The organism is Methylobacterium sp. 88A, from assembly GCF_000376345.1.
GTDB classification, from domain to species: Bacteria; Pseudomonadota; Alphaproteobacteria; order Rhizobiales; family Beijerinckiaceae; genus Methylobacterium; species Methylobacterium bullatum.
In genome coordinates this window covers 2,581,155-2,637,074 of the sequence record NZ_AQVT01000001.1, presented here as the reverse complement: position 1 = coordinate 2,637,074, position 55,920 = coordinate 2,581,155, and the positions used below count along the sequence as shown (strand labels likewise).

Annotated in this window: 53 protein-coding genes and 1 pseudogene (2 of these 54 running past the window's edge); 27 read left to right on the top strand and 27 right to left on the bottom strand. The window is 67.7% G+C overall.

Translation table 11 applies throughout. The features are described from left to right. Nucleotides 1-2,675, bottom strand: partial view of a DNA translocase FtsK gene (locus tag A3OM_RS0112580; RefSeq protein WP_026175991.1) — the 5' portion only. Its footprint begins 772 nt before the window's first position; only the first 2,675 of its 3,447 coding nucleotides appear in the window; its start codon is at nt 2,673-2,675; its stop codon lies beyond the left edge, outside the window. 288 nt (nt 2,676-2,963) lie between these two features. On the opposite strand from A3OM_RS0112580, the gene A3OM_RS0112575 reads away from it, so the two are divergent. The 3 genes from A3OM_RS0112575 to A3OM_RS0112565 all read left to right on the top strand — a co-directional run bounded on the left by A3OM_RS0112575 (nt 2,964) and on the right by A3OM_RS0112565 (nt 5,800). After that, entirely contained in the window at nt 2,964-5,021 is a 2,058-nt protein-coding gene (locus A3OM_RS0112575) for an NAD(+) synthase (protein ID WP_018044117.1), read from the top strand. 66 nt (nt 5,022-5,087) lie between these two features. Next, on the top strand, nt 5,088-5,315 hold the full coding sequence (locus tag A3OM_RS0112570) for a hypothetical protein (RefSeq protein WP_018044116.1): 228 nt from the start codon (nt 5,088-5,090) through the stop codon (nt 5,313-5,315). An 89-nt stretch (nt 5,316-5,404) separates the two neighbouring features. Then, the gene (locus tag A3OM_RS0112565; protein WP_018044115.1) at nt 5,405-5,800 is read left to right on the top strand and encodes a PilZ domain-containing protein; all 396 of its coding nucleotides are present in this window, start codon (nt 5,405-5,407) and stop codon (nt 5,798-5,800) included. A 4-nt stretch (nt 5,801-5,804) separates the two neighbouring features. Here A3OM_RS0112565 and A3OM_RS0112560 read toward each other — a convergent pair whose 3' ends face one another. Continuing rightward, nucleotides 5,805-6,251, bottom strand: a complete 447-nt coding sequence (locus A3OM_RS0112560) for an HIT family protein (protein ID WP_018044114.1) — start codon at nt 6,249-6,251, stop codon at nt 5,805-5,807. A 114-nt stretch (nt 6,252-6,365) separates the two neighbouring features. Here A3OM_RS0112560 and A3OM_RS0112555 point away from each other — a divergent pair, with 114 nt between their 5' ends. After that, nucleotides 6,366-7,322: a cation diffusion facilitator family transporter gene (locus A3OM_RS0112555; RefSeq protein ID WP_018044113.1), complete on the top strand. Its 957-nt coding sequence runs from the start codon at nt 6,366-6,368 to the stop codon at nt 7,320-7,322. Between the two features lie 49 nt (nt 7,323-7,371). Then, complete coding sequence (locus A3OM_RS25265; RefSeq protein ID WP_081612666.1) at nt 7,372-8,055, top strand: ion channel; 684 nt, start codon at nt 7,372-7,374, stop codon at nt 8,053-8,055. A 3-nt stretch (nt 8,056-8,058) separates the two neighbouring features. Here the strand turns inward: A3OM_RS25265 and A3OM_RS0112550 are convergent, their stop codons facing one another. The 7 genes from A3OM_RS0112550 to A3OM_RS0112520 form a co-directional block, all read right to left on the bottom strand. Next, on the bottom strand, nt 8,059-8,541 hold the full coding sequence (locus A3OM_RS0112550) for a glutathione peroxidase (protein WP_018044112.1): 483 nt from the start codon (nt 8,539-8,541) through the stop codon (nt 8,059-8,061). Next, nucleotides 8,538-9,698, bottom strand: a complete 1,161-nt coding sequence (locus tag A3OM_RS0112545; protein ID WP_018044111.1) for a M20 aminoacylase family protein — start codon at nt 9,696-9,698, stop codon at nt 8,538-8,540. Before A3OM_RS0112545 ends, A3OM_RS0112550 begins: the two co-directional genes overlap by 4 nt. Then, a complete protein-coding gene (locus A3OM_RS0112540; RefSeq protein ID WP_018044110.1) occupies nt 9,695-10,954 on the bottom strand; it encodes a GNAT family N-acetyltransferase in 1,260 nt (419 codons plus the stop codon). The genes A3OM_RS0112545 and A3OM_RS0112540 overlap by 4 nt, the downstream gene beginning before the upstream one ends. A gap of 63 nt (nt 10,955-11,017) precedes the next feature. After that, nucleotides 11,018-11,524 (bottom strand): hypothetical protein, encoded by a 507-nt coding sequence (locus A3OM_RS24780; protein WP_018044109.1) that lies wholly within the window; start codon nt 11,522-11,524, stop codon nt 11,018-11,020. A gap of 1 nt (nt 11,525) precedes the next feature. Beyond that, nucleotides 11,526-11,804: a hypothetical protein gene (locus A3OM_RS0112530; protein WP_018044108.1), complete on the bottom strand. Its 279-nt coding sequence runs from the start codon at nt 11,802-11,804 to the stop codon at nt 11,526-11,528. A 39-nt stretch (nt 11,805-11,843) separates the two neighbouring features. After that, nucleotides 11,844-12,596 (bottom strand): glycerophosphodiester phosphodiesterase, encoded by a 753-nt coding sequence (locus tag A3OM_RS0112525; protein WP_018044107.1) that lies wholly within the window; start codon nt 12,594-12,596, stop codon nt 11,844-11,846. A gap of 2 nt (nt 12,597-12,598) precedes the next feature. Then, entirely contained in the window at nt 12,599-13,072 is a 474-nt protein-coding gene (locus A3OM_RS0112520) for a RidA family protein (RefSeq protein WP_018044106.1), read from the bottom strand. A 341-nt stretch (nt 13,073-13,413) separates the two neighbouring features. Here A3OM_RS0112520 and A3OM_RS0112515 point away from each other — a divergent pair, with 341 nt between their 5' ends. The 3 genes from A3OM_RS0112515 (at nt 13,414) to A3OM_RS0112505 (ending at nt 17,031) form a co-directional block, all read left to right on the top strand. After that, a complete protein-coding gene (locus A3OM_RS0112515; protein WP_018044105.1) occupies nt 13,414-14,607 on the top strand; it encodes an aspartate aminotransferase family protein in 1,194 nt (397 codons plus the stop codon). A gap of 80 nt (nt 14,608-14,687) precedes the next feature. Then, complete coding sequence (gene argF, locus A3OM_RS0112510) at nt 14,688-15,632, top strand: ornithine carbamoyltransferase (RefSeq protein WP_026175990.1); 945 nt, start codon at nt 14,688-14,690, stop codon at nt 15,630-15,632. 400 nt (nt 15,633-16,032) lie between these two features. Beyond that, nucleotides 16,033-17,031 carry an Hsp33 family molecular chaperone gene (locus tag A3OM_RS0112505; protein ID WP_018044103.1) on the top strand — a complete coding sequence of 333 codons (999 nt, stop codon included), beginning with the start codon at nt 16,033-16,035 and terminating at the stop codon, nt 17,029-17,031. A gap of 13 nt (nt 17,032-17,044) precedes the next feature. Here A3OM_RS0112505 and A3OM_RS0112500 read toward each other — a convergent pair whose 3' ends face one another. Further along, nucleotides 17,045-18,175: a 2'-deoxycytidine 5'-triphosphate deaminase gene (locus A3OM_RS0112500; RefSeq protein WP_018044102.1), complete on the bottom strand. Its 1,131-nt coding sequence runs from the start codon at nt 18,173-18,175 to the stop codon at nt 17,045-17,047. Between the two features lie 101 nt (nt 18,176-18,276). After that, nucleotides 18,277-18,693, bottom strand: coding sequence for a hypothetical protein (locus A3OM_RS0112495; RefSeq protein WP_018044101.1), 417 nt, complete (start codon nt 18,691-18,693; stop codon nt 18,277-18,279). 132 nt (nt 18,694-18,825) lie between these two features. On the opposite strand from A3OM_RS0112495, the gene apaG reads away from it, so the two are divergent. The 3 genes from apaG to speG all read left to right on the top strand — a co-directional run bounded on the left by apaG (nt 18,826) and on the right by speG (nt 21,082). Beyond that, complete coding sequence (gene apaG / locus A3OM_RS0112490) at nt 18,826-19,218, top strand: Co2+/Mg2+ efflux protein ApaG (RefSeq protein ID WP_018044100.1); 393 nt, start codon at nt 18,826-18,828, stop codon at nt 19,216-19,218. 107 nt (nt 19,219-19,325) lie between these two features. Beyond that, complete coding sequence (gene argE, locus A3OM_RS0112485; RefSeq protein ID WP_018044099.1) at nt 19,326-20,501, top strand: acetylornithine deacetylase; 1,176 nt, start codon at nt 19,326-19,328, stop codon at nt 20,499-20,501. Then, on the top strand, nt 20,498-21,082 hold the full coding sequence (speG, locus tag A3OM_RS0112480) for a spermidine N1-acetyltransferase (RefSeq protein ID WP_018044098.1): 585 nt from the start codon (nt 20,498-20,500) through the stop codon (nt 21,080-21,082). Before argE ends, speG begins: the two co-directional genes overlap by 4 nt. Before the next feature lie 60 nt (nt 21,083-21,142). Here speG and A3OM_RS23965 read toward each other — a convergent pair. The 8 genes and pseudogenes from A3OM_RS23965 to A3OM_RS0112440 form a co-directional block, all read right to left on the bottom strand. Next, a pseudogene (locus tag A3OM_RS23965) lies at nt 21,143-21,465 on the bottom strand (type II toxin-antitoxin system PemK/MazF family toxin). Continuing rightward, nucleotides 21,462-21,686 carry an antitoxin MazE family protein gene (locus A3OM_RS0112470; RefSeq protein WP_018044097.1) on the bottom strand — a complete coding sequence of 75 codons (225 nt, stop codon included), beginning with the start codon at nt 21,684-21,686 and terminating at the stop codon, nt 21,462-21,464. The pseudogene A3OM_RS23965 and the gene A3OM_RS0112470 overlap by 4 nt, the downstream one beginning before the upstream one ends. Nucleotides 21,687-21,779: 93 nt before the next feature. Beyond that, entirely contained in the window at nt 21,780-22,511 is a 732-nt protein-coding gene (gene pgl / locus A3OM_RS0112465; protein ID WP_026175987.1) for a 6-phosphogluconolactonase, read from the bottom strand. A gap of 48 nt (nt 22,512-22,559) precedes the next feature. Beyond that, a complete protein-coding gene (gene gnd / locus A3OM_RS0112460) occupies nt 22,560-23,534 on the bottom strand; it encodes a phosphogluconate dehydrogenase (NAD(+)-dependent, decarboxylating) (protein WP_018044095.1) in 975 nt (324 codons plus the stop codon). Between the two features lie 223 nt (nt 23,535-23,757). Continuing rightward, nucleotides 23,758-26,610 (bottom strand): bifunctional transaldolase/phosoglucose isomerase, encoded by a 2,853-nt coding sequence (locus tag A3OM_RS0112455; protein ID WP_018044094.1) that lies wholly within the window; start codon nt 26,608-26,610, stop codon nt 23,758-23,760. Between the two features lie 229 nt (nt 26,611-26,839). Continuing rightward, nucleotides 26,840-28,915 (bottom strand): transketolase, encoded by a 2,076-nt coding sequence (gene tkt / locus A3OM_RS0112450; RefSeq protein WP_018044093.1) that lies wholly within the window; start codon nt 28,913-28,915, stop codon nt 26,840-26,842. A gap of 63 nt (nt 28,916-28,978) precedes the next feature. Next, nucleotides 28,979-30,838, bottom strand: a complete 1,860-nt coding sequence (locus A3OM_RS0112445; RefSeq protein WP_018044092.1) for a glycoside hydrolase family 15 protein — start codon at nt 30,836-30,838, stop codon at nt 28,979-28,981. A 160-nt stretch (nt 30,839-30,998) separates the two neighbouring features. After that, nucleotides 30,999-31,658, bottom strand: coding sequence for a hypothetical protein (locus A3OM_RS0112440; protein ID WP_018044091.1), 660 nt, complete (start codon nt 31,656-31,658; stop codon nt 30,999-31,001). Between the two features lie 233 nt (nt 31,659-31,891). On the opposite strand from A3OM_RS0112440, the gene A3OM_RS0112435 reads away from it, so the two are divergent. From A3OM_RS0112435 to cysG, 10 genes are all read left to right on the top strand, one after another. Continuing rightward, nucleotides 31,892-32,479 (top strand): ANTAR domain-containing protein, encoded by a 588-nt coding sequence (locus tag A3OM_RS0112435; RefSeq protein WP_018044090.1) that lies wholly within the window; start codon nt 31,892-31,894, stop codon nt 32,477-32,479. Beyond that, a complete protein-coding gene (locus A3OM_RS0112430) occupies nt 32,476-33,492 on the top strand; it encodes a CmpA/NrtA family ABC transporter substrate-binding protein (RefSeq protein ID WP_018044089.1) in 1,017 nt (338 codons plus the stop codon). The genes A3OM_RS0112435 and A3OM_RS0112430 overlap by 4 nt, the downstream gene beginning before the upstream one ends. Before the next feature lie 320 nt (nt 33,493-33,812). Next, nucleotides 33,813-35,102 (top strand): CmpA/NrtA family ABC transporter substrate-binding protein, encoded by a 1,290-nt coding sequence (locus tag A3OM_RS0112425; RefSeq protein WP_018044088.1) that lies wholly within the window; start codon nt 33,813-33,815, stop codon nt 35,100-35,102. After that, nucleotides 35,102-35,968, top strand: a complete 867-nt coding sequence (gene ntrB, locus A3OM_RS0112420; RefSeq protein WP_018044087.1) for a nitrate ABC transporter permease — start codon at nt 35,102-35,104, stop codon at nt 35,966-35,968. The genes A3OM_RS0112425 and ntrB overlap by 1 nt, the downstream gene beginning before the upstream one ends. Nucleotides 35,969-36,044: 76 nt before the next feature. Next, the gene (locus tag A3OM_RS0112415) at nt 36,045-36,839 is read left to right on the top strand and encodes an ABC transporter ATP-binding protein (RefSeq protein ID WP_018044086.1); all 795 of its coding nucleotides are present in this window, start codon (nt 36,045-36,047) and stop codon (nt 36,837-36,839) included. Nucleotides 36,840-36,855: 16 nt separating this feature from the next. Then, the gene (locus A3OM_RS23960; RefSeq protein WP_018044085.1) at nt 36,856-38,079 is read left to right on the top strand and encodes an FAD-dependent oxidoreductase; all 1,224 of its coding nucleotides are present in this window, start codon (nt 36,856-36,858) and stop codon (nt 38,077-38,079) included. An 11-nt stretch (nt 38,080-38,090) separates the two neighbouring features. After that, a complete protein-coding gene (locus A3OM_RS0112405) occupies nt 38,091-39,878 on the top strand; it encodes a NirA family protein (protein WP_026175986.1) in 1,788 nt (595 codons plus the stop codon). 247 nt (nt 39,879-40,125) lie between these two features. Next, complete coding sequence (locus A3OM_RS0112400) at nt 40,126-41,724, top strand: sulfite reductase subunit alpha (RefSeq protein WP_018044083.1); 1,599 nt, start codon at nt 40,126-40,128, stop codon at nt 41,722-41,724. Between the two features lie 208 nt (nt 41,725-41,932). Beyond that, on the top strand, nt 41,933-44,611 hold the full coding sequence (locus A3OM_RS0112395; RefSeq protein WP_026175985.1) for a nitrate reductase: 2,679 nt from the start codon (nt 41,933-41,935) through the stop codon (nt 44,609-44,611). A 15-nt stretch (nt 44,612-44,626) separates the two neighbouring features. Continuing rightward, nucleotides 44,627-46,120: a siroheme synthase CysG gene (gene cysG / locus A3OM_RS0112390; protein WP_018044081.1), complete on the top strand. Its 1,494-nt coding sequence runs from the start codon at nt 44,627-44,629 to the stop codon at nt 46,118-46,120. Between the two features lie 9 nt (nt 46,121-46,129). Here cysG and A3OM_RS0112385 read toward each other — a convergent pair whose 3' ends face one another. Both A3OM_RS0112385 and A3OM_RS0112380 read right to left on the bottom strand, forming a co-directional pair. After that, entirely contained in the window at nt 46,130-46,612 is a 483-nt protein-coding gene (locus A3OM_RS0112385) for a hypothetical protein (protein ID WP_018044080.1), read from the bottom strand. A 77-nt stretch (nt 46,613-46,689) separates the two neighbouring features. Next, nucleotides 46,690-47,592 (bottom strand): acyl-CoA desaturase, encoded by a 903-nt coding sequence (locus A3OM_RS0112380; protein ID WP_018044079.1) that lies wholly within the window; start codon nt 47,590-47,592, stop codon nt 46,690-46,692. 102 nt (nt 47,593-47,694) lie between these two features. Here A3OM_RS0112380 and A3OM_RS0112375 point away from each other — a divergent pair, with 102 nt between their 5' ends. From A3OM_RS0112375 to A3OM_RS0112365, 3 genes are all read left to right on the top strand, one after another. After that, nucleotides 47,695-48,018 carry a metalloregulator ArsR/SmtB family transcription factor gene (locus tag A3OM_RS0112375; protein WP_018044078.1) on the top strand — a complete coding sequence of 108 codons (324 nt, stop codon included), beginning with the start codon at nt 47,695-47,697 and terminating at the stop codon, nt 48,016-48,018. Nucleotides 48,019-48,162: 144 nt separating this feature from the next. Then, complete coding sequence (gene ampH / locus A3OM_RS0112370; protein ID WP_018044077.1) at nt 48,163-49,278, top strand: D-alanyl-D-alanine-carboxypeptidase/endopeptidase AmpH; 1,116 nt, start codon at nt 48,163-48,165, stop codon at nt 49,276-49,278. 115 nt (nt 49,279-49,393) lie between these two features. Then, entirely contained in the window at nt 49,394-49,972 is a 579-nt protein-coding gene (locus tag A3OM_RS0112365; RefSeq protein ID WP_018044076.1) for an SCO family protein, read from the top strand. 4 nt (nt 49,973-49,976) lie between these two features. On the opposite strand, the gene A3OM_RS23955 is transcribed toward A3OM_RS0112365, so the two are convergent. After that, on the bottom strand, nt 49,977-50,612 hold the full coding sequence (locus A3OM_RS23955; protein WP_348625458.1) for a glycosyltransferase: 636 nt from the start codon (nt 50,610-50,612) through the stop codon (nt 49,977-49,979). A gap of 174 nt (nt 50,613-50,786) precedes the next feature. Here A3OM_RS23955 and A3OM_RS25865 point away from each other — a divergent pair, with 174 nt between their 5' ends. After that, nucleotides 50,787-51,398 (top strand): hypothetical protein, encoded by a 612-nt coding sequence (locus A3OM_RS25865; protein WP_157196484.1) that lies wholly within the window; start codon nt 50,787-50,789, stop codon nt 51,396-51,398. Here A3OM_RS25865 and A3OM_RS0112355 read toward each other — a convergent pair. Further along, on the bottom strand, nt 51,395-51,625 hold the full coding sequence (locus A3OM_RS0112355) for a DUF6471 domain-containing protein (protein ID WP_018044074.1): 231 nt from the start codon (nt 51,623-51,625) through the stop codon (nt 51,395-51,397). The genes A3OM_RS25865 and A3OM_RS0112355 overlap by 4 nt on opposite strands. 110 nt (nt 51,626-51,735) lie before the next feature. On the opposite strand from A3OM_RS0112355, the gene A3OM_RS0112350 reads away from it, so the two are divergent. Next, nucleotides 51,736-52,701 carry an IS1595 family transposase gene (locus A3OM_RS0112350; protein ID WP_018044073.1) on the top strand — a complete coding sequence of 322 codons (966 nt, stop codon included), beginning with the start codon at nt 51,736-51,738 and terminating at the stop codon, nt 52,699-52,701. A 15-nt stretch (nt 52,702-52,716) separates the two neighbouring features. Here A3OM_RS0112350 and A3OM_RS25860 read toward each other — a convergent pair whose 3' ends face one another. From A3OM_RS25860 to A3OM_RS23945, 4 genes are all read right to left on the bottom strand, one after another. Continuing rightward, nucleotides 52,717-53,220: a hypothetical protein gene (locus A3OM_RS25860; protein ID WP_157196483.1), complete on the bottom strand. Its 504-nt coding sequence runs from the start codon at nt 53,218-53,220 to the stop codon at nt 52,717-52,719. A 91-nt stretch (nt 53,221-53,311) separates the two neighbouring features. Continuing rightward, nucleotides 53,312-53,614, bottom strand: a complete 303-nt coding sequence (locus A3OM_RS25855) for a hypothetical protein (protein WP_157196482.1) — start codon at nt 53,612-53,614, stop codon at nt 53,312-53,314. A 283-nt stretch (nt 53,615-53,897) separates the two neighbouring features. Then, on the bottom strand, nt 53,898-54,329 hold the full coding sequence (locus A3OM_RS23950; protein WP_018044072.1) for a hypothetical protein: 432 nt from the start codon (nt 54,327-54,329) through the stop codon (nt 53,898-53,900). A gap of 33 nt (nt 54,330-54,362) precedes the next feature. Beyond that, a complete protein-coding gene (locus tag A3OM_RS23945) occupies nt 54,363-55,625 on the bottom strand; it encodes a glycosyltransferase (RefSeq protein WP_018044071.1) in 1,263 nt (420 codons plus the stop codon). Between the two features lie 137 nt (nt 55,626-55,762). Between A3OM_RS23945 and A3OM_RS0112335 the strand changes: the two genes are divergently transcribed. Then, nucleotides 55,763-55,920, top strand: the beginning of a protein-coding gene (locus A3OM_RS0112335; RefSeq protein ID WP_043764331.1) for a transporter substrate-binding domain-containing protein. 691 nt of this gene lie beyond the right edge of the window; the window shows 158 of its 849 coding nt (coding positions 1-158); the start codon lies at nt 55,763-55,765; its stop codon lies off the right edge, out of view.

Here is a 55,920-nt window from a genome sequence, read left to right as displayed (position 1 = left end):
ATGTAGGGCAGGGCCGAGAGGTCCATCTCCTCCGTCTCGAACACGGCCTGGCCGGTCTCGCGGTTGAAGCCGGTATGGATCTCGCGGGTGATGATCTCGCCCTTGGCCCGCGCTTCCGCCATCCGGGCATTGTAGCCGTCGATGTTGCGGACCGCGATCTTCGACATCTTCTTGTAGCGCTCCTCCATCTCGCGCACGGCCCATTTGAGGGCGATGACCGCCTTCTTCGGGTCGGTGACGACGGGGGAGAGCAGGTGCGGGATGCCGTCATAGACGGAGAGTTCCAGCATCTTGGGATCGACCATGATCAGGCGGCACTCTTCCGGCTTCATCCGGTAGAGCAGCGACAGGATCATCGTGTTGATCGCCACCGACTTGCCCGAGCCGGTGGTGCCGGCGACGAGCAGGTGGGGCATCTTGGCGAGATCGGCGATGATCGGCTCGCCGCCGATATTCTTGCCGAGGCAGAGGGCGAGCTTGTGCTTGCTGATGCAGAAATCGGCCGAGGACAGCAATTCGCGCAGGTAGACGGTCTCGCGGGTCTCGTTGGGCAGTTCGATGCCGATGACGTTGCGGCCGGGAACGACCGCGACGCGGGCCGAGACCGCCGACATAGAACGGGCGATGTCGTCCGAGAGACCGATGACGCGGCTCGACTTGGTGCCGGGGGCCGGCTCCAGTTCGTAGAGCGTGACCACCGGGCCGGGGCGCACGGCGAGAATGTCGCCGCGCACGCCGAAATCCTGCACCGTCTGCTGGAGGTTGAGCGCGTTCTGCTCCAGCACGTCGGCATCGACCTCCTCGGTGCCGGTCACCGGCGGCTCGGCCAGCAGTTCCAGCGAGGGGTGCTCGTAATCCTCGTTCTCCACGAGCGACATCGGCGTGTGCCGGCCGGCCGGGATCAGCGTGGCGCGGGGCTCGGGGAAGATCGCGCGGGACGGAGACGGGGCAGGCGGCGGGGCCGGCAGCGCGAGGACGGGAGCCGGGGCTTCCTCCATCTCGACGGGTGTGGCGGCTTCGGGGAGGGCCGGCGCTTCCGCCACCCGAGGCTCGGGCTCTGGAGCCGTGGCGACGGCCTTCGGGTTGCGCAGAAGGACCGGGCGCGGCGGCACCGGCGTGAAGACCGGAGCGACCGGCGCCACCGCGACAGGGGAGGGGGCCTGCATCGGGACGGTCTGCGCGACGGAGGCCTCCATCACGGGAGCTTCCGCGACGCGGGGTTGCATCACCTGAGCCTGCATCACGGGAGCCTGCGCCACCGGGGCGGCGGGCATGCGGGCCGGACGGATAGCCGCGCGGGCGGCCATGGCCGAGACGGCAACCGAACGCTGGGGGGCCGGCCCGGTCTGCTCGATGACGAGAGCCAGGGTGGCCGCCTCGGCGACTTCGGCGACGCGGTCCTCGTGGCTCGGCTCGTCCCTGACAGGCGCGGACTGGCCGTTATCTTGGCCGTTATCCTGGCCGTTGGCGGGCAGGGGCGCGCCGCCACGGTCGAACCGCATCAGCCGGTCGAGGACGTAGACGGGGCTGGGCGGCAGCGGGCGCAGAAGCGAGATGTCCACGGGCGGCGAGGCCGTGAACGCTGAGGTCTCGTCCTCCTTTGCGCCGACCGGGGCGAGATCCGGCACCGGAGAAACCTCCGGCACGGGAGAAGCCTCCAGCAGGGACGGAGCCACGGCCTCGGCGGAATCGGCCTGGATCGCCGACCACGTCTCGACGGCGGTCGAATCCTCGCCGTCGAACCAGGCGCGCATGGCGGCCCAGTCGGGAACCTCGGTCCAATCGCGGTCGACGGGCAGGGGGGCCGGCTCGGCGGCGACGATCGGCTCGCTCACCGATGCGGAGATGGGCAGCGGCTCCTCGACGATGGCGGCGAGGACGGCCTGCGGACGGCGGTCGGGCGAGCGGAAGAAGCGGACGCCCGGCGGCGGGGTATAGGGCTGGCGCCACAGGGGCTGCGGCGGCTCGGGGGGAATCGCGGCCAGAAGCGCGGCCTCGGCCGCCTCCAGGGCGGCACGTTCCGCTTCCGCGGCGGCGAGGGCGGCGCGTTCGGCGGCCTGCCGCGCCTCGTCCTCGGCCTGCCGCGCGGCGCGGACCTGCTCCTCCTGCGCCAGGCGCTCGGCATCGAGCGCCCGCTGGCGACGCTCCTGCAGCACCGGGTCGGGCGTGCGGGTATAGCGGACCGCCGGGGCATCCGGCTCGGGCGCGGAATGGGCCGGCGCGTCGTAGCCCTCCGGCGTGATGGAGGCGGGACGACGCGGCGAGCGGATCAGCACGCGCGGGCTCGATGCGCTGTGGTCGATCCGGCTCTCGCCGGTCGAGTCCATGGCCGCGATGCCCGAGGAGCGGGCGAGATCGGGGGTGGCGCGGTCGTCGAAGACGTGGTCCGGCCAGGCCTGCGCCTCGGCCCACTTGCCCTGCTCTGCCCAAGGCTGGGCCTGGGGAGCGGGGGCGTCGTGCACCATGTCTCGGGGGGCCGTGAGCCAGGATTGCGCCGGGCGCGGCGAGACCAGGCTCGGGCGCTGGGGCGGTCCGGCGAGGCGCCGGGTCAGGCTTGCGCGCAGGCTGATCAGCCTGTGCGCGAGGGCGCCCAAGGTCAGGCCGGGGCGGTCGCCGCCGCGTCCGGGCCGGGAGGGATCACGATGAGAATAGGGAGGCCGTCCCGATGCGCGCATGATGCTCTGGATTGACTCGAAGGGTACGGGTCCGCGTCCTCGACAGGAGCGGTTCTTCCCCAAGCTAGAGCCAACGTCGTTAACAGACGCTTGCCCGCATGCCGCGAAGTGTCGGATCTCCGAAGTCCGGGAGCGCCCGCCTCCCCCTGGAGCTCCGGCGCGTAACGGGTTAGATGAGGGAACCCGATGAAGCGTCTCGGATCACACGGGTTTCCCTCGGCGGACCCTGCCCGCTCAGCCCCGCGCGCCGCGGACGCTGCGTCACCCTTGCGAGAGGCACCCCGCCCCTTGGCCGAAACCACACGAAGCTCCGCCTTCAAGTCCCTCTACCGTCACGGTTTCGCCCGTGTGGCGGCCTGCGCCGGACGAAGCCATCCGGCTGATCCTGAGCGCAATGCCGACGAGATCCTGGCGCTCGCCGATGAGTGTCATGGGAAGGGCGCGGTCCTCGCCGTGTTTCCGGAACTCTGCGTCTCGTCTTATGCCATCGAGGACCTGCTGCTGCAGGCGACCCTCCTCGACGCGGTAGAGACGGCGATCACCCGCATCGTCGCGGCCTCGGCCGAGCTGACACCCATCCTGCTGGTCGGCGCGCCCCTGCGCTGGCGCCACCGGATCTACAATTGCGCGCTGGCCATCCATCGCGGCCGGGTGCTCGGCGTGGTGCCCAAGAGCTACCTGCCGAATTACCGGGAGTTCTACGAGAAGCGCCATTTCGCCTCCGGCGCCGGCCTCCTCGGCGAATCGATCACCCTCGGCGGCACTGTCGTCCCCTTCGGCCCGGACCTGCTCTTCACGGCCGAGGATCTCCCCGGCTTCACCCTCGGCATCGAGGTCTGCGAGGACCTCTGGGTGCCCGCCCCCCCCGGCACGGATGCGGCCTTGGCCGGCGCCACCGTGCTCGCCAACCTGTCGGGCAGCCCCATCACCGTGGGGCGCGCGGACTCCCGGGCGCTGCTCACGCGGTCGGCCTCGATGCGCTGCGCCTGCGCCTATGTCTACGCGGCGGCGGGGCTCGGCGAATCCACCACCGACCTGTCCTGGGACGGCCAGACCAGCATCGACGAGGTCGGCATCCGCCTTGCCGAGGGCGAGCGCTTCGCCGCCGGCCCGGTGGCGACGCTGGCCGATATCGACCTCGACCTCCTGGCCCAGGAACGGCTCCAGGCGGGCAGCTTCGACGACAATGCGCGCGGGCGCGGGCTGTCCTACCGCACGATCCGCCTCCGGCTCGATCCGCCCTCGGGCGATCTCGGCCTGATGCGCCGGGTGGAGCGCTTCCCCTTCGTGCCCTCCGACATCGCCCGCCTCGCCCAGGATTGCTACGAGGCCTACAACATCCAGGTGGCGGGCCTCGCGCAGCGGCTCGCCGCCACCGGCACTAAGAAGGCCGTGATCGGTATTTCGGGCGGCCTCGATTCGACCCATGCCCTCATCGTGGTGGCCAAGGCCTTCGACAGGCTCGGCCTCCCGCGCTCGGACATCCTCGCCTACACACTGCCGGGCTTCGCCACGTCGGACGCCACCAAGGCGAATGCCCACGCGCTGATGGCTTCCCTCGGCACCACGGCGGGGGAGATCGACATCAGGCCGGCGGCGCGGCAGATGCTCGCCGATATGGGCCACCCGTTCGGGCGGGGAGAGCCGGTCTACGACGTCACCTTCGAGAACGTGCAGGCGGGGCTGCGGACCGATTACCTGTTCCGGCTGGCCAACCAGAACGGCGCCATCGTCATCGGCACGGGCGACCTGTCGGAACTGGCGCTCGGCTGGTGCACCTACGGCGTCGGCGACCAGATGAGCCATTACGGCGTCAATTCCGGGGTGCCCAAGACCCTGATCCAGCACCTGATCCGCTGGGTCATCGCCAGCGGCCAGATCGGCGAGGGCGCCAACGCCACCCTGCAGGCGATCCTCGCCACCGAGATCTCGCCCGAACTCGTACCCACGGAGGAGGGCGGCTCGCCCCAGAGCACGGAGGCCAAGATCGGCCCCTATGCGCTGCAGGATTTCAACCTGTTCTACACCCTGCGCTACGGCTTCAAACCGTCGAAGATCGCCTTCCTCTCCCTTCATGCCTGGGAGGATGCGGAACGCGGCGCATGGCCGCCGGACTTTCCCGAGGCCAAGCGTCAGGCCTATGCGCTGCCGGAGATCCGCGCCTGGCTCGGCGTGTTCCTGCAGCGCTTCTTCGGCTTCAGCCAGTTCAAGCGCTCGGCCATGCCCAACGGCCCCAAAGTGGCGGCCGGGGGCTCGCTCTCGCCGCGCGGCGACTGGCGCGCCCCCTCCGACGGCAATGCCCGGATCTGGCTCGACGAGCTCGCCCGCAACGTCCCCGAAAACTGATCGACACACTCCGGTCCGATTATGGCACTATCGGCTGAGTCGGGGTGGCCAGTCGGAGACCGACCGATGCAAAGCTACAACGTGTTCTGCCTGAAGTCCGTCAGCGGCCTGTGCTGCGCGGTACCGGAGTGCCGTGCCGTTCCGAGCTTCCTCAGCGGACGGAACTGGGCGTTCAGCGGACGGCTGAGCGACGAAGCCGAGGCCCCGGCCGATTTCGACGAGCGGGCCGCGACCACGGCGGTGCGCTTCAACGGCTTCTATCTCTTCGAGACCATGGACCGGCGCTTCAACTGAGAGGACGCGCCCTCGCGGCGATCATTCCTTAAGGAGCCTCATGCGAGGGTCCGGCCGGTCGCACCAAGCGGAGCCGGAGACCGGCCGTCATGTCGGACAATCGCAAGGAAGCGCGGCAGAGGACATTCCTCAAGGGCCGCATCATCTTCAACAACGGCGCGTCGAGCATGGATTGCCTCGTGCGCGACCTGTCGTCGATCGGCGCGCGCCTCGCCCTGACGGAGACCGCGACCCTTCCGGAGATGTTCGACCTCTTCATCCCCCAGAAGGAGCGGACCTATAAGGCGAATCTGCGCTGGCGCCGTGCCGACGGCATCGGCGTCGCCTTCGTGGACGAGACCACAGCCGCCACTCCGGTTCCGTCGCCCCAGGCCGATCCGGCCGCGATGCTGACCCTGATCCGTCGCATTGCTGAACTCGAAGCCGAGAACGCCGCCTTGCGCCGGCTGATCGCCGCGACACCGGCACCTGCCAGCGTCGCCTGATCGTTCACGCCGCGTCGAGGGCCGCCCGGATCTGCGCCGCGTGGATGCCGAGGAGATCGCTGTCGGCCATTCCCCCCGTATGCCGGCCCAGCGCCACGCCGTCGAAGCGCGGCACGATGTGGATGTGGAGGTGGAACACCGTCTGCCCGCCGGCCGGCTCGTTGTACTGGAAGACAGTCAGGCCATCGGCCGCGAAGGCCGTCTTCACCGCGCGGGCGACGCGCTGCACGGTCCTGACGGTGGCGGCGAGGGAATCCGGGTCGGCATCGAGCAGGCCGCGCGCCGGGGCCTTGGGGATCACCAGGGTATGACCCGGCCCCTGGGGCATCACGTCCATGAAGGCGAGGCTGTGCTCGTCCTCGTAGACCTTGTGGGCGGGAATCTCGCCCCGCAGGATCTTGGCGAAGACGTTCTGCGGATCGTACTGCGCAGCTTCGGCGTTTGAGGACATCGGGGCCGGTCTCCATCGCGGATGTGCGTCTGCGGTTTTCCGGCCGGACCTTGCACAGACTGGCCCCCGGCGTCCACGGCGCGGGGCCGTCCCTTCGATGAGAGTTTCGCCGGCATGGCGCATGAGAGCAACGGCGCGATCTACACCGCCGCAGGAGCCAACCTCGCCATCGCGGCGGCGAAGTTCGTGGGCGCCTTCTTCACCGGTTCCTCGGCCATGCTGGCGGAGGGCGTGCATTCGCTGGTGGACACCGCCAACCAGATCCTCCTCCTCGTCGGCCTGTCGCGGGCCAAGAAACCGGCCGATGCGCGCTTTCCCTTCGGCTATGGGCGCGAGGTCTATTTCTACGCGTTCATCGTCGCGCTGTTCATCTTCCTCGGAGGCGGCGCCTTCGCGGTCTACGAGGGCATCCACAAGATCCACTACCCGGAGGCTTCCGCCGACGCGGTGATCTTCGGCCGCACCATTCCGGGCTTCTGGGTCAACCTCTCGATCCTCGGCTTCGCGGTGCTGGCCGAGGGCTATTCCTGCGCCGTCGCCCTCAAGGCGTTCTGGGCCGAGAAGGGCGACCGGGAGGCGATCACCGCGATCCGCCGGAGCAAGGACCCGGCCCTGTTCACCGTGCTGATCGAGGACGTCGCCGCCCTGCTCGGGCTGATGGTCGCGCTGGCGGGAGTCATCCTTGCCGAATGGCTGCAGATGCCCAGCCTCGACGGCTGGTCCTCCATCGGCATCGGCGCGATCCTGATCGGGATGGCGCTGTTCCTGATGATCGAGACGCACGGCCTCCTCGTCGGCGAGGCGGCCGCCCCCGAGACCGTGGCGGCGATCGAGGAGACGGTGCGGACGGAGCCCGGCGTCCGCCACGTCAACGCGGTGCTGACCCAGCATCTCGGCCCCTCCGACATCCTGGTGAATGTCAGCCTCGACATGGAGGACGACCTTAAGGCCGGCGAGGTCGAGGCGATGGTCGGCCGTCTGGATGCCCGGTTGAAGGCGCGTAACCCGGCGGTGAAGCGGGTCTTCATCGAGATCCAGGCGAAGGAAAATTCACCTCGCGTCCGATCTTAAAAAATGCAATGCTTGGTTGTCTCCAACATCCCAATCGGGCTTAAACACGATGAAAGTCATTGATAAAAATGAACTAGGACTAATAACTAACTCTGTTCGAATACTATTTAAGGCGCTAAAATACCCCACCTTTATGTATGTACTCTCTCGTGTGAACGATAAATATAGATCTCGCGGTGAATTAAACCTAGAAGATATCGCAAACAAAGAATATGCAGCAAATAGAATTCTGCGCATTGATATCTATATTTTATTTTGGGTATTATTAGAAATTTTTTTCATAATACTTATATCAAATGCATGCACAATGTCGAATATATTTGTATATATCTTGGTAGCTTTGTCGACCATAAGACTTGTAGAAATCTTTCAAGTCAATATAAATACTATGATATTTGACAATATCCAAAGAAAATCAGAGGCGGTTGCAAGCAAAGAACGAATGATAGTACTTGCAGCAATCAACTACATCGAAGCTTTGATTTTGTTTGGTATAATATATGCCGCAAACAGTAATCTTTTGAAATCCGACACAAACCAACCAATCGACGGCCTGTACCTCAGCGCTATGACTCAATTCACGATTGGGTTTGGCGACGTTTCGCCAATAGGGTGGCTGCGTGGGGTGGTTGCTATACAAGGATTTTATAGCAGCGTATTCATAATACTTGTTTTCTCACGTTTATTGTCAATGTTTTCGAAGATAACGGCATTATATGACGAGACACCATAGCCTTCAACTGAGAGCCCGCAGGATATCGCCTTCGAGATCCGCGGGCTTCGCGGTGGGCGGGTAGCGGCCGATGACCTTGCCGTCGCGCCCCACGAGGAACTTGGTGAAGTTCCACTTGATGCCCTTGGTGCCGAGGAGGCCGGGCTTCTCCTGCTTCAGATGGGCGAAGACCGGATCGGTGCCGGCCCCGTTCACCTCCACTTTGGCGAGCACGGGGAAGCTGACATCGTAGGTCAGGCTGCAGAATTGCGCGATCTCTCCCGCATCGCCGGGCTCCTGGGCGCCGAACTGGTTGCAGGGGAAGCCGAGCACCACGAGCCCCGCCTCGCGGTGCTTGCGCCAGAGCGCCTCCAGCCCCTCGTATTGCGGGGTGAAGCCGCATTTCGAGGCGGTGTTGACCACGAGCACGACCTGCCCCCGGTGCCGGTCGAGGGGATAGGGCGTGCCGTCGGCGGCCTTGGGCGTGAAATCGAACAGGCTGGTCATGCGGCGGTGCGCTTCTCGACGAGGCGGGCGAGGTAGGAGCTGCCCAGGGGGATGATGCTGTCGTCGAAATCGAAAGCCGCGTTGTGCAGGCCCGGTCCCGGCGTCCCGCCGATCCAGGCATAGGCCCCCGGCACCACCATCAGCATGTCGGCGAAATCCTCGCTGCCCATGCGCGGCACCGTGTCGTCGTCGACGCCTTCGGCCCCGAAGATCTCGCGGGCGATCTCGGCCGCCGCAGCGGCATGGGCGGCGCTGTTCTCCAGCACCGAGAACGTGTCGCGGATTTCCACCCCGATCTCGACTCCGTGGGCGAGGGCGATGCCCTGGGCGACCTCGCGGATGCGGCGCGAGACGAGGGTGCGCACGGCCCGATCGAAGGTCCGGACCGTGCCGGCGAGATGGGCGCCCTCGGGAATGACGTTATAGGCCGCGCCCGCATGGATCTGGGTCACCGAAAGCACGGCGCTCTTCAAAGGGTCGGCATTGCGCGAGACGATGGATTGCAGCGCCTGGACGAGGGCCGCGGCCGCCACGATGGAATCGAGGCCGCGATGCGGTTCGGCCGCGTGGGCGCCGCGCCCGGTGATGCGGATGTCGAAGAAGTCCGCTGCCGCCATCATCGGGCCGGGCCGGATCTTGAGCTTGCCGTGCGGGCCGCTGGGGGTGTTGTGAAGCCCGTAGATCTCGTCGCAGGGGAAGCGCTCGAACAGCCCGTCGGCGAGCATGGCGCGAGCGCCGCCGAGCCCTTCCTCCGCCGGCTGGAACACGAAGAGGGCGGTGCCGTCGAAATCCCGCGTCTCGGCGAGGTAGCGGGCCGCGCCGAGCAGCATGGTGGTGTGGCCGTCATGGCCGCAGGCGTGCATCTTGCCCGGAATCGTGGAGCGATGGGGGAGGTTGGTCTCCTCCTCGATCGGCAGCGCGTCCATCTCCGCCCGCAACCCGATGCGGCGGCCGTTGGCCGAGCGCCCCTGCAGCACGCCGACGAGCCCCGTTCCGCCGAGCCCGCGATGGACCTCGATGCCGTAGCTTGCGAGGTGCTCGGCCACGAGGCTCGAGGTCCGCACCTCCTCGAAACCGATCTCGGGATGGGCATGGATGTCCCGGCGGATCGCCGTGAGGTCGTCGGCGAAGGCCTTGATACGGTCGATCGGGCTCATGGGCGCTCTTCGTCCTTTTCGGTCTCGGGATCGGCCATCGTGCAGTCCCGGCGAAACGGCGTCATCTCACCGAGCACCGAGGCCGCCTCGAGCACGTGGTCGCGCTCGCGGCGGAGATAATCGGCGACGGCGCGGCGCAGGGCGGGATCGGCGATGTCGTGGGCCGAATGCATCAGCACCGGCCGGTAGCCGCGGGTGAGCTTGTGCTCCCCCTGCGCCCCGGCCTCGACCCGCTTCAGCCCGCGCCGGATCGCGAAATCGATGGCTTGATAGTAGCAGACCTCGAAATGTAGGAAGGGGTGGTCCTCGACGCAGCCCCAGTTGCGGCCGTAGAGCGCGACATCGCCGAGGAAATTGATGGCGCCGGCCACGTAGCGGCCCTCGCGCTTGGCCATGATGAGCAGGATGCGCTCCGGCATGCGCTCGCCGATGAGGCCGAAGAACTCGCGGTTGAGGTAGGGCCGGCCCCATTTGCGCGCGCCGGTATCGGCGTAGAACTCGTAGAACGCATCCCAATGGGCCGGCGTCAGGTCGGCGCCGGTGACGTGCTCGATGGTGATGCCCTGGCTCAGGGCGTCGCGGCGCTCGCGCCGGATCGCCTTGCGCTTTCGCGAGGAGAGCGCCCCGAGGAAATCCTCGAACCCGGCATAGCCGGCATTGTCCCAATGGAACTGCTGGTCGAGCCGCTGGAGAAGCCCCAGCGCGCCGGCCTGTTCCCATTCCCGCTCCTGCATGAAGGTGACGTGGATCGAGGAGGCCTTGGTCTCCGCCCGGAGCGCGCGCAACCCGGCGATCAGCGCGGAGGCGGCCTCGGCCACGTCCTGGCCCGGCGCGATGAGGAAGCGCGGGCCGGTGACGGGCGTGAACGGCACGCTGACCTGGAGCTTGGGGTAATACGCCCCGCCCGCGCGCTCGTAGGCATCGGCCCAGCCATGATCGAACACGTATTCGCCCTGGCTGTGAGATTTCAGATAGCAGGGCGCGACACCGACGAGCCGCCCCTCGCACTCCACCGCCACATGCAGAGGCAGCCACCCGGTCCTGCGCGAGACGCAGCCCGAATCCTCCAAGGCAGAGAGGAAGGCGTGGGAGACGAACGGATTGTGGGTCTCGTCCCCCGCCGCCAGCGTCTCGGGCGACGTGGCGCAGGCATCCCACTCCGCCGCCGGGATCTCGGCGAGGCCGGTGACCGCGCGCACCTGCAGGGTCGGTGCGGGATCCAGCTCTGGCTCGGCTACCGGTCCGGTCTTTTCCATGACCGCAATCTAACCCTGTCGGGCGAGGGGACAAGCGCGCGCGAAGCGCGCGGGGAGACGGATCTATCGGCGCTGATCCATGAGCATCAATGCCAGGATATCGCGGATCTCGGCCGGATCGGCCTGCGCGAGGCTCTTCATCCCGAAATCCGCCAGCAGACAGGCACGCGCGGCGTCCGCGTCGCTGGTGGCAGCTTCCGGATCATAATCGGCGCGGTGCCGCGCTTCCTGCAACTCGACGAAGGTCGTCGCGAGGTAGCGCACGGCAGGACTGACGGCGGCTCGTTTCAGCTTGTCACGGTAGACAGGGCGCAGGCTCGGCTTATCGAGCTCCTCGCATACCTGCTTCATCCGGGCGTGGGCGAAGCCGCGGTACAGGAGCGTATAGCTCGCCTCACCGTGATGGCGCCTGCCCACGAACTCGTCGGCCGGGCGGCGCAGAAGCGCGTGAAACAAGGCGTAATAGGCCGTGGAGACGGCCCTGCATCGCCGCGCAGGGTTCTGGACCGCACTCCCCGACGACGTCGCGAGCTCCGTTGCGAGATCGAGAAGCTCACGAGGATCGAGCATCTCACCGGACGCCCCACTCATCCTGCGTCACGAGGCGGATGTAGGGATAGGATTCGTCGCCGTTCTCGATCAGTTCATCCCTGACCCTGTGGGCGATGTCCAAGAGAACTTCCGGCCGCCCAGTCTGGCTGGTCTCGGAGAGGAAGGACAGGAAGTACGCGGGTTCGTCGCCAGAATCGAGAGCGGGACGAACCCTGATCGCCCGGACCTGCCCACCGGCAATGGCTCGGGCGGCCGCCAGCCCGATTTCCTCGATGCGGTGGATGGGAAGCTGCGCCATGCAGCGAATGTGATCCCGATGGCGCGATGCGTCAAACCCTCAGGGCCGGAACCCCTCGAACACCATCTGGTCGGCATGCTCGTGCGCGCGTTGACGCTGGTCGGGATTGCGCACCGTCCAAGTCATCAGCGGCATCCGGCCGAGATGGCGGCAGAGATAGGTGGCGGCGCAGGGCAGGTCGTCCACGCGCCAGGACAGGAAGTCGGGGCGACTCGCTTCGAGATGCAACAGGTCGGAGAGCGAGCGCCGCAGGCTCTCCGGCATCAGCGCATAGGCCGGATCGTCCTGGGTGGTCTCGCCGACGATTCCGCGCGGGACGTCCGGCGCGAGACCGGCGAAGGCCTCGATCAGGGCCGGGTCGAAGGACTTCACCGCCACCGGGCCGTCATACCCCGAGACGATGGCGGCCACGCGCTCGACGAGGCGCAGGTCGCCGGTGAAGCGCGACTTGACCTCGACCACGAGGGGCACCCGGCCGGCGATGGTGGCGAGGGTGTCGGGCAGGGTGGGGATCGTCTCGGGCGAGCCGGCCACCGCCAGGGACCGGAGGGCGTCCGTCCGCGTCTCGGCCACGAGGGCGACGGCGCCGGTGAGGCGCCCGAGCGCCTCGTCGTGGAACACCATCGCCTCGCCGTCGGCGCTGAGCTGCACGTCGCACTCGATCGCGTAGCCGCCGGCGATGGCGGCTTTCACCGCCGCCAGGGTGTTCTCGGGGATGCCGGCGGCCCGGTCGTGCAGCCCGCGATGGGCGATGGGCGTCGCGGTGAGCCAGGCGGGGGCGTTCGACCCCATCCTCACTTCACCTCGAACATCGCCTCGACCTCGACGGCGGCGTCGAGGGGCAGTTCGGCGACGCCCACGGTGGAGCGGGCATGCCGGCCGCGATCGCCCAGGATCTCGACCATCAGGTCGGAGGCCCCGTTCATGATCCCGGCGAGGCCGGCGAAGGTCGGCACCGCATTGATGAAGCCGCCGAGGCGCAGGCATTGCACGACGCCATGGTCGAGATCGCCCACGGCCGCCTGCACCTGGGCCAGCACGTTGAGGGCGCAGAGCCGGGCGGCGGCGATGCCGGCCTCCGGGGAGATCTCGGCGCCGAGCTTGCCCTTGTGGGCATCGGCGAGCTTGCCGTCGGCGCCAAAGCAGATCTGGCCGGAGATGATCACCAGATTGCCGGTGCGGATGAAGGGTACGTAATTCGCCACCGGGGCCGCGGCTTTCGGCAGCACCAGGCCGAGGGCATCCAGGCGTTCCTTGACCGTGCTCATCCGTCCGTCCTTCCCTGAAGGCATGCCATTCTCGGGGTCGCGCCCGACGGGGCGGGACAGAGCACACTTGCTCCGAGCCGCGCAAGCTCGGAGCCGAGTTCCCGGCCATCCGAGCCGCACTCGCCGCGCGGGCGTCGCAGGACCATCGGGAGGACCGCCGTATCGTGTCCTCGCGCACAGCCTAACCCTCAGGCATGTCAGGCATATGAACCCGGCCGATCATTGACAGAACCGGCCAATTCTCTAGTAATCACAGCGGTGCCGCCCGGTTTCGAGGCGGCACTTTCATTTGGTGCCGCGGCCAATCCGCGTGCCCGCTTTGACGATGGGAAGTCGGGATCGTGACATCCGCCCTTCTGCCGACCTACGCCCGGGCTCCGATCGCCTTCGAGCGCGGAGAGGGCGCCTGGCTCGTGACGCGCGACGGCGAGCGATATCTCGATTTCGGCGCCGGCATCGCCGTCAACGCCCTCGGCCACGCCCATCCGCACCTCGTGGAGGCCCTGACCACCCAGGCGCAGAAGCTGTGGCACACCTCGAACCTGTTCGAGATCCCCGAGGGCGAGCGCCTCGGCCGCCGGCTCGTGGACGCGACCTTCGCGGACGTGGCGTTCTTCGCCAATTCCGGGGCCGAGGCCAACGAGGCCGCCATCAAGATGGCGCGCAAGTACCATGCGGCGGGCGGCCACCCGGAGCGCTTCCGCATCGTCACCTTCGAGGGTGCGTTCCACGGGCGGACGCTGGCCACCATCGCGGCGGGCGGACAGCAGAAGTACATCGACGGCTTCGGCCCGAAGGTGGACGGGTTCGACCAGGTGCCCTTCGGCGATCACGACGCGCTGGTGGCGGCGATCGGCCCGGAGACGGCCGCCCTGATGATCGAGCCGATCCAGGGGGAGGGCGGCATCCGCACGGTGCCCACCGAGATGCTGCGCGGCCTGCGGGCGCTCTGCGACGAGCACGGCCTGCTCCTGATCATGGACGAGGTCCAGACCGGCGTCGGCCGCACCGGCCGCCTGTTCGCCCATGAATGGGCGGGCGTCACACCCGACATCATGAGCGCGGCCAAGGGCATCGGCGGCGGGTTCCCCCTCGGCGTCTGCCTCGCTACGGCGGAGGCCGCGCGGGGCATGACGGCGGGGAGCCACGGCACCACCTTCGGCGGCAACCCGCTGGCCATGGCGGTGGGCAACGCCGTCCTCGACGTGGTGCTCGCCGACGGCTTCCTCGACCACGTCCTGCGGATGGGCCTGCTCCTCAAGCAGCGTCTCGGCGCCGTCATCGACCGGCATCCGGGGGTGATCTCGGAGATTCGCGGCACCGGCCTCATCCTCGGGCTCAAGCTCGGCGTGCCCAACACCGCCTTCACCGCGGCGGCGCGCGACGAGCGCCTGCTGGTGATTCCCGCGGGCGACAACGTGGTCCGACTCTTGCCGCCGTTGATCGTCTCCGAGGCGGAGGTGGCCGAGGCGGTCGAGCGCCTCGACGCCACGGCCGGACGACTCGGCGCGCAGATGCGCGGAGCCGCGGAGTAACGCATGGCCGTCCGGGTCCGGACTCGTCGCCGGACCGCGACGCCCGCAACGTCGATATGCCCAACACGAAGAACGAGCCGATGATTCCCCAGACCAACGGGACCGCCACCAGGCCCCGCCACTTCCTCGACCTGAAGGACTTCTCCGGCGAGGATCTGCGTGCCGTCCTGACCTCCGCGGCCGCGATGAAGGGCCGTCGCCGCAAGGGCGAGATCGCCGCCGAGCGCCCGCTGACGGGCAAGATGCTGGCGATGGTGTTCGACCGGCCCTCCACCCGCACCCGCGTCTCCTTCGACGTCGCCATGCGCGAACTCGGCGGCGAGACGCTGATGCTGACGGGCAGCGAGATGCAGCTCGGCCGGGGCGAGACCGTGGGCGACACCGCCCGCGTGCTGTCGCGCTACGTCGACGCGATCATGATCCGCATCCTCGACCACGACACGATGCTGGAACTGGCCGACTTTGCGGAAGTGCCGGTGATCAACGCCCTGACCAAGGTCTCGCATCCCTGCCAGATCATGGCCGACGTGCTGACCTTCGAGGAGCATCGCGGGCCGATCCAGGGGCGCACCATCGCCTGGTCGGGGGACGCCAACAACGTGCTGGCCTCCTGGGTGCACGCGGCGGCACGGTTCGACTTCACCCTCAACATCGCCGCCCCCCTGGAACTGTCGGCCCCGCCGGCCCTCCTCGCCTGGGCCAGGGCCGAGGGCGCGCGCATCAACGTCACCACCGACGCCTTCGAGGCGGTGGACGGGGCGGATGCCGTCGTCACCGATTGCTGGGTCTCCATGGGCGACGACGACGAGCATTACCGCCACAACCTGCTCTCGCCCTATCAGGTCAACGCCAAGCTGATGGCGGCGGCCAAGGACGACGCGATCTTCATGCACTGCCTCCCCGCCCATCGCGGCGAGGAAGTGACGGCCGAGATCATGGACGGCCCGCGCTCGGTGGTGTTCGACGAGGCCGAGAACCGGCTCCACGCGCAGAAGGGCATTCTGGCGTGGTGCCTGGGGGCGTGAGGCCCTAAGCGGGCGGCTCGCCCTATCGGCCGACGGCGATCCCGGTCGAAAATTCCCGACGGCGCCGGTGGCGGATGTGGCGTTCGCCCGGGGGGTGGGAGCCGTGTGAAAACCGCGGGTTCATCCCTATATCCGGTCCTGGATGCACGGTAGGCGGTCGAGTGCCATACTCGACGATGCAGAAAGTCGCGATCCTCGCAGCTTTGCTCATCCCCCGCGCGACGTCACCCTGAGGTGCCGCGAAGCGGCCTCGAAGGGGGTTTCCAGTGTTCGTCGCGCGAACTGGAGGCCTCCTTCGAGGCCTTCGCTTTGCTACGGCGCCACAGGATGAGGTCGAGATCGAGAATCGGGCCAATGCATTCGGTCCGCGGACCGGATGGACAAAAGACATGGAGAGGCCATGACCTCCGGACACGAGATTTCCCCCACGATCATCGACGGCGCCGACGACGTCGCCCTGCCGTTTTCGGTGGAGGCGCTGGACGTGCGCGGCCGCGTGGTCCGGCTCGGCCCCAGCGTCGACACCATCCTGCGCCGCCACGGCTATCCCGACCCGGTGGCGCGTCTGCTGGGTGAGGCGGCGGCGCTCACCGTGCTGCTGGGCTCGTCCCTGAAGTTCGAGGGCCGGTTCCAGCTCCAGACCAAGACCGATGGTCCGGTGGAGATGATCGTGGTGGATTTCGAGGCGCCCGACCGCCTGCGCGCCACGGCACGATTCGACGCCGCGCGGATCGAAGCTCTGGGAAGCGCCCCTCTCAAGGATGCCGATCTGATCGGGCAGGGCCACCTCGCCATGACCATCGACCAGGGCAACGATTTCAGCCGCTACCAGGGCGTGGTGGCTTTGGAAGGCCAGAGCCTGGAAGAGGCGGCCCACCAGTATTTCCGGCAATCCGAGCAGATCCCGACCCAGGTCCGCCTCGCCGTGGCCGAGCAATTCGCCAACGGCACCAACAGCTATCGTGCCGGCGGACTGCTGATCCAGTTCCTGCCGCAATCCATCGACCGCGCGCGCTTGGCCGACCTCCCCCCAGGCGACATCCCCGAGGGCCACGCCCATTTCGATGCGGGCGCGGCGCCGGAGGACGATGCCTGGGTCGAGGCGCGCAGCCTCGTCAACACGGTGGAGGACCACGAACTGGTCGATCCGGAGGTCTCCTCCGAGCGCCTGCTCTACCGGCTCTTCCACGAGCGCGGCGTGCGGGTGTTCGAGCCGCAGGCCATCCACGAGCGCTGCCGCTGTTCGCCCGAGCGCGTGATGGGGATGATCCGCTCGTTCTCGCCCGAGGAACGCCGGGACATGATCGCCGAGGACGGGCGCATCGGCATCACCTGCGAGTTCTGCTCGCGCCGCTACGACATCGACCCGGCCGAGGCGGAGATCGATCCGGCGGGGTAGGGCGCCTTCGACCTCAGGCGAAGTGTTTCGACAGCTTCAGACCCTGCGCCTGGTAGTTCGACCCGGCATCGGCGCCGTAGAGGGCGGCGGGCCGCTCGGCCATGCGCTCGTAGACGAGGCGGCCGACGATCTGGCCGTCCTCCAGCAGGAACGGAACGTCGCGCGAGCGCACTTCGAGCACCGCCCGCGCACCGGCTCCCCCCGCCCCGGCAAAGCCGAAGCCGGGATCGAAGAAGCCGGCGTAATGGACCCGGAACTCGCCCACCAGCGGATCGAACGGAACCATCTCGGCGGCGAAATCCGGCGGCACCTGCACCGCTTCCTTGGAGGCGAGGATGTAGAACTGGCCGGGATCGAGGATCAGCGCCCCCGAGCCGTCGGCGGCCAGCGGCTCCCAGAAATCCGCGGTGCGGTGCCGGCCCGGCGCATCCACGTCGACGAGGCCGGTATGGCGCTTGGCGCGGTAACCGATGAGCCCCTCGAAGCCGGCGAGATCCACCGACACGGCGATGCCGCCCTGGAAGGACGGGGTGGCCGAGGCCACGAGCGGCGTGGCCGCATGAAGCGAGGCGAGTTCGGTGTCGGTGAGGCGCGGCTCGCCCCGGCGGAACCGGATCTGCGACAGGCGCGACCCGGTACGGACGCGGACCGGGAAGGTGCGCGGCGAGATCTCGGCATAGAGCCGGCCCCGGTAGCCCGCCTCCACCTGATCGAAGGCCTGCCCCCGGTCGGTGATGACGCGGGTGAACACGTCGATGCGGCCTGTGGAGCTTTTGGGGTTGGCGCTGGCCGCCACATCCGCCGGAAGGGCCAGGGTCTCCTGCACTTCGGCGATGTAGACGCAGCCGGTCTCCAGCACCGCGCCGGCGGTCAGGTCGATCTCATGAAGGGCGAAGGCCGCGATACAGGCGGAGACCGGGCGGGCACCAGGCAGGAAGCTCGTGCGGACCCGGAAGGCGCGGGACCCCAGGCGCAGGTCGAGGCTCGCCGGCTGAACCTGATCGGCCGCGAAGGGGGTTTCGGGGAGGATGGCACCGGCCGCATGCAGGGCCTGGATCCCTTGCGCCGCCAGAATGCCCCCGGACTTCTCGCCGAGGGAAGGGGGCGGGCTCGTCGGCGCCGTTTCCTGGTTGGTATCCGGCATGGTCTCGCGTCGCCCGCTCCGCACTGGGCCGCCTTCCCCGGCTGGGGTTCAGGAATGCCGCATGGTTCCATGCACCATCCTACGGATCGCTGAAGGCGCCGTTAAGCCTCATCCTCCCGCCGGGTCCGCAGCACGATCCAGGCGACCACGAGGCGAGCGATGGCGCCCATGGCGATCAGGCCCGCCAGCGCGCTCGCCACGGGGGGAAACCCGGCGGGCCAGAGCAGGAGCGCCACGGCGAAGAGCACGGCGCCGAGTCCCACCGCCGGGCCGAAGGCCAGGACCAGCGAGGGCAGCCCGGCGATCCGGGGCGCCGGGCCGCGTCGGGCCAGCAATGCGCCTGCCAGCAGGGCGAGACCGTCGAGCACCAGCGCTCCCCCCAGGGCGAGCGCGGCCCAGGCGTTCCGCTCGGGCGCGTTCCAGGCGAAGGCACCGGCCAGGACAGCGATGGCGAGGCTGGCGAGCACGGCCCGACCTGGAAACGGAGCGGGCAGGGGCGAGACGGTCTCCTCGACCACGGTGCACGACCTTCCCATTGGAGCGGGCAGCCCCGCATTCAGCACGATTGACGCGATTTCGCTCGGGACGTACCACGGCGAAAAGGCTATGTCGCTTATGGGTGGGCGACGGCACGGGAGGCTTTGAAGGCGATGTACAAGGCCCAGACGCGCGGCATCAGCGTGACCGTCCAGCCCCGCTTCGTCGAGGAGGAATCCTCGCCCGACGAGAGCCGCTACTTCTTCGCCTACACGGTCGAGATCGTGAATAACGGCTCCGAGCAGGTGCAGCTGCGCTCGCGCCACTGGCGCATCGTCGATGGCCGCGGCGAGACCCAGGAGGTGCGCGGCGCCGGCGTGGTCGGCAAGCAGCCGGTGCTCGGCCCCGGCGAGTCGTTCAGCTACACGAGCGGCTGCCCGCTCACCACGCCCGACGGGCTGATGGCCGGCAGCTACACCATGTCGACCACCGCCGGTGAGAGCTTCGAGGCCGAGATCCCCGCCTTCTCCCTCGATTCGCCGCACGTCCGCCGCAGCGTCCACTAAGCGGGTTCACGTTGGCAGGCCAACGCTTCACCCTGCTTGGGTTTTTGCTCTGACGCAGGTTTTTGCCGCAAAACCGGGGGCCACTTTTGCGAAACCTGCTGAGGCCGATGTCGGGCGGCGGAGAACGGTTGAGCACGCTCGACCTGCTGGCGCGCCTCGTCGCCTTCGACACGGAGAGTTCGCGCTCCAACCTCGCGCTGATCGACAGCGTCTGCGCCTATCTCGACGGCTGGGGCGTGAGCCATGTGCGCATCCCCAATGAAGCGGGCGACAAGGCGGCGATCTTCGCGACGATCGGCCCGATGGTGGATGGCGGTATCGTCCTCTCCGGCCATACCGACGTGGTGCCGGTGACGGGACAGACCTGGAGCAGCGACCCCTTCACCCTGCGGATCGCGGATGGGCGCGCCTATGGGCGCGGCTCCGTGGACATGAAGGGCTTCTGCGCCCTGGCGCTCTCCGCCGTGCCGGACATGCTCGCCGCCGACCTGAAGCGGCCGATCCATATCCTGCTCTCCTACGACGAGGAGACCACGTGCCTCGGCGTCGCCGACACCATCGCCCGCTTCGGCGAGGACCTGCCCCGCCCAGGCGCGGTGATCGTGGGCGAGCCCACCGATCTCGAAGTGGCGGACGCCCATAAGAGCATCGTCACCTATTTCACCACCGTCCACGGCCACGAGGCGCATTCGGCCAAACCCATGCTCGGCGCCAACGCGGTCATGGCGGCGGCCGAGCTCGTCTCCGAATTGAACCGCATCGCCGATGCGATGATCGAGCGGGGCGACGCATCGGGCCGCTTCGACCCGCCCTCCACCACCGTGCATGTGGGCACGATCTCCGGCGGGACGGCGCGCAACATCCTGCCCAAGATCTGCACCTTCCACTGGGAGTTCCGCGGCCTGCCCGATCTCGACATGGCCGAGATCCCGGCCCTGTTCGCCGCCAAGGTCGAAACGGTGCTGAAGGACCGGCTCAACCGCTATGGCGATTACGGGCGGATCGAGACCGTCGAGGAGGTGGCGGTGCCGGGCCTCGCCCCCGAGCCGGGTTCCGAGGCCGAGCGCCTGACCCTGCGGGTGGCGGGGCGCAACCACACCATCTCCGTGCCCTACGCCACCGAGGCCGGGCGGTTCCAAGGGGCGGGCATCCCCACCGTCGTCTGCGGACCCGGCTCCATCGACCAGGCCCACCAGCCGGACGAGTACATCACCCTCGCCGCCCTCGAGGCCGGCGAGGCGTTCATGCGCCGTCTCATCACGGAATGCGTCGTGACTCCATGAGCAAGTTCGCTCCCCGCACCATCGCGGCCGACGGCCCGGTGAAGCTCCGCCCGCTGGAGCGCGAAGACCTGATGTTCGTGCATCAGCTCAACAACAACGACAGCATCATGCGCTACTGGTTCGAGGAGGCCTACGAGTCCTTCGCCGAACTGGCGCAGCTCTACGAGCGCAACATCCACAACCAGACCGAGCGGCGCTTCATCATCGCCAATTCGGAGGGCGCGCCGGCCGGCCTCGTTGAGCTCGTGGAGATCAACCACCTGCATCGGCGCTGCGAATTCCAGATCGCGATCCACCCGGCTTTCCAGGGCCAGGGCTACGCCCCGCGCGCCACCCGCATCGCCATGGATTACGCCTTCAGCGTCCTCAACATCCACAAGCTCTACCTGCACGTGGACAAGGACAATGCCCGCGCCGTCCGCATCTACGAGCGTTGCGGCTTCGTGCCGGAGGGCATCCTGAAGGACGAGTTCTTCGTCAACGGCAAGTACCGCGACGCGGTACGGATGTGCCTGTTCCAGCCGGAATACCTGGCCCGGCGCGGCAGCGGCGATATTTCGGAGCCGGTGCTGAAATCGTAGCCGTCGATCCCGGACGGTCTCTGATCGGCCTCGTGCGATCGCCTCGGCCGCGATCCGCGTTCAGGCAATGGCGAAAAACACGGCCAGCGCCCGCGTCACCGCCAGCATCGTCTCGGAATCGAGATGCCCGATCCGCGCGCCGATCTTCTCCCGCTTCACCGACATGGCCTTGTCCACATGACCTGTGAGCGTTTCTTCAAGCCATTGGCCTCTCTCGGCTCGACGGTCGTGCGGATCAGGGGAGCCTCGACCAGCGTGCCGGATATCAGCAGCACCGTGACCGTGCCGGTCTCGACGAACGCGTCAGATTGGATGATGAGAGCTGGACGAAGTTTGCCGAAATCGCCGGGCATGGCGATGGTGACGAGATCGCCCCGCTTCATGCCTCACGCTCAGGGAGCATATCGAGGAGCGCCGCCTCCATGAAGGCATCAAGTTCCCGATCGGCCGCATCTATCGCCGCGACGACCCGAGCCTGCCGCGCGCATTCTTCGGCAAAGCCCGCCCTCCGGGTGTCGGGCACCCAGATCTGGATGGGCCGCAGGCCAGCCGCCCGGAGCGCATCACGACTCTTGCTGACGCGCTGACCGACAGTTGCCGACATGACGAGACCTTTCCCAAGCCGTTACATGTAACGAGGCTCCGCATGCGACGATGCCAAGGCGCCAGGACGGTGACGGACCGCCGGTCCTCGGTCTCAGCCGAGATCCGCCGCTGCGCGGTCGAGCAACCAAGTCAGAGAGCCGACGCTCGAGATGTGGCGCGCGGGCAGATCCTCGCCCCCGGCGATGCGGGTGAGGGGCTCGCGCTTTCCCGCCCCCGTCACGAGCACGAGAAGCTGACGCGAGGAGGCGAGCGCCGGAAAGGTGAGGGTGACGCGCGGTACGAACGGCGTCAGCCCGGCCTCGGGCACGGCGGCGACCCAGGATTCGCGTTCGTTCACGGCGGGCTTGCCCGGAAACAGGGAGGCGGTGTGCCCGTCCTCGCCGAGGCCGAGAAGCACGAGATCGAAGAGCGGGCGCGCCGGGTCGAGGCTATCGGCGCCGTAGAAGTCGCTCAGGGTCGCCGCATAGGCGGAGACCGCCGAGTCCAGCGTCCCGTCGGTGGGAATGCCATGGAGATGGCCCTCGGGGATCGGGGCGTCCCCGAACGCCGCGCGGGCCATGTGCATGTTGCTGGCCTCATGGGTCCAGGGCACGAACCGGTCGTCGCCGAAGAACCAATGCAGCCGCTCCCAGGGGAGGGCACCGACATAGTCGGGTCCGCCCAGCAGGGTGTAGAGCCGCTTCGGCGTGGACCCGCCCGAGAGGCAGATGGCGATGCGCTCCTGCTTGCTCTCGGCGCAGAGGGTTACGAGGCGGTCGGCCGCCGCGCGGGCGACGCTCTCGCCATCGGGAAAGATTTCCGCGTTGTTCGGTAGCGGGATCATGCGGAGATGCCTCCTCCTGGTCTGGTCCTCGATCGCCTGCACGACAGGCTATTTCGGTTCGACGTGGCCGCCGAAGCCCTTGCGCATGGCCGAGAGCAGCTTGTCCGCGTAGGAGGCGTCCTCGCGCGAGCGGAAGCGGGCGTAGAGGGCGGCCGAGAGCACATTGGCCGGTACCGATTCCTCGATGGCCGCGTTCAGCGTCCAGCGCCCCTCGCCGGAATCGGCGACGAAGCCGGAGAAACCGTCCAGGGCCTCGTTGCCCGCTAGCGCCCCGGCCGTCAGGTCGAGGAGCCAGGACGAGACCACGCTGCCGCGCCGCCACACTTCGGCGATGTCGCCGATATTGAGGTCGAAGCGCTGGTCCTCGGCCAGATCCTTCGAATTGGCGTGTTTCAGGATGTCGAATCCCTCGGCATAGGCCTGCATCAGCCCGTACTCGATGCCGTTATGGACCATCTTGACGAAATGCCCGGCCCCGCTCGGACCGGCATGGATGTAGCCCTCCTCGGCGCGGGTATCGCGGCCCTCACGGCCCGGCGTCTTCGGGATGGTGCCGACGCCCGGCGCCAGGGTCTTGAAGATCGGGTCGAGCCTGTCGAGGGCGTCGTCGCTCCCCCCGATCATCATGCAATAGCCGCGTTCCAGGCCCCAGACGCCGCCCGACGTGCCGACATCGACATAATGGATGCCCTTCGGCTTCAAGGTGGCCGCCCGCCGGATGTCGTCCTTATAGAACGAGTTACCGCCGTCGATGATGACGTCGTCCGCCTGCATCAGGTCGCCGAGCTGCGCCACGGTGGCCTCGGTGATCGCGCCCGCCGGCAGCATCACCCAGGCCGCGCGCGGCACGTCGAGTTTGGAGACGAACTCCTCCAGGCTCGCCGCCCCGGTGGCGCCCTCGGCGACCAGGGCCGCCACGGCCTCCGGGTTCTGGTCGAACACCACCGCCGTGTGTCCGTCCCGCAGGAGGCGGCGGACGATGTTGCCGCCCATTCGGCCGAGGCCGATCATGCCGAGTTGCATTGGGGATCTCCCTTTAGATGAAGCGCGGCGGAGGACGCATCGAGCGGTGTCCCCCTGATCAGATCGTCTCGTCACCGCCGCCGCGTCATTCCGGGGCTGCGAAGCAGAGCCCGGAATCCAGAACCGCCGGCCGTACCCATTCCGGTGAGACCGGAGCGTCTGGATTCCGGGCTCGCCTGCGGCGCCCCGGAATGACGGGGCGCCGATGCTTCGTTGCGGAAAGCTAGGCCACAGCCGCCTTGATCGCCGCAGCGATGCGCTTCAGTCCGGCTTCCACGTCGCCGCCCTTGATGTGGACGCGTAGCGCCCGGCGGCCGCGCTCGGCCAGGACCGCGAAATCGCCCCGCGCCTGGGCCGCCACCACGGTGCCGAAGCCCAGCGCCCGGCCGGGGATCGCGAGATCCTCCGACGGGTCGGCGGTGATCTGTAGGAACACTCCGGTATCCGGCCCGCCCTTGTAGGCCTGGCCGGTGGAGTGGAGGAAGCGCGGCCCGAATTCGAGGCAGGTCGCGACCTTGCGCTTGTCGCGCAGAGCGATGCGGGCCTCCTGCAGGATGGCGTGGTGCGCCTCGTTGCGGGCGACGTAGGCCAGCAGCGCGGCGTAGTCGCCGTCCTTGATCCGCGCGAGATGAGCTTTCAGGGCCGCCTCGAACCCGTCCGCCGTCTGCGGCAGAGCCCCGGCATTGGTCGGGTCGGCGTAGAGGGCGATGGTCTCGTCGTCGAAGAGCGGCGTCTCGGAGGGCAGCGAACCGCTCTTCTCGGCGGCGTCGAACAGCTTCTTCGTCTCGATCTTGCTCGCTTCCACGTCCGGCTGGTCGAACGGGTTGATGCCGAGCAGCGCGCCGGCCACCGCCGTGGCGATCTCGAAGCGGAAGAATTCCTGCGGCAGCTGCTCCTCGTTCGCCATGGTGACGTGGGCGACGGGGTGGCCCTCGCGCTCCAGGCTGCGCACGGCCTCGTCCTGCTGCGCATCCGCCCGGTTGTCGAGGCGCAGATAGACGAAGAAGCGGTCGCGGCCATAGACCGCCGGCACGCCCACCGGCTCGCCGTCGACGGGGATGAGACCCTTGCCGTCCTTGCCGGTGGATTCGGCGATGAGCTGTTCGGCCCAGGCACCGAACGTGTCGATGCCCGGCGAGGCGATGAACGTGACCTTGTCGCGACCGTCATGGAGCGCGGCCGCCGCCATGGCGGTGCCCAGCAGAACGCCGGGATTCTGGGCCGGCGGCACGGCCGGGCCGCAGGAGCGGACCATGGTCCGCGCCGTGTCGAGGAACTGCTTCACGTCGATGCCGGACGCCGCCGCCGGGACCAGGCCGAAGGCCGAGAGCACCGAATAGCGCCCGCCGATCTGCTTCACCCCGTAGAAGATCCGGCGGAAATTGTCGGCCTTGGCCGCCGCCTCCATGGCCGAGCCGGGATCGGTGACGGCCACGAAATGCGCGCCGGCCCGCTCGCCGACCAACGCCTTCATCCGGCCGAGGAAGTAATCGCGGAACACGTTGGGCTCGAGGGTGGAGCCGGATTTCGAGGCGACGATGAACAGGGTCGTCTCGAGGTTCACCGCGCTTTCCACGGCGCGGACCTGGTCGGGATCGGTGGAATCGAGGATGCGCAGCGTCGGGAAACCGTCGCGGGTGCCGTAGGTCTCGGCCAGCACTTCCGGGCCGAGGCTCGACCCGCCCATGCCGAGGACGACGACGTCGGTGAAGCCGGTCTGCCGGACATCCTCGGCGAAGGCCTGGTATTCGGAGACACGGGCGAGTTCGTCCTCGACGATGCGGAGCCAGCCGAGCCACTGGTCCTCGTCGGCATTCGACCAGACCGTCTTGTCATGCGCCCAGAGCCGGCGGATCGAGCCCGAGGCGCGCCAGGATTCGACCGCCTTCTTCGCCTCCGCGCCGATGGCATCGCCGAGGATCAGGGTCTGGCCATCGAGCTTGGCGCCGAGGAAATCGGCGCGCTTGCCCGCCACCGCACCGAGCAGCTTGTCGGCGGCGTCGATGAAGAGCTGGACGCCCTCCTCCACGAGTTGCTTGGCCACCGCGCCGATTTCGATGCCGGCCCTGGCCAGACGGGCCATCACCGCTTCGGCGTCGCCGAGGTTCTCCTCGATGGCGGGCTTGACCGTGCCGTGGTCGCGGAACGCGTCCATCGTGGCTGGCGGCATGGTGTTGACGGTATCGCGGCCGATCAACTCTTCGACGTAGAGCACGTCGGAATAGGCCTTGTTCTTGGTCCCCGTGGAGGCCCAGAGCAGGCGCTGCGCCTTGGCGCCCTTCTGCGCGAGCGCCTGCCATTTCGGCTCGGCGAAGATGCGCTTGTAGCGCTGGTAGGCGAGCTTGGCGTTGGCGATGGCCACCTTGCCCTTGAGGGCTTCCAGCTCCGCCTTCTCGTCGGGATCGTTGGCTTCCGCGATCTTGGCGTCGAGGGCCTTGTCCACGGTGACGTCGATACGGCTGATGAAGAAGCTCGCGACGCTGGCGACCTTCGAGACGTCGCCGCCCTTGGCGCCGAACTCCTCCAGGCCGTCGATGAAGGCGCGCGCCACCTCCTCGTAGGAATCCTGGCCGAAGAGCAGGGTGACGTTGATGCTGATCCCGTCGGCGGTGAGGGCGCGGATCGCCGGGATGCCGGCCGGGGTGGCGGGCACCTTCACCATCAGGTTGTCGCGGGCCACGGTCTTGTGCAGGCGGCGGGCCTCGTCGAGGGTCTCCCCGGTGTCGAGGGCAAGGTAGGGCGAGACTTCGAGGCTGACATAGCCGTCGGCGCCGTCGCTCTCCTCGTAGACGGGGCGCAGCACGTCGGCCGCCGCCTGGATGTCGGCGATGGCACAGCCCTCGTAGAGATCGATGACGCGGGCGTCGCCCGCATCCATGACCTCCTTCAGCGCGCCGTCATATTCCGTGGAATCGCCGATCGCCTTCTCGAAGATCGAGGGGTTCGAGGTCACGCCCCGCAGGCCGTCCTCGTCCACCAGCTTCTTGAGGCGTCCATCGGCGATGAAACCGCGGGCCACGAAATCCAGCCACACGGCCTGGCCCTGTTCAGGGAAGAGAGCCTTGAGCGGGTTCATGCAAAAACTCCTCGTCGTCGGTCGTCGTGAGTAGCGCGCGAAAGGCGGCGTCGTTCAACACTCGTTGTCAGGACGCGCGCCTCTCCTCCCCCTTGTGGGGAGAAGCCGGAGGTGGGGGTGGCTCCGCTGGCCTCCGCAGCCCGCGGGTCACCCAACCACCCCCACCCCTGACCCCTCCCCACAAGGGGGAGGGGGACGTGCGTTCCGTCGTTCAGGGAACCCGCGAGACCTACTTCTTGTGCCGCGCGATCTGGTCGCGGGCGGCCTGCAGCACCTTCTCGGGCGTGAAGCCGAACTTGGTCTGCAGATCCTTGATCGGGGCCGAGGACCCGAACGTGTGCATGCCGATGATCGCGCCGGCAGAGCCCGCATAGCGGTCCCAGCCGATCACCGAGCCCTGCTCGACGGCAACGCGGGCGAGCACCTCCGGCGTCAGCACCGCGTTGCGGTAGGCCTCGTCCTGACGCTCGAACAGGTCCCAGGACGGCATCGAGACCACGCGGGCCTTGATGCCCTCCGCCGTCAGCGCCTCGTAGGCCGAGACGCAGAGCTGCACCTCGCTGCCCGTGCCGATGAGGATGACCTCCGGTGTCCCCTCGCAATCGGCCAGCACGTAGCCGCCCTTCGCGACGCCGGCGGCGCTGCCGTACTTGGTCCGGTCGAAGGTCGGCAGCGGCTGGCGGCTCAGGGCCAGCACCGCCGGCTGATCCTTCAACCCCATGATGACCCGGTAGGCTTCCGCCACCTCGTTGGCATCCGCCGGGCGCAGGGTGACGAGGCCGGGGATGGCACGGAGCGTCAGGAGCTGCTCCACCGGCTGGTGGGTGGGGCCGTCCTCGCCGACGCCGATCGAATCGTGCGTGAAGACGTGGAAGACCGGCAGTTCCATCAGCGAGGCGAGGCGGATCGGAGGCCGCATGTAATCGGCGAAGACCAGGAAGGTCGCTCCGTAGGCGCGCAGGCCGACGAGACCGAGCCCGTTGACGATCGACCCCATGGCGTGTTCGCGGACGCCGAAATGGATGTTGCGGCCGCCCGGCTCGAAGGGCGAGAGGGTACCGGCCCCCTCGAATTCGAGCTTGGTCTTGTTGGAGGGCGCCAGATCCGCCGAGCCGCCGAGCAGGTGGGGCACGTTCTTGGCGATGGCGTTGAGCACCTTGCCGGAGGATTCGCGCGTGGCCATGCCCTTGGCGTCGGCCGGGAAGACCGGGATGTCCTTGTCCCAGCCCTCGGGCAGGCGGCCCGTGAGGAGGGCGTCGATCTCTTCGGCCAGGGCCGGATCGGAGGCCTTGGCCTCGGCCATGAAGCCTTCCCAGGTGGCGAACAGCTCGGCGCCGCGCTGGCCGATGCCGCTGCGGAAGTTCTCCACCACGCCGTCCGGCACCAGGAACTGGGAATCCTCGGGCCAGCCATAGGCCCGCTTGGCACCCTTCACCTCCTCCTCGCCCAGGGCGTCGGAATGGGCCTTCGAGGTGTTCTGCTTCTTCGGGGCGCCGAAGCCGATGATCGAGTTGACGACGATGAGCGTCGGCCGATCGCTGGATTGGAGGAAGGTCTCCAGGGCGGCGGAAATGGCGTGGACGTCGTTGGCGTCGGCCACCCGCAGGACCTGCCAGCCATAGGAGAGGAAGCGCGTCGCCACCTCTTCCGAGAAGGCGAGCTCGGTGTGCCCCTCGATGGTGATCGTGTTGTTGTCGTAGATCCAGCACAGGTTCGACAGGCGCAGATGCCCGGCGATGGAGGCGGCCTCGGCGGCCACGCCCTCCATCAGGTCGCCATCCGAACAGATCGCGTAGACGTTGAAGTCGAACAGCGGCAGGTCGGGACGGTTCAGGGTCTCACCGAGGAAGCGGCCGCCCATCGCCATGCCGACGGAATTGGCGACGCCCTGGCCGAGGGGCCCGGTCGTGGTCTCGACGCCGGTGGTGAAATGGTATTCCGGATGGCCCGGCGTCTTGCTGTCGAGCTGGCGGAAGTTCTTGATGTCCTCGATGGTGATCGCAGGCTCGTTGCCGCCATCGGTCTGGGCGACACCGGCGAGGTGCAGCAGCCCGTAGAGCAGCATCGAGGCATGGCCCGCCGAGAGCACGAACCGGTCGCGGTTGGGCCAGTGCGGATGCGCCGGGTCGTAGCGCAGGTAGCGGTTCCACAGGGTGTAGGCCACGGGCGCCAGGGCCATCGGCGCGCCGGCATGGCCGGAATTCGCCTTCTGCACCGCGTCGATCGCCAGGGTACGCAGGGTGTCGATGGAGAGCTTGTCGATCTCGCTCAGTTCACCCTTCGGCTTGGTCTCGGCTCCGCTCATGGTCTCGTCTTCCTATTCTTTGCGGGGCTGCGGCGATCAGCTGTGCTGGGCCGCGGCGCCTTCTCAATTTGCGACACCCTGGCCGGGAGAACTCGCCCGGTTCGGCGATGTGGCCCGGGCGAGGGCGGATTTCTCGCTGCGCTCCCGCGCCGGCCCGCTGGCACGGCTATAGTTCAAAATCGTGTTCACCAACGTGACGTGACTGAACGCCTGGGGGAAATTGCCCACAAGGCGCTTGGCTCCCACGTCGTATTCCTCCGCCACGAGCCCGACATCGTTGCAGACGCCGATGAGGCGTTCGATCAGCTCCCGCGCCTCGTGGCAGCGGTCGAGGCCGATGAGATTGTCGGCGTACCAGAAGCTACAGGGCAGGAAAGCCCCCTCGCCGCCGGGCAGACCATCGGTATTGTCATCCTCGGTATCGTAGCGCAGCACGAATCCGTCACGCATCAGGTGTTTGCCGATGGCCTCCACCGTGCCGACGACACGCGGGTCGTCCTGGGGCAGGAAGCCCATATGGGCGATGAGGAGCAGGCTCGCATCGAGGGTCTTGGCCCCGTAATACTGGACGAAGCTGTTCAGCTCCTTGTCGAACCCCTTCTCGCAGACCTCCTCGTGGATATGGTCGCGGATCGCACGCCAGCGATCCACGGGGGCGGGCGGCCCGTCGCCCATCTCGAAGGAGCGGATGGCCCGGTCGAAGGCGACCCAGGCCATGACCTTGGAATGGACGAAGTGGCGGCGGCCGCCGCGCACCTCCCAGATGCCCTCGTCGGGCTCGCTCCAGACCTTCTCCAGATGCTCCAGCAGGGCGAGGCCCACGCGCCAGCCGTCGGCATCGCCGAGAAGGCCGCGCTGACGGGCCTGATAGAGCGCGTCGAAGATCTCGCCGTAGACATCGAGCTGGAACTGGTCGACCGCCGCGTTGCCGATCCGCACCGGCTTCGACCCCTCGTAGCCGGGAAGCCAGTCGAGCTCGATCTCGGGCAGGAGCCGCTCGCCTGCGATGCCGTAGAGAATGTGCGCTTGCTCCGGATTGCCGGCCACGGCGCGGATCAGCCAGTCGCGCCAGGCCCGCGCCTCGTCGAGAAAGCCGCCATCCATCAGTGCGATGAGGGTGAAGGTCGAATCCCGCAGCCAGCAGAATCGGTAATCCCAGTTGCGTACGCCGCCGAGTTCCTCGGGCAGGGAGGTGGTGGGCGCGGCCACGATCCCGCCCGTGGGCGTGTAGATCAGGGCCTTGAGCGTCAGCAGCGAGCGCTTGAGGATCGCGTCCCAGGGCGTGCCGGACGCGCAGCGGCTCGACCAGTCGCGCCAGTAGCGGTCGGTCTGGAACAGAACCTTGCGCGGCTCGATCGGGGGCGGGTCGTCCTCGTGCGAGGGGCCGTAGCTGAGGCAGAACGACAGGCTCTCGCCCTCCGCCACGGTGAAGTCCGAAACCGTGGTCTGACCGACCCCATCGAGGGGCGCGCGAGTGCGGAGAACCACCTTATGGGGACCGGAAATCGCCCGCAGGTCACCGAGTTCGTTGTGAGACACCCACGGCACCGCGAGCCCGTAATCGAAGCGCACGGCGAGGACCATGCGCATGTCGACCGAGCCGGACAGGCCTTCGACGATGCGCACCATGTGCGACCCGTCATTGGCCGGCATGTAGTCGATCACCCTGGCCTCGCCTGCGGAGGTCACATAGCGCGTCTCGAGGACGAGACTGCCCTCCCGGTAGCGGCGCGTGACCGTGGCCTCGCCATCCGCCGGGGACAGTTTCCAGAACCCGTGTTCCTCGGTGCCGAGGAGGGAGGCGAAACAGGCGGCGGAATCGAAACGGGGCCAGCAGAGCCAGTCGATGCTGCCGTCGCGCCCGATCAGCGCAGCGGTGCGGCCATCGCCGACCAGCGCGTAATCCTCGATCCGTCCCGCCATGCCCATCCTTGCCGCCGGGCCCCCGCGGCAATGCGGTCGTCGCGCCCGTCTCGTCGACGAAGGCTCACCTAGTCCCCGACAGGGGGAGAATCCAGCGGCAAAGCTCTGAAAGAAAGGTCGGACCGGCCCGAAACCGCGCGTGATGCGCGGTGCAGTGCGATCAGGGCCGCAACGGCAGGCGGTCGACGAGCCCGGTCACGACATTGCCGAGGGCCATGGCCTCGGCGCCCACCGCCGCGCTCTGGGTGCCGACGAAGCTGCCGGCCCGGCTGATCGCGGAGATCGCCGGCGCGAAGGGCAGGGCGAGATGCGGAATGAGGTCCTCGTCCGCCTCGGCCTCGACCCGGAACGGCTCGGGCGAGACGGCGGCCTTCGCGGCGACGACCGACGGAACCCGGTTGGCGTCGGGTCTCGTCGCCTCGGTCTTCGCCATTTCGGACCGCGCGGAATCGGGCCGGCGTTGAGACGGCTTAACGGCGGCGGTGCGGGACGTCGCGCGGCGCGGCGCGACGCTGGCCGTTGTGGTCACGAGGTCGCGCAGCGGAAACTGATCGCGGAAGGCGAAGGCGGCCGGGACGAAGGCCGTGCCCAGATCGGCGGTCTCGATCGGGCTCGCCTGCGTCGTCCGGCTCTCCATCTCGACGATCCGCGTGCTGGCGGGCGTCTCGGATATGGGCGCGGAGGGCGTCTGGCAGAGGAAGGAGGCGGCGGACACGATCACCGCGACGACGATCGTCGGCAGCAGGGGGAGCGCCATGCCGGTCCCCGCCTCGGAGGCGAGGGCGTTCTCGACAGGCTGCGATATGCGGCACTCCACCATCCGAACACCTCACCCCGCTTCGACACCGCCATTAGCGCCCGCGTTTGCGGCGGAAGCTGGGCCATTTCCTTTCTCGATCGTATCGAAAGATACCTGGGCCGACGATTTGGCCACGGTCTTTTTCGGCGATGCCGGTGTGTCGGGGAGATCCGTGCGGTCGAGCCCTGTGTTAGGTACGCCTCTTGCCCGTTCCCGCCGGCACGACCGCCCGTCCCGCCCCCCATTGGGCCCCGATGACAGAACCTTCCTTCACCGTCGCCGTGATCGATCCGAGCCGGGCCCGCGCAGCGATCCTCGAAGAGGGCCTGCGCGCCGCTGGAATCGCGGATGTGGTCATCATCCCCGACACCGCCGACCTGCCGGCACAGGTGGCCGCCCTCAATCCCGACGTGGTGGTGATCCATCTGGAGAGCCCCAGCCGGGACATCCTCGAACAGATGTCGGGCCTGTCCCGCCATGTGGAGCGGCCGGTGGCGATGTTCGTCGACCGCTCGGACGCGCCGATGATGCAGGCGGCGGTGGATGCCGGGATCTCGGCCTATGTGGTGGACGGGCTGCACCCCCAGCGCATCCGGTCGATCCTCGACATCGCCATCCTGCGGTTCCAGGCCTTCGCCCGGCTGCAGCGGGAACTGGTGGAGGCGCGGGGCGAACTCGCCGACCGGAAGATCGTGGAGCGCGCCAAGGGCATCCTCATGGCCGCCCGCTCTCTGAGCGAGGAGGAGGCCTACAAACTGATGCGGCGCAAGGCCATGAACGAGAAGAGCAAGATCGCCGACATCGCCCGCGCCATCGTCACCACGGCGGACCTGTTCGGATGAGGCTCGCGCTCGGATACGTCCCCCTCGTGGATGCCGCGAGCCTGATCGCGGCGGCGGAGCTCGGCTTCGCCAAGGCCGAGGGGCTCACCCTCGACCTCGTGCGCGAGCCCTCCTGGGCGACCCTGCGCGACAAGCTGGCGGTGGGCCATCTCGACGGCGCGCATATGCTGGCGCCCCTCGCCATCGCCAGCGCGCTCGGGCTGAGCGGGCCGCTGACCCGGCTTTGCGTGCCGATGGCGCTCAACCTCAACGGCAACGCCATCACGGTGTCCCGCCCCCTATGGGAGGCGATGGAGGCCGCGGACGACGAGGTCGACACCGTGGCCGCCGCTTTCGCGCACATCGCCATGCGGCGGGAGCGGGAGGGACGGCCCCTGACGCTGGGCACGGTGCATCCGTTCTCCAGCCACACCTACCAGCTCAGGATCTTCGCCGAGCGCGGCGGCCTCGACCTCGACACGCAGACGCGCCTCGTGGTGATCCCGCCGCCACAGATCGCCGAGGCGCTGCGGCGCGAACTGATCGACGGGTTCTGCGTCGGCAGCCCCTGGAACAGCGTCGCCGTGGCGGAGGGGTATGGCCGCATCGCGGTCCTCGGCAGTGAACTCCTGCCCGATTGCCCGGAGAAGGTTCTGGCCCTGCCGGAATCCGAGGCGCCGCGCTGCGCTCCCCTGGTGCGGGCCCTCGACCGGGCCGGGCGCTGGTGCGCCGATCCCGGCAACAGCGCCGAACTCGCCTCCCTCCTTTCGCGCGACGGCTACCTGAACGTACCGGCGCCGATTCTCGAACGGGCGCTCACGGGGGACGTGATCGTCGATTCCGGCGGGCGTCGGCGGCGGGACCCGCATTTCAGCCTGTTCGGCGAGCGGGCGCACCGGCCCGCCCCCGGCCATGCGGATTGGTTCGTCGGCGAGGCGGAGCGCGCCGGACAGCTTGTCGCCTCCGACGAGCTTCGTTCCGCCGCCCGCGCGATCTACCGCCCCGACCTGTTCGATGCCGCTCTGAGCGGCTGATCGGGGCCGGACGCCGCTTTTGGCGGCACGAAAAGCCTCCCGATTGTGCAACGCACGCCCCGCCGCCGCAGCCGGGCCGCGTGCTCTCCCGCGCCGTCCGAACCGCCTTCGGCCTTAGAGCGATTACAGGCTGGCCGGCATCTGGCACGGAACCTGCTGTGCCTATCCCGCTCGTCAACGGCGACGGGCGCGAATGTCGGCAGAGCCGCTGACCCAAGTAACCCGCTGGCGCGCTTTCGCGGCTGCCTTCGGTTGCGTTTGGGCAGCGGTTTTTTTCGTTTTCAGGTCGAATGCTTAAGCTTCGAGGGATCGAGTTTTCCATGACTGACGGGTTTCAGAACAGCCGCCGCAGCCTCTTGAAGGGCGCCGCCGCGACCTTGTCGCTGGCAGCCCTGGCGCGCACTGCGCTGCCCGGCGGTGCCTTCGCGCAGGGAGCCGGCCCGGAAGTGAAGGGCGCCAAGCTCGGTTTCATCGCCCTCACCGATGCCGGTCCGCTCTTCGTCGCCAAGGAAAAGGGCTTCTTCGCCAAGCACGGCATGCCCGACGTGGAGGTGCTGAAACAGGCGAGCTGGGGCACCACCCGCGACAACCTCGTGCTCGGCTCCGAGGGCAACGGCATCGACGGCGCCCACATCCTGACGCCGATGCCCTACCTGATCTCAGCCGGCCGGGTGACGCAGAACAACGTCCCCGTGCCGATGCAGATCCTGGCCCGGCTCAACACCAACGGCCAGTGCGTCTCGGTGGCCAAGGAGTATCTGGACGCCAAGGTCGCCCTCGATTCCAAAGTGTTCAAGGCGGCGATCGACAAGAAGAAGGCCGCCGGCAAGTCGGTGAAGGCGGCCATGACCTTCCCCGGCGGCACTCACGACCTCTGGATCCGCTACTGGCTCGCCGCCGGCGGGATCGACCCCGACAAGGACATCGAGACCATCGTCGTGCCGCCGCCCCAGATGGTGGCGAACATGAAGGTCGGCACGATGGATTGCTTCTGCGTCGGCGAGCCGTGGAACGCGCAGCTCGTGCAGCAGGGCCTCGGCTACACCGCGCTGACCACCGGCGAATTGTGGAAGGACCACCCGGAGAAGGCGTTCGCCATGCGCGCCTCCTGGGTCGAGAAGAACCCCATTGCCGCCAAGGCCCTGACCATGGCGGTGCTGGAAGCGCAGATGTGGTGCGACAAGCCCGAGAACCGGGACGAGTTCGCTGCCATCGTCGCCAAGCGCCAGTGGATCAACATCCCCGTCGGCGACGTCGCCGGCCGCATGAAGGGCACCATCGATTACGGCGACGGCCGCGTGGTCGAGAACAGCCCCTACGTCATGAAGTTCTTCGCCGACAACGCCTCCTACCCCTACCAGAGCCACGACCTCTGGTTCCTCACCGAGGACATCCGCTGGGGCAAGTTCGACGCGCAGACGGACACCAAGGCGCTCATCGCCAAGGTGAACCGCGAGGATATCTGGCGCGACGCCGCCAAGGCGCTGGGCGTCACCGCGATTCCGACCTCCACGTCGCGCGGCAAGGAGACCTTCTTCGACGGGAAGGTCTTCGATCCCGCCGATCCCGCCGCCTACCTGTCCAGCCTCGGCATCAAGAGGATCGCGTGATGGCCAACACCTCCACCATCGCCGTGACGGGAGCCGCCGCGAAGCCGGCGGCCAAGGCCCCGCGCAAGCCCCTCGTGACCCTGGCGACGTTCCGCCAGATCGCCGTCAACCTGATCCCGCCGGTCGTGGTGCTGATCGCCTTCCTGGTGATCTGGGAGCTGCTGTGCTCGCGGCCCACCGCCGGCCTGCCGCCGCCGTCGCGCGTCGTCACCGAGGCGTGGGACATCATCGCCCACCCGTTCTACGACAATGGCGGCACCGACAAGGGCCTGTTCTGGCACATCTATGCCAGCATCCAGCGCGTCGCCTTCGGCTTCGCCCTGGCCACCGTCGTGGGCATCATGGTCGGCACCCTGATCGGCCAGTCGGACTGGGCCATGCGCGGCCTCGACCCGATCTTCCAGGTGCTGCGCACGATCCCGCCGCTCGCCTGGCTGCCGCTCTCCCTCGCGGCGTTCCGCGACGGCCAGCCCTCGGCCATCTTCGTGATCTTCATCACCTCGATCTGGCCGATCATCATCAACACGGCGGTGGGCATCCGCAACATCCCGCAGGATTACCGCAACGTGGCGGCGGTGCTGCGCCTCAACCCGCTCGAATTCTTCGTGAAGATCATGCTGCCCTCGGCGGCCCCCTACATCTTCACGGGGCTTCGCATCGGCGTCGGCCTGTCCTGGCTCGCCATCGTGGCGGCGGAGATGCTCATCGGCGGCGTCGGCATCGGCTTCTTCATCTGGGACGCCTGGAACTCGTCGCACATCTCCGAGATCATCGTCGCCCTCGTCTATGTCGGGGTGATCGGGTTCTTCCTCGACCGGTTCGTGGCCTTCATCGGCACCCTCGTCACCCGCGGCGCGACCGCCTGAACGCCTCCGCACGGCGCGCCGGGGCTTCCCCGTCGTGCCGTGCCCCGACCGCCTCTCGCAGAGGGACACGAGACCCATGAGCTATCTCAGCATCGAGAATGTCGGCATCAGCTTCACCCGCGCAGGGCGCACTAACGAGGTGCTGCGCGACGTGAGCGTGAAGATCGACAAGGGCGAGTTCGTCTCGCTGATCGGCCATTCCGGCTGCGGCAAGTCGACGGTGCTCAACATCGTCGCCGGGCTGCTCAAGGCCTCCACCGGCGGCGTCCTCCTGGAAGAGAAGGAGGTGAACAGCCCCGGTCCGGACCGCGCCGTGGTGTTCCAGAACCATTCCCTGCTGCCCTGGCTGACCGTGCGCGAGAACGTGGCGCTGGCCGTGGAGAAAGTGCTCAAGGGCAAGAAGACCAAGGCCGAGCGGTCCGAATGGATCGACCACAACCTCGCCCTCGTAAACATGACCCATGCCGCGGACCGTCGCCCCAACGAGATCTCGGGCGGCATGAAGCAGCGCGTCGGCATCGCCCGGGCGCTCGCCATGGAGCCGAAGGTGCTCCTCCTCGACGAGCCGTTCGGGGCGCTGGACGCGCTGACCCGCGCCCATCTGCAGGACTCGCTGATGGACATCCATGCGCGGCTGAAGAACGCCGTGATCATGATCACCCACGATGTCGACGAGGCGGTGCTGCTCTCGGACCGGATCGTGATGATGACCAACGGCCCCTCGGCAACGGTCGGCGAGATCCTGAAGGTCGATCTCGAGCGTCCCCGCCGCCGCCTCGATCTGGTGGAGGACGCCACTTACACCCATGCCCGCGCCGCCGTGCTCGAGTTCCTCTATGCCCGCCACGCCAAACCCGCCATGGCGGCGTGAGGATCGGACGCAGGTCATGAAGGAGCGTCTGGTGGTGATCGGCAACGGCATGGCGTCGTTGCGCTTTCTGGAGCGGCTGACCGAGCGCGCGCCCGGTCGCTACGACGTCACCGTCGTGGGTGCCGAGCCGCAGGCGGCCTATAACCGCGTCCTGCTCTCGTCGCTGCTGGGCGGTGAAGTCGACGAGGCCGCCTGCGCCTTTCGTGGCCTCGACTGGTACGAGGCGCACGGCATCCGCCTCATCACCGGCGCGCCGGTGACGCAGGTCGACCGGGAGAACGCCCTCGTCATCGTCGGCGAGACCCATGTCCTGCCCTTCGACAAGCTCGTCCTCGCGGTGGGTTCGCTGCCGATCCGGCTGCCGAAGCCCGGCATGGACCTGCCCGGCATCATCACGTTTCGCGATCTCGCGGACGTGGCGGCGATCCGGAAGGCCGCGGTGACGGGGGCGAGGGCCATCGTCATCGGCGGCGGCCTGCTCGGGCTGGAAGCCGCCGTCGGCCTCGCCCGGCTCGGCGTCGACACGACCCTGCTCCACGTCATGGACCGGCTGATGGAGCGCCAGCTCGACCACCACGCCGCCGGCCTGGTGAAGCGCGCCATGGAATCGCGCGGTGTCCGCGTGCTGCTCAAGGCCGATACCGCCCATGTGGAGGGCGACGGCCGGGTCGAGCGCCTCGTCCTGTCGGACGGCACGGTGCTGCCGGCCGATCTCGTGGTGATGTCGGTGGGGGTACGCCCCAATGCCGTCCTCGCCCAGGGCGCCGGGCTCGAAGTGGGGCGCGGCATCAAGGTCGACGACCGGATGACGAGCTCCGATCCGCGCATCTTCGCGCTGGGCGAATGCGCCGAGCATCGCGGCATGGTCTACGGCCTCGTCGAGCCCGCCTACGACCAGGCCGAAGTGCTGAGCCGCCACCTCGTCGGCGAGGAGGCCGCCTATCCCGGCACCTCGCTGGCCACCAGCCTGAAAGTGTCCGGCCTGCCGGTCTTCTCCGCCGGGCTGATCGATGCGCCCGAAGGCGCCGAGACGGTGGTGATGTCGGATCCCGGCCTCGGCCTCTACCGCAAGCTGATCATCGGCGACGGCAAGCTCCTCGGCGCCGTCTTCGTCGGCGACATCGCCGAACAGGGCTGGTGCAAGACGCTGATCCGCACCGGCGAACCCATCGCCGACCACCGCGACGACCTGATGTTCGGGCGCGTCCACGCCCCCGATTCCCAATCCCTGGCAGCATGATGGAGGCTTCCATGGCCGACGACTTCAACGCCGAGCAGAAGCGCTACCTCGAAGGCTTCGCCTCGGGCATCGCCGCCGCCCGCCTCACCGGCGGCCTCGCCCTGGGGCAGGGTGCCGCCGCTCCTTCGGAGCCGACCGGGCCGGACGCGATCCACATCAAGGCCCAGGACGCCACGGTGAAGGCCGGCGGCAAGCTCTGCGACCAGGAGAAGTGGAAGCGGGCCGAGAACCCGTTCGACGGGCATAACCGCCTCATCGCCGAGGCCGCCACCGGTAAGGCCCCGAAGCCGGAGGACAATTTCCGCTGGCGCTATCACGGCCTGTTCTGGCTCGCCCCGGCCAGCGGCGACTTCATGTGCCGCCTGCGCATCCCCAACGGCATCCTGCAGCACTGGCAGTTCGCCGGTATCGCGGATCTCGCCGATGCCCATGGCGGCGGCTACAGCCACGTCACCACCCGCGCCAACCTCCAGGTCCGCGAGATCACGGCGGAGCACGGCCAGCCCTTCCTCGACGGGCTGATCGATCTCGGCCTCACGGCGCGCGGCTCGGGCGCCGACAACATCCGCAACGTGACCGGCTCACCCGTGGCCGGCATCGACGCCCAGGAACTCCTCGACACGCGGCCCCTGGCCAAGTCCTGGCACAACTGGATCATCAACGACCGTTCGCTCTACGGCCTGCCGCGCAAGTTCAACGTCGCCTTCGATGGCGGCGGCGTGATGCCGGTGCTGGAGGAGACCAACGATATCGGCTTCCAGGCGGTGAAGGTCCTCGACGGCGCGGCCGTGGAGCCCGGCATCTGGATGCGCCTCGTGCTCGGCGGCATTTCCGGCCACCGCGATCTCGCCCGCGACACCGGCGTGGTGCTGAAGCCCGAGGCCTGCAACACGGTCGCCGACGCGATCCTGCGGGTCTTCATCAAGAACGGCGATCGGACGAACCGCAACAAGAGCCGGATGAAGTACGTCCTCGATGCCTGGGGCTTCGACAAGTACCTCGCCGCCGTGGAAGACGAGCTCGGATACAAGCTCGACCGGGTCGACCCGGCCCACATCGCCCCGCGTGGGCCCATGGACCGCTTCTCCCATGTGGGCGTCCACAAACAGGTCCAGCCGGGCCTGAACTGGATCGGCGTGATCCTGCCCGTGGGCAAGTTGACCTCCGACCAGATGCGGGAATTGGCAAAGATCTCGTCGGAATGCGGCGACGGCGCCATCCGCATGACGGTGTGGCAGAACTTCCTGTTCTCCGGCGTGCCCGATGCCAAGGTGGCCGAGGTCCAGGCCCGCGTGGCAGCGCTCGGCCTCACCACCGAGGCGTCCAGCATCCGCGCCGGCCTCGTGGCCTGCACCGGCAACAAGGGCTGCAAGTTCGCCGCCTCGGACACGAAGGGCCACGCGCTCGTCATCGCCGATTACATGGAGGCCCATCTGCCGGAACTCGACGTGCCCGTGAACGTCCACGTCACCGGCTGCCACCATAGCTGCGCCCAGCATTACATCGGCGATATCGGCCTCATCGGCGCGAAGGTCGTCGTCTCGGAGGAGGGCGACACCGTCGAGGGCTACGACATCGTCGTCGGCGGCGGCTTCGGCGACAGCCCGAAGATCGGCACCGAGATCTGGAAGGCGGTGAAGGCGGAAGAGTGCCCCTCCCGCATCGAGGCGCTGCTGCGGAGCTACCTCGCCCGCCGCGAGAGCCCGGCCGAGAGCTTCCAGGCCTTCACCGCACGCACCGGCCCGGAGAGCCTCCGCAGCCTCGCCGAAGATCAACCCGTCCTGAAGGCCGCAGCATGACGCGGATGGGACCATCCCCTCTCCCCGCACGCGGGGAGAGGGTCGAGCCCCCCTCGTCGGGGGCGAGACAAGCCCGAAGGGCGGGGGTGAGGGGGCGTCTCCACCCGAAGCTCCTCCGACTACGCCCCCTCACCGTCGGCTGCCGCCTCGCCGCGACGACGACGGGGTCGTCGCGGCCCTCTCCCCGCACGCGGGGAGAGGGGACCGAATGCCGTCGAGCGCTCCGCCAATCCTTCCGGTAATCGCCATGACTCAACACGTTAGCCCCCCCCTCGTTCTCATCCCCGAGAACGCCCCGTTCAACCCGGACCAGCGCTCCTGGCTGTCCGGCTATTTCGCCGCCCTGCTCGGCCCCGCCGTGGAGGGCGCGACGGCCCTCGCCCCCGGCGATGCGGGTGGCGGGCCGAAGCTCGCCGACAACGACGACGCGCCCTGGCACGATCCGTCGATGCCGCTGCCCGACCGGATGGAGCTCGCCAAGGAGCGGCCGGAGGCACAGAAGCTCATGGCCGCCATGGCGCAGCAGGATTGCGGTCAGTGCGGTTATAATTGCGCGGATTACGCCAACGCCCTGTTCCTGAAGAAGGAAGAGCGCCTCAACCTGTGCCAGCCGGGGGGGAAGGACACCCTCCGCATGCTCAAGAAGCTGGATGAGGAATTCGGCGCGGGCGGCGGCGCGAAGGCGGCCGAAGCGGGGGAGGGCGAGGCCAAGGCGGAAGCGCCCCTCGGACCGCTCGGCTATTGCCGAGAAAACCCGGTGGAAGCCGTGTTCCTGTCCCGCACCCGCCTCAACGAGCCGGGCGGCGAGAAGGAGACCTGGCATGTCGAGATCGATCTCACGGGCACGCCCATCGAGTACGTGGTCGGCGATTCCCTCGGGCTCTTCCCCTCGAACCCGCCGGCCCTGGTGGATGCGATCATCGCTGAACTCGGCACCCGGCCCGAGCGCATGATCGGCGGCCAGACCCTGCGGAACCGGCTGATCAAGGATTACTCCCTGGGCGCCGCGCCGGACGGGCTCTACCAGCTCCTCTCCCTCCTCACCTCGGGGGAGGCGCGCAAGAAGGCGCGGGCGCTCTCGGCGGGCGAGGATCCGGACGGCGATGCCGCCTATCTCGACGTGCTCGGCGCGCTCCACAAGTTTCCCGGCGCCCGGCCCGACGCGGAGGTCTTCCTGGAAGCCCTCGACGAGCTGCAGCCGCGACTCTACTCGATCTCCTCCTCGCCCAAGGCCGATCCGGGCCGAGTCTCGCTCACGGTCGACGCGGTGCGCTACAACCACCGCTCGCGGCTGCGTCTGGGTGTCGCCTCGACCCATCTCGGCGAACGCATCGCCGAGAAGACCACGGTCAAGGTCTACCTGCAGAAGGCGCACGGCTTCGCCCTGCCGGAGGACCTGTCGAAGGACGTGATCATGTGCGGGCCGGGCACCGGCATCGCGCCGTTCCGCGCCTTCCTGCGCGAGCGCGCCGCGACCCAGGCGCCGGGACGCAACTGGCTGTTCTACGGCCACCAGCGCCAGGCCAGCGACTTCTTCTACAAGGACGAGCTGAACGCGCTGAAGGACGGCAAGGTGCTCACCCGCCTGTCCCTCGCCTGGTCGCGGGACGGGACCGAGAAGACCTATGTGCAGGACCGCATGCGCGAGAACGGCGCGGACCTGTGGAAATGGCTCGAAGGCGGCGCCCATTTCTACGTCTGCGGCGATGCCAAGCGCATGGCCAAGGATGTGGAGCGGGCGATCATCGACGTCGCCGGGACCCATGGCGGCAAGAATCCCGACGAGGCCGTGGCCTACCTCGCCCATCTGAAGAAGACCGGGCGGTATCAGGCCGACGTGTATTAGCACACGCCGAACCCTCCCCCGCCGCGGGGGAGGGTGCCTGCGGAGCAGGCGGGAGAGGGGCAGCGCGACCTTTCCGAATGGGGCAGCGCTCCCCTCTCCCGACCCGCATTCGCGGGCCACCCTCCCCCGCAGAGGGGGGAGGGAGATGCGCACATCCGGCCCGACTCTTGCTGCCCTTCGAACCCTGGAATTCGCCGAGGATTTCGCCATGAACGCGCACGTCCAGGCACCCGCCGCCGCCGTGAAGACCACCTGCCCGTATTGCGGCGTCGGCTGCGGTGTGATCGCCACGCCGGACGGGCAGGGCGGCGCGGGCATTGCCGGCGATACCGAGCATCCGGCGAATTTCGGCCGCCTCTGCTCCAAGGGCTCGGCCCTCGGCGAGACCCTGTCCCTCGACAGCCGCCTGCTGCATCCCTCCGTCGACGGGGTGCGAGCGAGCTGGGAATCGGCCCTCGGCACCGTGGCCGGCGGCCTGCGCAAGGTCGCCGAGCAGCACGGCCCGGATTCGATCGCCTTCTACCTGTCAGGCCAGCTTCTCACCGAGGATTACTACGTCGCCAACAAGCTCGCGAAGGGCTTCCTCGGCACGCCGCATGTGGACACCAACTCGCGCCTTTGCATGTCGAGCGCGGTGGCCGCCCACCGGCGCGCCTTCGGTTCGGATACCGTGCCGGGCTGCTACGAGGATCTCGACGAGGCCGACGTGATCGTGCTGGTCGGGTCCAACACCGCCTGGTGCCACCCGATCCTGTTCCGCCGCATGGTCGATGCACGCGCCAAGCGCGGCACCAAACTCGTGGTGATCGACCCGCGCCGGACCCAGACGGGGGAGGAGGCGGACCTCTTCCTCGGCCTGAAGCCGGGCACCGACACCGCCCTGTTCTCAGGCCTCCTCGTGCATCTCGCGAGCGCGGGCGCCCTCGATTACCGCTTCGTCCTCGACCACACGACGGGCTTCGAGGGGGCGCTCGAACGCGCGCGCTCGATCGCGCCGGACATCGCCGCGACGGCCGCCGCCACCGGCCTTTCGGACGCGGATGTGGGCGCCTTCTTCGCGCTGTTCACCCGCACGAAGCGCGTCGTCACCGCCTTCTCACAGGGGGTGAACCAGTCGGCGCAGGGGACCGACAAGGGCAACGCGATCATCAACTGCCATCTGGCCACCGGCCGCATCGGCAAGGCCGGCGCGGGGCCGTTCTCACTCACCGGCCAGCCCAACGCCATGGGCGGGCGCGAGGTCGGCGGCCTCGCCAACATGCTGGCCGCCCACATGCATTTCGCCCCCGAGGAAGTGGACCGGGTCCGCCGGTTCTGGTCGGCGCCCAACATCATCACCGGCGAGGGCATGAAGGCCGTCGCCCTGTTCGAGGCGGTGGAGCGCGGCAAGATCAAGGCCCTGTGGGTGATGGGTACCAACCCCGTCGTGTCGATGCCACGCGCCGACGCGATCCGCGAGGCGATCAAGGGGCTCGACCTCTACGTCGTGTCCGAGGCCGTGGCCGACAGCGACACCGCCATGGCGACGGGCCGGAAGACCGTGCTGCTGCCGGCCCAGGCCTGGGGCGAGAAGGACGGCACCGTCACCAATTCCGAGCGGCGCATCTCGCGCCAGCGCAGCTTCCTGAAGGCTCCCGGCGAGGCACGGGCGGATTGGGCGATCATCAGCGACATCGCCAAGCGCCTCGGCCACGGCGAGGCCTTCGCGTATCCGAACGCCGCCGCGATCTTCCGCGAGCACGCGTCGCTCTCGGCCTTCGAGAACAACGGCACCCGCGACTTCGACATCGGCGCGGTGAGCGATATCTCGGACGCGACCTATGCCGGCGCGAAGCCGCTGCAATGGCCGCTGACGAAGCGCGGGGCCAAGGACGGCAAGCCGCGCCTCTTCGCCGACGGACAGTTCTTCACCTTCGACAAGCGCGCCCGCTTCGTCGCCGTACAGCCCCCGGCCCTGGCCCAGGCGGCGAGCGCGGACTTCCCCTTCGTGCTCAATACCGGCCGGGTCCGCGACCATTGGCACACGATGACGCGCACGGGGAAAAGCCAGCGCCTCTCGGCCCATCGCGACGTGCCCTTCGTGGAGATCCACCCCGACGACGCGGCCATGATGGGCGTGGTCCATGGCGGCCTCGCCACGGTCTCCACCGCGCATGGTGCGGCGGTGCTGGAGGTGATGGTGGGGGAGGGTATGCGCCGGGGCGACCTGTTCGCCGCCTTCCACTGGAGCGGGGCCACCGCGTCGGAGGGCCGGGTCGGCGCCCTCGCGCGCGGCATCCCCGATCCGGTCTCCGGACAGCCCGAGTTGAAGGCGACGCCGGCCGCCATCGCGCCGGCGGTCTATCGCAGCCGAGGCTTCCTGTTGACCCGCGAGCAGCGGTCGCTTCCCACCGGATGGTGGTGGGCGCGCGCCACGATCCAGGGCGGGTCCGGGCTGCACTTCGCCACCCAGGAGAGTTCGCGCGAGGTCGCGTTGATGCTGCGGGGGATGTTCCAGGGCCTCGAGATCGCCGAATATGCCGACCACGCCCGTGGCCGCTACCGCTTCGCCGCCTATGACGGGGAGCGTCTCGTCGCCTGTCTGGCCCTGACGCCCGGCGACGCGAAACCGGGCTGGGAATCGGAGAAGGCCTATTTCGCCGCCGACGATCTCGAACCCTCCGCCCGGCGCGCCCTGCTCTCAGGCCGGGCCGAGACGGCGTCGGCCGGGCCGACCGTCTGCGCCTGCCACGGTGTCGGCCTCGACGTCATCACCGGCACCATCGCGGCCGGGGCGCAGAGCGTCGAGGCAGTGGGTGCCGCCTGCAAAGCCGGCACGAATTGCGGCTCGTGCATCCCAGAGATCCGCAAGCTGCTGCCGCAGGCGCTTGCGCGCGACGCCGCATAAGCTCATTTTCATAGGATGAGCACGCCCCGCCAGCCCCGGGAAACCCGACCCGCCGGAATCGCCGCCCGTGAGGGCGCCGGACATGCCGGCCTCGAACCACTGGCGGTCCTGCCGGTCTTCGTGCCGCTGCAGGGCAAGCGCGCGGTGCTGGCCGGGTCCAATGGCGGCGCGCCGTGGAAGGTGAAGCTGCTCGCCGCCGCCGGGGCCGATGTTGACGTCTACGCGCCCGAACCCAGCGACGAGTTGCGCGCGGTGCCGGGCGAGATCGTCGCCGGCAGCGTCACCCTGCATGAGCGCCAGTGGCAGCCCTCCGACCTGCAGGGCGCGGCCTTCTGCATCGGCGCCATGGAGGACGAGGCCGATTGCATCGCCTTCGTGGCCGCCGCGCGGGCGACCGGCGCCATCGTCAACGCCGTCGACCGGCCGCATCTCTGCGACGTGAAGTTCGGCGCCATCGTCAACCGCTCGCCCATGGTGGTGGGCATTTCCACGGAGGGCGCGGCTCCGGTCTTCGGGCAGACCGTGCGCGCCCGGATCGAGGGCATGCTGCCGCGCGGGTTCAAGGCCTGGATCGGCGCCGCCCGCGACTGGCGCGAGGAGGTCACGAGCCGCTTCCACGCCTTCTCCGACCGCCGCGCCTTCTGGGAGCGCTTCACGGATCGCGCCTTCGCCGAGCCGGACCGGACACCCACCGAGGCGGATCTGGCCGAACTCCTCGGCCAGACGGAGGTGGCCCCCAAGGGCGGGGCGGTGACGCTCGTCGGCTCGGGGCCGGGCGATGCCGAACTCCTGACGCTGAAGGCCCTGCGGGCGCTCCGCAACGCCGACGTGATCCTCTACGACGACCTCGTGGCGCCCGAGATCCTCGATTATGCCCGCCGCGAGGCGCGCACCATGCTGGTGGGCAAGACCGGGCACGGCCCCTCCTGCCGCCAGGACGACATCAACGCGCTGATGGTGCAGCTCGCCAAATCCGGCAAGCAGGTGGTGCGCCTCAAATCCGGCGACCCCCTGGTCTTCGGCCGGGCCGGCGAGGAGATCGACGCCTGCCATCAGGCTGGTATCCCCGTGAGCGTGGTGCCGGGCATCTCGGCGGCGCAGGGGGCGGCCGCGTCGCTGGGCGTCTCCTTGACCAACCGCGACTCGGCGCGACGCCTGCAATTCGTCACCGGCCACGACCGCCGCGGCACCCTGCCGTCGGACCTGAACTGGGGCGCGCTCGCCGATCCGAGCGTCACCACCGTGGTCTACATGCCGAAGAAGACCCTGCGCGAGCTGCTCGACCGCGCCGTCGCCGAGGGTCTGGCACCGGCCACCCCCGCGCTCCTCGTCTTCAACGCCACGCGCCCCAACCAAGCCGTCGTGTCCGGCACAGCCGCCGATCTGGCGGACCGGGTGGAGGCATCGGGCTACGATGGGCCGGCCTTGCTGATGGTGGGCGAGGCTTTGCGGCGACAGGGGGCCGCCCTGGCGGACGAGACCGGGGAACGAGATCAGATCGCCGTGTGACAGGGTTCGTCACACCGGAGGCGTCTGCTTTCGCGGCACCGACAAGCCATAGAATGCGAGGCCCGACACGAGGGGCCCCAACAGGAAGAGCAGGTTTTCCGCCGACCCCATGGCGGCGGCGAGCCGGTGGAGAAATCCCTGCGGCCTGGAGGCGGATTCCGTCATCAGGACGAGGACGAGACAGGCGAACAGCCATACCGCGACCGGCGAGCCGAGGCTCCATGGCAGGAGATGCCGCTCGATTGACGGCCGGAAGATCGCCCCCGCGAAAATCGCGATGAGGATCAACGGCCCGGCAAAGAGAAGTCCGGCCACCATCAGGGCCATCGTTCTGCCGAGGCCCCTCGACAGGGCTCGGGCCATCGTCTCCGTCGCGGCCCCATCCGGCAAAGCCGGCCAGAGCAGCATCTGAATGACCAGAACCGATCCGACGAGGCCGATGATGCCCGCCAAGGCAACGCGCAGGGTGATCGGCCAGGAGGCGGATGACATGATCGTGTTCCTTTCGTCGGCCGAGGCAGCGAGGAGATCGCGGTCGCCCCTGAGCGGGCGGGCTCCGGGGGATGGGTTCAAACCGTGACGCGGCGCAATCCCTCCCTCGGCGTCAGGTCGCCCGGCTGCTTGAGCCCCCACACCAGACCGAGCCGGCGCATCGCGAGCAGCACCCACCAACCCGGATCGTGCTGACCCGGCTCGATGCCGAGGCGAGCGGAGTCCGGCCAGGCATGGTGGTTGCCGTGCCAGGCCTCGCCGAAGGTGACGAGGGAGGCCGCCGGCAGGTCGTGTCCCTGCACCGCGACCCCGTCCACCGCCCAGCCCTGCGGCCCACACCGGTGGGTCAGGTGGCCGACGAGCCAGTGCCCGGTGAGGCTCACGGCGATCCGCACGGGAATGCCCCAGACCAGCCACGGCATGCCGCCGAGCGCGTAGAACAGGATCGCCCACGGGATCTGCTGCGCCATCCAGGTCGCCTCCAGCCAACGCAGGAAGCCATCGCGGGCGATCCTGTCCTCCGGCACGAAGCGGGGCGGGTGGGTGAGATCGAGGCGGCAATGCATCTGCCACCACGCGTCACGTAGAAACGGTGCGCGGTGGGCATGGAGATCGTGGCACGAGGCCTGGCGCTGCGCCCAGTCCCGGGTGTCGTGGAGCCGTACCATGCCGAGTGGTCCCGCCATGCCGACCAGCGTGCCGAGATAGACCAGCACCCGCTCCACCCAGAGTGGCGCCGACAGGCTGCGATGGATCAGGAGCCGGTGCAGGCCGATGGAGTGCCCGAGACAGAGGGTGACTGCGCTGCTGGCGAGGAAGAGCAGCACCGCACCGGGCGTGACGAAGATCGGCGCCAGGGAGACAGCCGCCAATGTCATGCCACCGGTCCAGAGCGACCGGGACGGCGCCCAGCGGACCCGCCCTTCCGTGGCGGAGGTATCCGGTCCCGCAATGAGGCGGGGTGTCGAGAGAAGCGTCATGCGGGCCTCCAATGATTAGGCACTTACCTAATTATATCAGCGACCAATTTGTCAATCGTTAGCTCATCGCCTAAATGTTCGGTGAAGTGAGGCACCGATCCCATGCAGCGCGTCTTCGAGGCCCTGGCATCCCCAGTGCGACGGAAAATCCTCGCCTATCTGGCGCATGCCGAGCTGAGCGCGGGCGACATCGCCTCGCGCTTCGAGATGTCGAAACCGTCGATCTCGCAGCACTTGTCGATCCTGGAAAATGCCGGCCTGGTGGCGAGCGAGAAGCGCGGGCAGTTCGTGTTCTACCGGCAGGTGGAGGACAATCTCGCCAACACACTCGCCGGCTTCGTGCAGGAGGTCTGCCCCGTCGGCCGCCCGCTCCGGCGCGAGAGCGCCACCCTGGCCGGCGACCGTGGGAAGGGCGGGGAGGGCTGAGATCGGACGTCCCGTCGCGGCGACTTGCCTCCGGACGGCGTGAACGATCAAACACCTGTGAATCGACCCGGCGGCGCCACCCGCCCGATGGGCTTGCACCACGTGCGATGCGTGTAGAGTTCCGACCAGAATCGGAGCCACGCCGTGAACAAGCGATTCGCTGTCCTCGCCCTTGCCCTGTCGCTCGCGACGACGACACGAGCATTTGGCGCCGCCGATCCGGTGATCGCGGCGGCGACGGACTTGACCGGTGACGTCCTGTTCCTCGAATCCGGCGCGCCCGGCATGATCCTGGTGGTCGTGCGCGGGGACGGGACCTTCATCCGCGGCTACGGCGAGACCAAGAAGGGCAACGGCATCACGCCCGATGGAACGAGCCTAGTGCGGCTCAACTCCATCACCAAGGTCTTCACCACGGAGGTGCTGGCCTCGCTCGCCACGGAGAGGAAGCTCTCCCTCGCCGATCCGCTGCAGAGCTTCGCGCCGGAGGCGAAGGTTCCCGCTTTCGAAGGGCGGCCCATGACCCTGCTCGATCTGGCGACCTATTCGGGCGCCCTGCCACGCGAGATGGGACACGCCCCCGAAGGCACGAACCCACGCGCCTGGCCGACCCGCGACGACCGCTGGTCCTGGCTCGGCACATACACGCTGCCCTGGGCTCCCGGCACCGTCACGTCCTACTCGAATGTGGGGTTCGACCTCCTGGCCGATGCCGTCGGCGCGGCGGGGGGCGCGGCCTATCCCCAGTTGCTGCGCAGCCACGTCACCAGGCCGCTGGGAATGGCCGATACCGGACTGTCACCGACGCCAGAGCAATGCGCGCGGCTGATGATCGGCTCGGGCCTCGGCGGCCCGGCCACCTGCGTCGACACCCAGGCGACGGGCGGAAGCGGCGGCCTCTACAGCACCGGCAACGACATGGCGCGCTGGCTCCGGCACAACGTCACCGCCACGAGCGGCGCGCTCGCCCTGAGCCACGCGGTCTACCGCCAGCGCCAATCGATGCCGGCAGCGATCGGCTTCGACGAAGCCTCGCCCATGGCGGGCCTCGCCCTCGGCTGGGTGGCCCTGGCGGCCAAGGGAAACGAACCGGCGATGCTGGCCAAGAGCGGGGGAGGCGCCGGCTTCATGAGCTACGTCGCCTTCGCGCCGGGGCGTGATGTCGGAGTCTTCGTCGTCATCAACCGCATCGATTTCGCGGCGTTCTCCGCCTTGACCAGCACGACCCACAAGCTGATCGCCGCCCTCGCGACCCGCTGAACCCAAGTGGTGAAGCCGGTCTCACGCAGCCCCCGGCGACACATTGACGGTTGCCCGCATCCCCGGCCCATGCTCTTGCCGCAGCGTCCCTCCGGAACCGGCTTGAAGGCTCCCCATGCGTCGCGCCCTTCCCCTCATCCTCTTCGCCCTCGGCCTCGTGGCGCTCGGGGTCGCCGCCACCGTGATGCTCGTGCCGAAGGCCGGGCAGGTGGCGACCAGCAGCGTCGGCGGCCCCTTCACCCTCACCGACCAGGACGGACGGCGCGTCACCGAGCGCGATTTCGCCGGGGCGACCCATCTCGTCTTCTTCGGCTTCACCCATTGCCCCGACGTCTGCCCGACCACGCTGCAGCAGATCGGTGATGTGCTCCAGGCGCTCGGCCCCAAGGGCAAGGACACGAAGGCGCTGTTCATCGCGGTCGATCCCGAGCGCGACACGCCCGAGGCCCTGAAGACCTACCTCGCCAGTTTCGATCCCCGCATCGTCGGACTCACCGGCTCGCCGGAGGAGGTCGCCGCGACCGTGAAGGCCTACCGCGCCTATGTCCGCAAGGTGCCGACCAAGGGAGACGACTACACGATGGAGCACACGGCGCTCGTCTACATCATGGATGGCCGGAACCGCTTCGTGAACGCCCTCAACCTGATGAAACCCGCCGACCAGGCGGCGGCGGAACTCGCCAAGGCGCTGTGACGCGTCATCGCGGCGGGTGCGGTGTCAGCGCCCCGCTGCGCGAGGTGCGGGACAGGCCGTGCTCGGTCTTGTTCCAGCGGTCGGGTGCGAGGATCAGTTCGATCACCCCGCGCCAGGCGGCGAGGCTGACGAGCAGGAAATAGGCCGGCAGCAGGGGCACGAAGGGGACGAGATCGTGCCAGCCCCGGCGCCGGCAGCCGATATAGGCCGGCAGCAGCATCGCCACGAAGCCCGAGACGAACACCGTGATCGCGGCGCCCGTCGGCAGGTTCGACCAGAAATCGCTCCCCGGCTCGATCCGGCTGGGCCAGAGGGAGACCAGAGCCGGCAGCATCAGAAACGGATAGGCCAGAGCCGAGGCCACCGTGCCGGGGATGAGGGCGATGGCGCATAGGCTCGCCAGGGGGCCGAGTTCGCGGAACGTGACCAGGGGGGTGCGGCCATGGGTGAGGCTGGTCTGGAGGAAGCCCTTCATCCAGCGGGTGCGCTGGTTGAGCCAGGCCTTGTAGCGGGCCGGCGCCTCCTCGATCGTGTTGCTCGGCAGATCACCCACATCGTAGCCGGCCCGCGCCAGCCGCAGGCCGAGATCGGCATCCTCGGTGACGTTCCAAGAATCCCAGCCATGGACGGCGCGCAGGATGTGGGTTCGGAAATGCGGCCTTATGGAGCAAATGCACCAAATATGATGGCGTAGGCCATTGTATACGGTGCGTTCCCATGGGGCTCATTTTCGGAGATGGAATTATGCGCGCGAGACGACTTTGGGATCAATCTAAGCCTACCCCTGCAAATCAGGAGCGGGCATGTTCGCAACATGAACACACGTCGCTTTGGATTTCTCGGTACCGCAGGGTTCTTCCTACTCCTGTTTCTGTACGACAGGCTGGCGAAACCCATCCTCGACGTCGAGATCCAGGATTATTGGAAGGAGACCGCACGCCCTTCGTTGTCTCCGCATCTTGCCTCATCGGTCAGCGCAATGATTGAGTGGCTTGGCCTTTTCTGGAGCGGAGTTGGCTCAACCTTGCTAGTCATGCTCGTTTTCGAGCTATTTTTTGCGTGGCGGAGACACAAGACGAAATGGAAAAAGAGCGCCTTTCTATCTCTTACGTTTGATGGAGATCATCAAACTGCGTCACCTAACAACCAAGATGGCGTCGAGTATTATTATTGGACAAATATACCAGGGGTAGAAATTGATTTTGAGGGCAGAAGACATAGAGAGATCGCAGGATACACAATGGTTTTTCTGTCTCTTTCGTACCCGATGAGTACAAATTACAATAGAATTCGGGTTGTTGGTGGGGGCATAAGATGTGAATTGCTTTCTGACAGCAGCAGCGGGGCTGTTATTAAGGCGAACGGAGATATGAGAGGGCGAACAATAGAAATTCGATTTAGCGCAAGCCCTATACCGCTCGATTAGTCAAGTTTTATCTCTTTTGCACCGATCGCTGTCATTACCTGCACCATAAAGACGGCCGTGAACTTCCCCCGCGCCAACTTGTTGCGAATATTCGGCTCGGTCTCCTTCACACCGATAGAGGCCAGCTTATCGACAAGCTGCGCGTAGGTGACGCCCTTACGCTTCAGTTCGGCTTTCAGGATCGCCTTCACCCGCGCATCCCAGTGTTCCTCTAGGCCTTCGGTCATGCGTCTGCATCCTATCTGATTGCAGATGCCATCATACGCGATGCTTTTGCCCTTGACTACGATGCGATTATGCCATCATATGCGATGCATAAGCATTCGAGACGATGGCAATGGCCTCCCACTTCCTCCTTTCCGCAGCCGCCCGCACCCTTTCGCTCAAGGCGATTTACAAGGGCGGCGAGGACAAGGCCTACCAGACCTTCAAGCGCCTTCGCTGGCCTGAGACGGACGGTGAGCCCGTGTGCCCGGCCTGCGGTTGTCTCGACCACTACGACATCTCGACCCGTCGTCGCTTCAAGTGCGCGGGCTGCGGCAAGCAGTTCAGCGTCACCAGCGGGACCATCTTCGCCTCGCGCAAGCTGGCCTTCACCGACCTGTGCGCTGCCGTCGCCATCTTCGTGAACGCGGTGAAGGGCCTCTCGGCTCTGCAACTCGGTCGTGACCTGTCGGTGTCCTACAAGACGGCTTTCGTCCTCGCTCACAAGCTGCGCGAGGCCCTTTCGGCTGAGACGCGCGGCCTTGGCCTCGACGGAGAGGTTGAGATCGACGGCGCGTACTTCGGCGGTCACGTCCGCCCAGAGAACCGCAAGGAGGATCGCAAGGATCGCCGTCTCAGGGAGAACCAGAGCGGCGAGCGCCGCGTCGTCATCGTCATGCGCCAGCGCAAGGGCCGGACCCTGACGTTCGTCGCCAAGCGCGAAGCCGAGGGCGTCGCCCTGGCCGAACAGCACGTCGCCCACGGGTCCAAGGTCTATGCGGACGAGGCGACCCACTGGGACGAGCTAGAGGCCAAGTTCCCCGACGCTGGCCGCATCAATCACTCCGAAGCCTACTCGGCGGACGGCGCCAACACGAACCAAGCCGAGAGCTTCTTCGCCCGCCTGCGCCGCATGGTGTCGGGCCAGCATCACTTCGTCACCGCCCGCTACCTTCACCAGTACGCCGCTGAGGCCGCTTGGAAGGAGGACAACCGTCGCCTCCCGAACGGCATGGCCTTCGCTCAGACCATCCGTCTGACGATGGCATCCCCCGTCAGCCGCGCTTGGAAGGGCTACTGGCAGCGGCACGAAGGTTAAAATGGACCTTCGTGCCTACTTCGGCGGCGCGGTGCCCATGAGCGAAGGAGGCATCACTTTGGGAGCGGCAGGTGAGTTTGTTACATCTTTATTGTCGACGTGTTTTGACGTCGCTGTGTTATACGCCCACACTGCACCATTGCCACCAACGTTTATAATAGTAAGAACACCAGCTAGAACGCTAACACACAGTGCAACAAATCCAAGTCTACCAAGAACTGTCGCGGCCTTGAGTTCGTCTTTTACTCGACCAAAAAAACTAGATGAGATCTTATTATTAGGGTCGAGTATATAGGCAATATGGAACGATAGTTCTTGCAGGCATTCTATTTGCTCTTTTGAGAAGCAGTTTTTCCCTGCAGTCTTATGTTTGATGCAAATAGCTTCAATCGCTTCAACGACGCGGTCATGGACAACGCCTGTGCGATGATCTGCATTTTCTACTCGCTCAAACGAGTCCAAAATGCCTCGTGATTTACGAGCAGCATCAATGCGAAGCTGCCTAGCCTCATCGTTCATTTGTCGCGCGCGGCTAGGAAAAGAGGGCTACATCCCGTTCATATAGCGTAAGTTCAATGCACCACAAGCGCACAGTATGCGCACCATGCACTTAAGCTGTCGCTAACTCACGAGAGAGCTGTTCGGCACTGCTTTTTGGAAAGCCCTGCTTCAAAAGGCTTGAGCGCAGCCCCTCAGCGGATACAGGTTGTCCGTTACTGACGTACAGCATCAAAGCGCTGAGAATGCCGTCGACTTCTTTTTCGCTGTACCCGCCGTTTGAAAGGGCGGACCGAAGCTGGAACTCAAGCTCACGCAGCCGCGCAGAACGAATCCGCTCTCTTGCTTTTGCATCGACCGGCCGATTCATGGCGCCGACCTCATTGCGATCACTGGCCCTGCGGGCAAGTGCCATAGGAATGCCTCTGTTCTAAATCGTGTAACGTGACTACGGACTTAACGATCACGCTGTCTGCCGGAACGTCTCTTATGCGAGAGAGGTTCCCCGCTACGCGACAAGGCATCAAGCTTCCTAACTCGCATGATCGCCGTTTCGAGTACCGCGTCAACAAGATAGTTAGGTCGCGGCATTCACACAAATTTTTATTTTCGAAGCTCGTCAGCGTACGAACCTCCAATCGCAAATGCCATAGTTGTCCCAAGCGAGGCAATCTTCGCCGCTTGAACGGCCAAGAACGCTACCGCGCTATCGCCCTCCAAACCTGCCCGTCTTTAGTCCGCTCACCCTCAACCATGCGGCTCGCCCGCATCCGTCTGAGCGCGCAGCCGACGCGGCGGGTCACGTCCGTCAGTAGCCTACGATCCCGCCCGTCCTTGCCCTCTGTCTGGCACACGAGGACCGCTAGCTGGTGAGCCGTCAGAGGCCCGTCAGCCTTGCGTATCTCGGCCAAGAGGTAGTCCCGCAGTTCGTTGCGATAGAACAGGACGATGCGGGCTGCGCGGGGCGTGGAGCCTACCAGTTCGCCCCGATACCCGCAGGCGTCCAGCACCCTATCTAGGGCCTCTATGTCGTTGGAGAGGATCGCCATGCGCTCGCGCAGTTCGGCGTTTTCTCGGCTCAGTTCCTCGCGCTTGGCGAGCAATCCGTTGATAAGGGTCTGGTCCTGCATTTTGCCATCATAGGCGATGACATAGGCCTTTACCTAGCGTGCTTTTTGGTGCATTTGCTCCATAAGGCCGCGGAAATGGGTGGAGGTCCCACCCAGCGGCGTCGGCAGCCGCCATGCGGCCAGCGCCGGGCCGAGCACGTCGAACAGGGCCGTGTATTCGAGGGCAAAGCACCGGGTCAGCCAGGAATCGCGGGCATTGTCGATGACGAGGCGGCCCTGCAGGCAGGCTGTGCGCGGGGAGGCGCGGGCGAAGGCCTCGGCGGCTGCCCGCAACTGGCCGGGATCGGGCACGTCCTCCGCGTCGTAGACGACGAGGCAGCTTCCCCTTGCCAGGGGCAGGGCGGCGTTGAGGGCGCGCGGCTTGGTCCTGGGCAGCCCCGGCGGCACGACGACGACCTCCACATGCGCCGGCAGGGTGAGGCGGGCGAGCGCCTCCGCCGTAGCGGCGTCGTCGGCCTCGGTGAGGAGCTTGATGTCGAGCTTCGCCACCGGGTAATCGAACCGCGTCAGCGCCTCCAGCAAGCGCGGCACCACCGCCGCCTCCCGGTAGAGGGCGACGAACACCGTGTAGACCGGCAGGTCGACGTCCGACATCCTTTGCCCGGGCGTGTCCTCCGGCGCGATCCTGCCGGTCGGGCCGATGGCGGCCACGCGAAAGGTGAGCAGGACGAGAAATCCGACCTGCACCAGGACCCAGGCCGCCGTGACGAGGAACGCCGGCAGGCAGGCCAGGGCGAACAGGAACGCGCCGAAGACGAGGCCCGCCAGCGCAAGGAGCGGCGCCACGGGGACGGCGTTGTAGGCCCAGTCCGGCCTCCGCCTGAGAAGGTCGTCCGAGGCATGGGCCGCGACTCCCACCGAGCGCTGGGCGAAGATCGCGTGGCGCAGGGCCGTCGGGGTGGTGATCGCCGGCATCAGACCGGTGGGGCTGCGTCCCTGCAGCAATTCGACGACGGCGCGTCCCCGCGGCGCGTAGACGAAGGCCGCTCCCGTCCCCGGATCGAGGGGCGCGACACCTGCGACCAAACTGTCGGGAAACCGCGCCCCGGCGCCGAGGGGCAGGCGCGCGCCGAGATAGCGCGCGCCGAGGGTGAGGGCGAGGGCGCGGTAGAAGCGTTCCTCGTCCATCAGCCCGGACTGGATCAGGGCGGTGGCGGCATCGGTGCCGCTCGCCCGCGCCAGGGCGGCGGCCTTCGCCAGCAGCATCGGGGAGGCGGCGTGGCTCAGGAGAAACGCGATCTCCGGCGGCAATGCCACCGTTTCGCCGCGCAGGCTCCTGAAACCGAGGATCGACACCGGAACCGGCTCCCCGAGGCCCGGGAACGTGATAGGGGAGAGCCGTGAGCCAGACGATTCCCGCGCACAACCAGTGCGCCACAGATACAACCACACCGTCAAGCCGCCTCGCCTGGTGTGCCGCCGCTTTGCTGGTGATGGCGCTGTTCTCGGCTTGGCCGGCGGCAGCGCAAGACTCGACAGCGCACGATACGGCCTCGCGGGACACGGCCTCGCCGAGCGTGACGATCCCGAATTTCTGGAATCCGCGCAGCCGGCTCGAACGGATCGAGGCGCCGCAGACGGCGCGCGCCGT

Bases quoted from the DNA above. Each gene is read 5' to 3' on its own strand.
- A3OM_RS0112470 (WP_018044097.1), bottom strand. From the start codon at position 21,686: ATGTCGGCAACTGTCGGTCAGCGCGTCAGCAAGAGTCGTGATGCGCTC.
- A3OM_RS0112520 (WP_018044106.1), bottom strand. From the start codon at position 13,072: ATGAGCACGGTCAAGGAACGCCTGGATGCCCTCGGCCTGGTGCTGCCG.
- A3OM_RS0112545 (WP_018044111.1), bottom strand. From the start codon at position 9,698: ATGAGCCCGATCGACCGTATCAAGGCCTTCGCCGACGACCTCACGGCG.
- A3OM_RS0112425 (WP_018044088.1), top strand. From the start codon at position 33,813: ATGACTGACGGGTTTCAGAACAGCCGCCGCAGCCTCTTGAAGGGCGCC.
- A3OM_RS0112560 (WP_018044114.1), bottom strand. From the start codon at position 6,251: ATGTCCTCAAACGCCGAAGCTGCGCAGTACGATCCGCAGAACGTCTTC.
- A3OM_RS0112565 (WP_018044115.1), top strand. From the start codon at position 5,405: ATGTCGGACAATCGCAAGGAAGCGCGGCAGAGGACATTCCTCAAGGGC.
- A3OM_RS0112550 (WP_018044112.1), bottom strand. From the start codon at position 8,541: ATGACCAGCCTGTTCGATTTCACGCCCAAGGCCGCCGACGGCACGCCC.
- apaG (WP_018044100.1), top strand. From the start codon at position 18,826: ATGTACAAGGCCCAGACGCGCGGCATCAGCGTGACCGTCCAGCCCCGC.
- A3OM_RS23950 (WP_018044072.1), bottom strand. From the start codon at position 54,329: ATGCAGGACCAGACCCTTATCAACGGATTGCTCGCCAAGCGCGAGGAA.
- A3OM_RS0112440 (WP_018044091.1), bottom strand. From the start codon at position 31,658: ATGGTGGAGTGCCGCATATCGCAGCCTGTCGAGAACGCCCTCGCCTCC.
- A3OM_RS23960 (WP_018044085.1), top strand. From the start codon at position 36,856: ATGAAGGAGCGTCTGGTGGTGATCGGCAACGGCATGGCGTCGTTGCGC.
- speG (WP_018044098.1), top strand. From the start codon at position 20,498: ATGAGCAAGTTCGCTCCCCGCACCATCGCGGCCGACGGCCCGGTGAAG.
- A3OM_RS0112505 (WP_018044103.1), top strand. From the start codon at position 16,033: ATGACCTCCGGACACGAGATTTCCCCCACGATCATCGACGGCGCCGAC.
- A3OM_RS0112365 (WP_018044076.1), top strand. From the start codon at position 49,394: ATGCGTCGCGCCCTTCCCCTCATCCTCTTCGCCCTCGGCCTCGTGGCG.
- A3OM_RS0112500 (WP_018044102.1), bottom strand. From the start codon at position 18,175: ATGCCGGATACCAACCAGGAAACGGCGCCGACGAGCCCGCCCCCTTCC.
- A3OM_RS0112385 (WP_018044080.1), bottom strand. From the start codon at position 46,612: ATGTCATCCGCCTCCTGGCCGATCACCCTGCGCGTTGCCTTGGCGGGC.
- A3OM_RS0112355 (WP_018044074.1), bottom strand. From the start codon at position 51,625: ATGACCGAAGGCCTAGAGGAACACTGGGATGCGCGGGTGAAGGCGATC.
- A3OM_RS0112405 (WP_026175986.1), top strand. From the start codon at position 38,091: ATGGCCGACGACTTCAACGCCGAGCAGAAGCGCTACCTCGAAGGCTTC.
- A3OM_RS0112435 (WP_018044090.1), top strand. From the start codon at position 31,892: ATGACAGAACCTTCCTTCACCGTCGCCGTGATCGATCCGAGCCGGGCC.
- A3OM_RS0112400 (WP_018044083.1), top strand. From the start codon at position 40,126: ATGACTCAACACGTTAGCCCCCCCCTCGTTCTCATCCCCGAGAACGCC.
- A3OM_RS0112445 (WP_018044092.1), bottom strand. From the start codon at position 30,838: ATGGCGGGACGGATCGAGGATTACGCGCTGGTCGGCGATGGCCGCACC.
- A3OM_RS0112555 (WP_018044113.1), top strand. From the start codon at position 6,366: ATGGCGCATGAGAGCAACGGCGCGATCTACACCGCCGCAGGAGCCAAC.
- tkt (WP_018044093.1), bottom strand. From the start codon at position 28,915: ATGAGCGGAGCCGAGACCAAGCCGAAGGGTGAACTGAGCGAGATCGAC.
- A3OM_RS25855 (WP_157196482.1), bottom strand. From the start codon at position 53,614: ATGGCACTTGCCCGCAGGGCCAGTGATCGCAATGAGGTCGGCGCCATG.
- A3OM_RS0112380 (WP_018044079.1), bottom strand. From the start codon at position 47,592: ATGACGCTTCTCTCGACACCCCGCCTCATTGCGGGACCGGATACCTCC.
- A3OM_RS0112415 (WP_018044086.1), top strand. From the start codon at position 36,045: ATGAGCTATCTCAGCATCGAGAATGTCGGCATCAGCTTCACCCGCGCA.
- A3OM_RS0112570 (WP_018044116.1), top strand. From the start codon at position 5,088: ATGCAAAGCTACAACGTGTTCTGCCTGAAGTCCGTCAGCGGCCTGTGC.
- A3OM_RS0112525 (WP_018044107.1), bottom strand. From the start codon at position 12,596: ATGGGGTCGAACGCCCCCGCCTGGCTCACCGCGACGCCCATCGCCCAT.
- A3OM_RS0112530 (WP_018044108.1), bottom strand. From the start codon at position 11,804: ATGGCGCAGCTTCCCATCCACCGCATCGAGGAAATCGGGCTGGCGGCC.
- A3OM_RS24780 (WP_018044109.1), bottom strand. From the start codon at position 11,524: ATGCTCGATCCTCGTGAGCTTCTCGATCTCGCAACGGAGCTCGCGACG.
- argF (WP_026175990.1), top strand. From the start codon at position 14,688: ATGATTCCCCAGACCAACGGGACCGCCACCAGGCCCCGCCACTTCCTC.
- A3OM_RS0112430 (WP_018044089.1), top strand. From the start codon at position 32,476: ATGAGGCTCGCGCTCGGATACGTCCCCCTCGTGGATGCCGCGAGCCTG.
- pgl (WP_026175987.1), bottom strand. From the start codon at position 22,511: ATGATCCCGCTACCGAACAACGCGGAAATCTTTCCCGATGGCGAGAGC.
- A3OM_RS0112350 (WP_018044073.1), top strand. From the start codon at position 51,736: ATGGCCTCCCACTTCCTCCTTTCCGCAGCCGCCCGCACCCTTTCGCTC.
- ntrB (WP_018044087.1), top strand. From the start codon at position 35,102: ATGGCCAACACCTCCACCATCGCCGTGACGGGAGCCGCCGCGAAGCCG.
- gnd (WP_018044095.1), bottom strand. From the start codon at position 23,534: ATGCAACTCGGCATGATCGGCCTCGGCCGAATGGGCGGCAACATCGTC.
- A3OM_RS0112375 (WP_018044078.1), top strand. From the start codon at position 47,695: ATGCAGCGCGTCTTCGAGGCCCTGGCATCCCCAGTGCGACGGAAAATC.
- A3OM_RS0112455 (WP_018044094.1), bottom strand. From the start codon at position 26,610: ATGAACCCGCTCAAGGCTCTCTTCCCTGAACAGGGCCAGGCCGTGTGG.
- A3OM_RS0112395 (WP_026175985.1), top strand. From the start codon at position 41,933: ATGAACGCGCACGTCCAGGCACCCGCCGCCGCCGTGAAGACCACCTGC.
- A3OM_RS25865 (WP_157196484.1), top strand. From the start codon at position 50,787: ATGAACACACGTCGCTTTGGATTTCTCGGTACCGCAGGGTTCTTCCTA.
- A3OM_RS0112540 (WP_018044110.1), bottom strand. From the start codon at position 10,954: ATGGAAAAGACCGGACCGGTAGCCGAGCCAGAGCTGGATCCCGCACCG.
- argE (WP_018044099.1), top strand. From the start codon at position 19,326: ATGTCGGGCGGCGGAGAACGGTTGAGCACGCTCGACCTGCTGGCGCGC.
- cysG (WP_018044081.1), top strand. From the start codon at position 44,627: ATGAGCACGCCCCGCCAGCCCCGGGAAACCCGACCCGCCGGAATCGCC.
- A3OM_RS25860 (WP_157196483.1), bottom strand. From the start codon at position 53,220: ATGAACGATGAGGCTAGGCAGCTTCGCATTGATGCTGCTCGTAAATCA.
- A3OM_RS25265 (WP_081612666.1), top strand. From the start codon at position 7,372: ATGAAAGTCATTGATAAAAATGAACTAGGACTAATAACTAACTCTGTT.